The organism is Flavobacterium sp. CF108, assembly GCF_900129795.1.
Classification (GTDB): domain Bacteria; phylum Bacteroidota; class Bacteroidia; order Flavobacteriales; family Flavobacteriaceae; genus Flavobacterium.
This window is the reverse complement of record NZ_FQWW01000004.1, coordinates 172,746-230,416: the sequence shown is the minus strand read 5'-3', so window position 1 is coordinate 230,416 and position 57,671 is coordinate 172,746. Positions and strand designations below refer to the sequence as shown.

The 57,671-nt window shown below is 33.7% G+C and carries 46 protein-coding genes (2 of these 46 cut by a window edge); 30 read left to right on the top strand and 16 right to left on the bottom strand.

Annotated elements, in window-relative coordinates:
• The 3 genes from BUE10_RS12750 to BUE10_RS12740 all read left to right on the top strand — a co-directional run.
• On the top strand, positions 1–693 hold the 3' portion of the coding sequence (locus BUE10_RS12750) for an aldo/keto reductase (protein ID WP_073485619.1). 180 nt of this gene lie to the left of the window's left edge; the window shows 693 of its 873 coding nt (coding positions 181–873); the start codon falls outside the window, past its left edge; it ends in the stop codon at positions 691–693.
• 130 nt (positions 694–823) lie between these two features.
• Positions 824–1,579 carry an SDR family NAD(P)-dependent oxidoreductase gene (locus tag BUE10_RS12745; protein WP_073485617.1) on the top strand — a complete coding sequence of 252 codons (756 nt, stop codon included), beginning with the start codon at positions 824–826 and terminating at the stop codon, positions 1,577–1,579.
• 121 nt (positions 1,580–1,700) lie between these two features.
• On the top strand, positions 1,701–2,846 hold the full coding sequence (locus BUE10_RS12740) for an ATP-binding protein (protein WP_073485616.1): 1,146 nt from the start codon (positions 1,701–1,703) through the stop codon (positions 2,844–2,846).
• Positions 2,847–2,942: 96 nt separating this feature from the next.
• Here BUE10_RS12740 and BUE10_RS12735 read toward each other — a convergent pair whose 3' ends face one another.
• Positions 2,943–3,686, bottom strand: a complete 744-nt coding sequence (locus BUE10_RS12735; protein ID WP_073485614.1) for a DUF3298 and DUF4163 domain-containing protein — start codon at positions 3,684–3,686, stop codon at positions 2,943–2,945.
• 104 nt (positions 3,687–3,790) lie between these two features.
• Between BUE10_RS12735 and BUE10_RS12730 the strand changes: the two genes are divergently transcribed.
• Positions 3,791–4,933 (top strand): cystathionine gamma-synthase, encoded by a 1,143-nt coding sequence (locus BUE10_RS12730; RefSeq protein ID WP_073485612.1) that lies wholly within the window; start codon positions 3,791–3,793, stop codon positions 4,931–4,933.
• A gap of 86 nt (positions 4,934–5,019) precedes the next feature.
• Here BUE10_RS12730 and BUE10_RS12725 read toward each other — a convergent pair whose 3' ends face one another.
• Positions 5,020–5,814 (bottom strand): THC0290_0291 family protein, encoded by a 795-nt coding sequence (locus tag BUE10_RS12725; RefSeq protein ID WP_073485611.1) that lies wholly within the window; start codon positions 5,812–5,814, stop codon positions 5,020–5,022.
• Between the two features lie 323 nt (positions 5,815–6,137).
• On the opposite strand from BUE10_RS12725, the gene gdhA reads away from it, so the two are divergent.
• The 7 genes from gdhA to BUE10_RS12690 all read left to right on the top strand — a co-directional run bounded on the left by gdhA (position 6,138) and on the right by BUE10_RS12690 (position 18,677).
• On the top strand, positions 6,138–7,481 hold the full coding sequence (gene gdhA, locus BUE10_RS12720; protein ID WP_073485609.1) for an NADP-specific glutamate dehydrogenase: 1,344 nt from the start codon (positions 6,138–6,140) through the stop codon (positions 7,479–7,481).
• Between the two features lie 133 nt (positions 7,482–7,614).
• Positions 7,615–9,897 (top strand): type IX secretion system anionic LPS delivery protein PorZ, encoded by a 2,283-nt coding sequence (locus BUE10_RS12715; protein WP_073485607.1) that lies wholly within the window; start codon positions 7,615–7,617, stop codon positions 9,895–9,897.
• 86 nt (positions 9,898–9,983) lie between these two features.
• The gene (gene recO, locus BUE10_RS12710; protein ID WP_073485606.1) at positions 9,984–10,697 is read left to right on the top strand and encodes a DNA repair protein RecO; all 714 of its coding nucleotides are present in this window, start codon (positions 9,984–9,986) and stop codon (positions 10,695–10,697) included.
• Between the two features lie 117 nt (positions 10,698–10,814).
• Positions 10,815–12,704 (top strand): outer membrane protein assembly factor BamB family protein, encoded by a 1,890-nt coding sequence (locus BUE10_RS12705; protein ID WP_073485604.1) that lies wholly within the window; start codon positions 10,815–10,817, stop codon positions 12,702–12,704.
• A gap of 56 nt (positions 12,705–12,760) precedes the next feature.
• Positions 12,761–14,680 carry a hypothetical protein gene (locus tag BUE10_RS12700; protein ID WP_073485602.1) on the top strand — a complete coding sequence of 640 codons (1,920 nt, stop codon included), beginning with the start codon at positions 12,761–12,763 and terminating at the stop codon, positions 14,678–14,680.
• Between the two features lie 204 nt (positions 14,681–14,884).
• On the top strand, positions 14,885–18,286 hold the full coding sequence (gene ileS / locus BUE10_RS12695) for an isoleucine--tRNA ligase (protein ID WP_073485600.1): 3,402 nt from the start codon (positions 14,885–14,887) through the stop codon (positions 18,284–18,286).
• Positions 18,287–18,296: 10 nt separating this feature from the next.
• Complete coding sequence (locus BUE10_RS12690; protein ID WP_026983623.1) at positions 18,297–18,677, top strand: TraR/DksA family transcriptional regulator; 381 nt, start codon at positions 18,297–18,299, stop codon at positions 18,675–18,677.
• A 236-nt stretch (positions 18,678–18,913) separates the two neighbouring features.
• Here BUE10_RS12690 and BUE10_RS12685 read toward each other — a convergent pair whose 3' ends face one another.
• Both BUE10_RS12685 and BUE10_RS12680 read right to left on the bottom strand, forming a co-directional pair.
• The gene (locus tag BUE10_RS12685; RefSeq protein WP_073485598.1) at positions 18,914–19,294 is read right to left on the bottom strand and encodes a hypothetical protein; all 381 of its coding nucleotides are present in this window, start codon (positions 19,292–19,294) and stop codon (positions 18,914–18,916) included.
• 32 nt (positions 19,295–19,326) lie between these two features.
• Entirely contained in the window at positions 19,327–19,650 is a 324-nt protein-coding gene (locus BUE10_RS12680; RefSeq protein ID WP_234984742.1) for a roadblock/LC7 domain-containing protein, read from the bottom strand.
• A 211-nt stretch (positions 19,651–19,861) separates the two neighbouring features.
• Here BUE10_RS12680 and BUE10_RS12675 point away from each other — a divergent pair, with 211 nt between their 5' ends.
• The 6 genes from BUE10_RS12675 (at position 19,862) to BUE10_RS12650 (ending at position 29,880) form a co-directional block, all read left to right on the top strand.
• Entirely contained in the window at positions 19,862–20,068 is a 207-nt protein-coding gene (locus BUE10_RS12675) for a hypothetical protein (RefSeq protein ID WP_073485594.1), read from the top strand.
• Positions 20,069–20,189: 121 nt separating this feature from the next.
• A complete protein-coding gene (locus tag BUE10_RS12670) occupies positions 20,190–20,786 on the top strand; it encodes a lipoprotein signal peptidase (RefSeq protein ID WP_073485592.1) in 597 nt (198 codons plus the stop codon).
• Between the two features lie 253 nt (positions 20,787–21,039).
• A complete protein-coding gene (locus tag BUE10_RS12665; protein WP_073485590.1) occupies positions 21,040–24,198 on the top strand; it encodes a UvrD-helicase domain-containing protein in 3,159 nt (1,052 codons plus the stop codon).
• Between the two features lie 81 nt (positions 24,199–24,279).
• Positions 24,280–25,473, top strand: a complete 1,194-nt coding sequence (gene kbl, locus BUE10_RS12660) for a glycine C-acetyltransferase (protein ID WP_073485588.1) — start codon at positions 24,280–24,282, stop codon at positions 25,471–25,473.
• 113 nt (positions 25,474–25,586) lie between these two features.
• Positions 25,587–27,053, top strand: coding sequence for an OmpA family protein (locus BUE10_RS12655; RefSeq protein ID WP_073485586.1), 1,467 nt, complete (start codon positions 25,587–25,589; stop codon positions 27,051–27,053).
• A 64-nt stretch (positions 27,054–27,117) separates the two neighbouring features.
• Complete coding sequence (locus tag BUE10_RS12650; RefSeq protein WP_073486123.1) at positions 27,118–29,880, top strand: PD-(D/E)XK nuclease family protein; 2,763 nt, start codon at positions 27,118–27,120, stop codon at positions 29,878–29,880.
• A gap of 174 nt (positions 29,881–30,054) precedes the next feature.
• Here BUE10_RS12650 and BUE10_RS12645 read toward each other — a convergent pair whose 3' ends face one another.
• On the bottom strand, positions 30,055–30,831 hold the full coding sequence (locus tag BUE10_RS12645; RefSeq protein ID WP_073485584.1) for an alpha/beta fold hydrolase: 777 nt from the start codon (positions 30,829–30,831) through the stop codon (positions 30,055–30,057).
• Between the two features lie 229 nt (positions 30,832–31,060).
• Between BUE10_RS12645 and BUE10_RS12640 the strand changes: the two genes are divergently transcribed.
• The 3 genes from BUE10_RS12640 (at position 31,061) to BUE10_RS12630 (ending at position 35,735) form a co-directional block, all read left to right on the top strand.
• The gene (locus BUE10_RS12640) at positions 31,061–34,555 is read left to right on the top strand and encodes a T9SS type A sorting domain-containing protein (protein WP_073485582.1); all 3,495 of its coding nucleotides are present in this window, start codon (positions 31,061–31,063) and stop codon (positions 34,553–34,555) included.
• Positions 34,556–34,769: 214 nt separating this feature from the next.
• The gene (locus BUE10_RS12635; RefSeq protein WP_055093929.1) at positions 34,770–35,126 is read left to right on the top strand and encodes a hypothetical protein; all 357 of its coding nucleotides are present in this window, start codon (positions 34,770–34,772) and stop codon (positions 35,124–35,126) included.
• Positions 35,127–35,216: 90 nt separating this feature from the next.
• Positions 35,217–35,735: a ferritin gene (locus BUE10_RS12630; protein WP_073485580.1), complete on the top strand. Its 519-nt coding sequence runs from the start codon at positions 35,217–35,219 to the stop codon at positions 35,733–35,735.
• 57 nt (positions 35,736–35,792) lie between these two features.
• Here BUE10_RS12630 and BUE10_RS12625 read toward each other — a convergent pair whose 3' ends face one another.
• Entirely contained in the window at positions 35,793–36,692 is a 900-nt protein-coding gene (locus BUE10_RS12625; RefSeq protein ID WP_073485578.1) for an alpha/beta fold hydrolase, read from the bottom strand.
• 6 nt (positions 36,693–36,698) lie between these two features.
• Complete coding sequence (locus BUE10_RS12620; RefSeq protein ID WP_073485577.1) at positions 36,699–37,991, bottom strand: aminopeptidase P family protein; 1,293 nt, start codon at positions 37,989–37,991, stop codon at positions 36,699–36,701.
• Between the two features lie 482 nt (positions 37,992–38,473).
• On the opposite strand from BUE10_RS12620, the gene BUE10_RS12615 reads away from it, so the two are divergent.
• From BUE10_RS12615 to BUE10_RS12585, 6 genes are all read left to right on the top strand, one after another.
• Positions 38,474–39,037: a hypothetical protein gene (locus BUE10_RS12615; RefSeq protein ID WP_073485575.1), complete on the top strand. Its 564-nt coding sequence runs from the start codon at positions 38,474–38,476 to the stop codon at positions 39,035–39,037.
• Between the two features lie 172 nt (positions 39,038–39,209).
• A complete protein-coding gene (locus tag BUE10_RS12610; protein WP_073485573.1) occupies positions 39,210–39,821 on the top strand; it encodes a hypothetical protein in 612 nt (203 codons plus the stop codon).
• A gap of 356 nt (positions 39,822–40,177) precedes the next feature.
• Complete coding sequence (locus BUE10_RS12600; RefSeq protein WP_073485570.1) at positions 40,178–40,615, top strand: GNAT family N-acetyltransferase; 438 nt, start codon at positions 40,178–40,180, stop codon at positions 40,613–40,615.
• Between the two features lie 229 nt (positions 40,616–40,844).
• Positions 40,845–41,294 carry a GNAT family N-acetyltransferase gene (locus BUE10_RS12595; protein ID WP_073486121.1) on the top strand — a complete coding sequence of 150 codons (450 nt, stop codon included), beginning with the start codon at positions 40,845–40,847 and terminating at the stop codon, positions 41,292–41,294.
• Positions 41,295–41,306: 12 nt separating this feature from the next.
• Complete coding sequence (locus BUE10_RS12590; RefSeq protein WP_143056007.1) at positions 41,307–41,678, top strand: hypothetical protein; 372 nt, start codon at positions 41,307–41,309, stop codon at positions 41,676–41,678.
• Between the two features lie 59 nt (positions 41,679–41,737).
• Positions 41,738–41,920: a hypothetical protein gene (locus BUE10_RS12585; RefSeq protein WP_073485566.1), complete on the top strand. Its 183-nt coding sequence runs from the start codon at positions 41,738–41,740 to the stop codon at positions 41,918–41,920.
• Positions 41,921–42,324: 404 nt separating this feature from the next.
• Here the strand turns inward: BUE10_RS12585 and BUE10_RS12580 are convergent, their stop codons facing one another.
• On the bottom strand, positions 42,325–43,686 hold the full coding sequence (locus tag BUE10_RS12580) for a hydroxymethylglutaryl-CoA synthase family protein (RefSeq protein ID WP_073485564.1): 1,362 nt from the start codon (positions 43,684–43,686) through the stop codon (positions 42,325–42,327).
• Positions 43,687–44,044: 358 nt separating this feature from the next.
• On the opposite strand from BUE10_RS12580, the gene BUE10_RS12575 reads away from it, so the two are divergent.
• The 3 genes from BUE10_RS12575 (at position 44,045) to BUE10_RS12565 (ending at position 47,563) form a co-directional block, all read left to right on the top strand.
• Complete coding sequence (locus tag BUE10_RS12575) at positions 44,045–44,710, top strand: succinate dehydrogenase cytochrome b subunit (protein ID WP_073485562.1); 666 nt, start codon at positions 44,045–44,047, stop codon at positions 44,708–44,710.
• A gap of 11 nt (positions 44,711–44,721) precedes the next feature.
• The gene (locus BUE10_RS12570; RefSeq protein WP_073485560.1) at positions 44,722–46,722 is read left to right on the top strand and encodes a fumarate reductase/succinate dehydrogenase flavoprotein subunit; all 2,001 of its coding nucleotides are present in this window, start codon (positions 44,722–44,724) and stop codon (positions 46,720–46,722) included.
• Between the two features lie 94 nt (positions 46,723–46,816).
• Positions 46,817–47,563 carry a succinate dehydrogenase/fumarate reductase iron-sulfur subunit gene (locus BUE10_RS12565; RefSeq protein ID WP_073485558.1) on the top strand — a complete coding sequence of 249 codons (747 nt, stop codon included), beginning with the start codon at positions 46,817–46,819 and terminating at the stop codon, positions 47,561–47,563.
• Positions 47,564–47,629: 66 nt separating this feature from the next.
• Here BUE10_RS12565 and BUE10_RS12560 read toward each other — a convergent pair whose 3' ends face one another.
• Positions 47,630–49,933 carry a family 20 glycosylhydrolase gene (locus tag BUE10_RS12560; protein ID WP_073485557.1) on the bottom strand — a complete coding sequence of 768 codons (2,304 nt, stop codon included), beginning with the start codon at positions 49,931–49,933 and terminating at the stop codon, positions 47,630–47,632.
• A 190-nt stretch (positions 49,934–50,123) separates the two neighbouring features.
• Here BUE10_RS12560 and BUE10_RS12555 point away from each other — a divergent pair, with 190 nt between their 5' ends.
• On the top strand, positions 50,124–50,900 hold the full coding sequence (locus tag BUE10_RS12555; RefSeq protein WP_053473326.1) for a DeoR/GlpR family DNA-binding transcription regulator: 777 nt from the start codon (positions 50,124–50,126) through the stop codon (positions 50,898–50,900).
• On the opposite strand, the gene BUE10_RS12550 is transcribed toward BUE10_RS12555, so the two are convergent.
• The 7 genes from BUE10_RS12550 to BUE10_RS12520 form a co-directional block, all read right to left on the bottom strand.
• Positions 50,897–51,967, bottom strand: a complete 1,071-nt coding sequence (locus BUE10_RS12550; protein WP_073485555.1) for a dipeptidase — start codon at positions 51,965–51,967, stop codon at positions 50,897–50,899. The two genes, BUE10_RS12555 and BUE10_RS12550, sit on opposite strands and share 4 nt — an antisense overlap.
• A 17-nt stretch (positions 51,968–51,984) precedes the next feature.
• Positions 51,985–53,100 carry a D-TA family PLP-dependent enzyme gene (locus tag BUE10_RS12545; RefSeq protein ID WP_073485553.1) on the bottom strand — a complete coding sequence of 372 codons (1,116 nt, stop codon included), beginning with the start codon at positions 53,098–53,100 and terminating at the stop codon, positions 51,985–51,987.
• Between the two features lie 3 nt (positions 53,101–53,103).
• The gene (locus tag BUE10_RS12540) at positions 53,104–53,751 is read right to left on the bottom strand and encodes a beta/alpha barrel domain-containing protein (protein WP_053473323.1); all 648 of its coding nucleotides are present in this window, start codon (positions 53,749–53,751) and stop codon (positions 53,104–53,106) included.
• 9 nt (positions 53,752–53,760) lie between these two features.
• Positions 53,761–54,792 (bottom strand): sugar kinase, encoded by a 1,032-nt coding sequence (locus BUE10_RS12535; RefSeq protein ID WP_073485551.1) that lies wholly within the window; start codon positions 54,790–54,792, stop codon positions 53,761–53,763.
• Positions 54,793–55,078: 286 nt separating this feature from the next.
• Entirely contained in the window at positions 55,079–55,546 is a 468-nt protein-coding gene (locus BUE10_RS12530; protein WP_073485549.1) for a RidA family protein, read from the bottom strand.
• Between the two features lie 4 nt (positions 55,547–55,550).
• The gene (locus BUE10_RS12525; protein WP_073485547.1) at positions 55,551–56,870 is read right to left on the bottom strand and encodes a GntP family permease; all 1,320 of its coding nucleotides are present in this window, start codon (positions 56,868–56,870) and stop codon (positions 55,551–55,553) included.
• Between the two features lie 201 nt (positions 56,871–57,071).
• On the bottom strand, positions 57,072–57,671 hold the 3' end of the coding sequence (locus BUE10_RS12520; protein ID WP_073486119.1) for a SusD/RagB family nutrient-binding outer membrane lipoprotein. The gene runs 927 nt beyond the window's last position; 600 of the gene's 1,527 nt are visible here — the last part of the coding sequence; the start codon falls outside the window, past its right edge; it ends in the stop codon at positions 57,072–57,074.

The window sequence follows — 57,671 nt, the reverse complement described above, 5'->3', positions numbered from 1 at the left end:
GCATTTAAAGCCAGTAAAATTTCGCGCGAAAAATTACAATTAATTACAAAGTGCGGAATTCAGCTTGTAACAGAAAGCCGTAATAACAAAATCAAACATTATGATTATTCTAAAGATTATATCATTTGGTCTGTTGAAGAATCTTTAAAAAAATTGAAGACAGATTATGTTGATGTATTTTTACTGCACAGACCAAGTCCGTTAATGCAGGCAGATGAAATTGCAGAAGCAGTTGAAAAATTAAAATCGGAAGGAAAAATTTTAGATTTCGGACTTTCGAATTTTACAAGTTCTCAAACCGAGTTAATTCGTCAGAAAACAGGAGTAAGCTACAATCAGGTACAATTCTCTGCAACTCATTTTGAACCAATGGTTGACGGAAGTTTAGATTATATGCAGGCACACGGAATTCGCCCATTATCATGGAATCCGCTTGGAACTGTTTTTAGAGAGGATACTAAGAAAACACGTCGTTTGAAAAAGTTATTTTCAACGTTGCTTGAAAAATATCATCTTGGTGCAGATACACTTTTACTGGCGTGGATTTTAAAACATCCAGCAGCAGTTATTCCAATTGCAGGAACAGTTAACGTTGCCAGAATTCAATCTTTAGTAAAAGCTGCTGAATTAGAAATGGACAAAGAAGACTGGTTTGCGATCTGGACAGAAAGTATGGGTGACGATGTGGCTTAAAAAAGTTTTCAGTCTCAGTTTTCAGTAATCAGTTAACTAAAATATTTTGCCACAGATTAAAAGGATTAACACAGATTAAAAAAATCATTTAAATCATTTTAATCTGTGGCAAAAAAATAAAAAATATATAATGAAAAAAACAGTTTTAATTACTGGTGCTACAAGCGGAATTGGAAAAGCTACCGCTCAAATTTTAGCTAAAAACAACTATAAAATTATTCTTTGCGGAAGACGTAAAGATCGTTTAGAAGAATTAGAAAAAGAGCTTTCGGCATTTACAGAAGTTCATTCGCTTTCTTTTGATGTTCGTGATAAAAATGATGTTCTTGAAAAAATAGGTGCTTTGCCAGCTGCATTTTCAGATATTGATGTTTTAATCAATAACGCGGGAAATGCGCATGGTTTAGATCCGATTCAAACAGGAGATTTAGACGATTGGGATGCGATGATCGATATTAATGTAAAAGGACTTCTGTATGTTTCAAAAGCGGTAATTCCGAAAATGACAGCCAAAAATTCCGGACATATTATTAATATTGGTTCAACTGCGGCCAAAGAAGTTTATCCAAATGGAAATGTGTATTGCGGAACCAAACATGCCGTTGATGCCATTACAGCAGGAATGCGAATCGACTTAAACCCGTTTGGAATTAGAGTGGGAGCAATTCATCCCGGAATGGTAGCGACAGAATTTAGCGAAGTACGTTTTAAAGGAGACGTCGAAAGAGCTTCAAATGTGTATAAAGGATTTGATCCGCTGCAGGGAGAAGACATTGCAGATATTATTCATTTCGTAGTTTCAAGACCGTATCACGTAAATATCGCCGATTTAGTCGTGATGAGTACGGCGCAGGCATCATCAACGATTGTCAAGAAAAATATCTGATAAAATTTTATTGTAGAGACGCACAGCAGTGCGTCTTTTTTACGTTTTAAGGTTATGAAATGCAATTAAAATGATTACGAGTTTTTAATTAGTGTAAATTAGTGACAGAAAAAACTAGACTATGATTAATAAACGCCTTTTGATAAAGAATTTACTTGCTCACAATGATGAGAGCAGTTTTTATGATAAAAAAAGGCAGTTGAATCTACATTCGCGAGAAGGAAAAGGAAAGTTTTTAAAACACATTTGTGCACTTTCAAATTCAAATCCGGCGAATAATTCTTATATCGTTGTTGGAGTAGAAGATCAGGATAACGAAATTGTAGGCGACGATTTCTTCGATGACAGCCGAATTCAGAATCTTGTAAATGCATTTTTAGAAAATCCTCCAAAAATTCAATACGAAAACGTACCATTTCCAAATCTTCCAAAAGATAAAGTAATTGGATTGGTTACAATAAAGCCCAAAAGCAAAATTTCCTATTTTAAAAAAGGAATTCATACCATTCTTGCCAATAGCGTTTTTATAAGGCGCGGCAGTAATTCCATTCCTCTGGAAGAACATGAAGAAGTCGAAAAAAGTAACCAGAATACAGAAACCGTAATTGGGATCGAAAATAGTTCCCGAAACAGTATTCAATATACGCTGGACGGCGTAATCGATTTTATGAATTTCAGGCATAAAGACATGTCGCCAAAATATAATGTTTTTAAAGAATTGTTTGTTATCTGCTGGGCGGGAGTTCCAAAAAAATCCAGAGATAAAACCTTTTTATCCCGAGTAGATATTGAGCTGATTAACGAACAGGTTAAGCTTTTTTATTCGGCACAAGATGTGGTTACGATTTTTTTTGATGATGATACTTTTACAATTACAGAATATGTTCCGCTTGGATTAAATGATAAAACAAGTTATTACCCGCTGGAAGAACAAACGATTCATTTCTTCGATAATGGTTACTATAAAATTGATCGGAAAATGCTCTTCCATCCTCCCGAATTTAATCGGAAAATGTTATACCATATTTATAACTCAAATATGGCATTGTTAAATAAACTTCAAAAAGAAATCGCATTATCTGAGCGTGAAATGAAAGATTTGGAAAATCTGCCTTCTACTTTTATGATCTGTCATTTGAATGGTTTTGAGGATGCCAAACAAAAATTAATCGATGCCAAACTGCTTTTAAAACCTTATAAACATATTTATTCTTCATTTAAAGAGGCATTGAGAATTTTGCGCAAAATGAAATATGATGTGCAGTAAAGGTTCTAAGTTGCTGAGATGCTAAGATTCTAAGGTTTTTTCTGTAGATATTTACACGTAGAGACGCACTGCAGTGCGTCTAACCCAAAGTTTTTCTTATTGAAATTTCAAATATTTACTCACTTTATCATACGGAAATACAATTTCTTTTGGGCCGTCGGCATAGGATGCGGCTTCATATGAATTGTAATAAAGAAGTAAACCTGCAGAAGTATAGAAAATATTTTGAGGTAATTGAAATTTATCATTTTCGAACATTAAACCTGTTGCGTTTATGTTGGCATTTTCGGGAATTTGATATTTAAGTCTGAATTCTTTTTCGGCGAAAGCCTTAAACTCTTTTTCATTTTTAAATAATTGATCGTTAAAAATGGCTTTTCCGGTTCTTTGGTTAAATAGTAAAGATCTAAAACCTTGGTAGCCATGCGCGCCGCCGGTAAAGGTATAATGGTCTATTTTAATGTTTAAAATCTGCTCTGATTCGAACTCTATATTTCCCGTTATTTTTCCTTCCCAGCCAAAAGTATCGTGCGGAAATTTTTTATGCATTTCTTCGTAAGAAGCTATAAAAGATTTTGACAATGATTTATAATCGTTGACCTTTGCTGAATCTTCGCCGAAATAAATAATTTCTTTTATTACATTGAAAACTTTTTTATTAATACTGTCAGCGATGATCTTTTTATTTTTAGCAATTGGGACTTCTATTGTGATTTTCGGGCAATCTTTTTTGCACGGAATAGTAGATTTTTCTTCAAACGTTTCATTTTCAAATGAAAGCTCTTTGTTGCAACTCGTAAAAATCAAACACAAAAAGATTATAAATATGTAATTTTTCATATCAAAAAGTGTTAATTATCTACAAAGGTAAGAAGTTGTATCAGGATAAAATAAATTAAGCGGTAAATTTGTGCGACAATTATGGATTTAAAATTTATAACTATATGAAATTCAATACAAAAGTAATACATGGTGGCCAGCATCATGATCCAAGTACAGGAGCGGTTATGCCGCCGGTGTATCAAACGTCAACTTTTATTCAGACAAGTCCGGGAAAACCTTTGGCAGATTATGAATACAGCCGAGCATCGAACCCAACTCGTACAGCTCTTGAAGAGGCTTTAGCAAGTATTGAAAACGGTACACGCGGACTGGCTTTTTCTTCTGGTTTAGCCGCTACAGATTGTATTTTAAGATCGTTTAAAGCAGGTGACGAAGTTATCGCAATGGATGATTTATACGGAGGAACTTACCGTATGTTTTCGAGAATTTATAAAGATTCAGGAATAAAATTTCATTTTGTTGATATGACGGATATTGCAAAATTGAAATCATTAATCAATGAAAATACAAAATTGGTTTGGGTAGAAACGCCGACAAATCCTTTAATGAAATTAGCTGATATTGCAGAAGTAGCAAAAATCACTAAAGAACATAAAATTTGGTTTGCTGTAGATAATACTTTTGCAACGCCATACTTACAAAAACCTCTAGATTTAGGTGCAGATATCGTTATGCATTCGGCTACAAAATATTTAGGCGGGCATTCTGATGTTATTGCCGGAGCTTTAATTGTAAAAGATGCAGCTTTAGGAGAACAATTACACTTTCAACAATTTGCTACTGGAGCAACTTTAGGGCCAATGGACAGCTTTTTAGTTTTAAGAGGAATTAAAACACTTGCATTAAGAGTGCAGAGACATTGCGAAAATGGAGAAAAAGTCGTAGAGTACTTAACTAAACATCCAAAAATAAATACAGTTTATTATCCTGGACTAGAAAATCATCCTTTTCATGAAATTGCAAAAAAGCAAATGAAAGCTTTTGGCGGAATGGTTTCTTTTACATTCAAATCAGGCAAAAAAGAAGATTCTATTGCGTTTTTAGAGAAACTGAAAGTATTTACTTTGGCTGAATCTTTAGGAGGAGTAGAATCATTGGCAAATCATCCGGCTTTAATGACACACGCTTCGATTCCTGCTGATAAAAGAGCAGAAGTTGGTATTACTGATGATTTAGTAAGATTAAGTGTTGGTATCGAAGATGCTGAAGATTTAATCGCAGATTTAGAGCAAGCTTTATCGTAAATTAAATTCCAAATAAAAAATCCCAAATTCCAAAATAATCAAATTGGAATTTGGGATTTTTTTATTGTGATTGTATTTCTTTAGAACTAGAACTCTAAGTAATAGATGTATCCAACATTAAACCAAACCTGCCAGTCATTTGACTTGTTCTCTGGGTAAAGATCTTTGTTTGGGTTTAAACCATCAATCCAGTCAGAGCTAAAGGCTTGAAAACGACCCTCAACCATTAAATCACTCATTTGAGTTAATTTAAGATGGAATCCAACACCAGCTGTTGCTGCTAAAGCTACTCCGCTTTCACTTGCAAAACCATATTGATGGCCATCTGAAGGAGTTAAATATTTAGGGAATGTTGTTGACGGAAGTCCTAATTCGCCCATTGTTGAGCTTACTTTCGAAGTATAATAAGTTGCCAGGAATCCAACACTCACATACGGACTAAAACCACCTATACTGTTTTCGAAATCATGAATTTTCATAAATGGAGAAAATTCTAACTGAGCTCCGAGATTTAATAAAGTAGATTTACCACTCATTGCTTTTAACTGGGCAACAGCCAATTTGTTTTTAGCACTTTCAATATAACCGCCAAAATGGTTAAGAGTTGTGGTATTAAAAGATAGTTCTGATCTAACTTTAAAATGTTCCGTGAAGAAACTTTCTCTGTTGTTATTTGCAGAAAAGTTAATGAAGTGAACAATTCCTACACCAAAACCGGTGTTTCCCACATTGGTATCGAAATTATGTCTTTCTCCAAAATCGGACTGAAAAGTTACAGGACCGAATATAATTCCTACTTCTTGTGCTAGATTAGACTGAGCATTGGCAATAGTGGTAATGCCAAATAGGGCGAAAATTGTGAAATATAGGTGTTTAAACATCTCTTGGGGCTTTCAAAATATTGGCAAATATAAAAAAAACATAGTCGAATCAAAATAATATATACTTCTATTAAAAATTTAATAACAAAACACTTAATTTTCTGACTTTAAAGACAGTAAATTGCTGTAAAATCGGAGGTGTAAAATTGTATTTTTAAGATTGTTTAAAAAATACACAATTCTTCTCCAAAAACAAAAAAAAATAACAAATCATGTTGATTTTGCTATATCTTTGTATGTTATAACGAAAACGTTTTCTTAAAACGTATTTTCTTATGTAATTGATTAAGTTTAAAACTATTATTTGAATAATTTATTATAAAATGGAACAAAAAATAAATGAATTTATGGCTCTTGTTGAGTCAAAAAATCCAAACGAGCCAGAATTTCTTCAAGCCGTTAGGGAATTTGCAGAAACGGTAATTCCATTTATCGCAGAAAGAAAGAAATATGACGGTAAAAATTTACTTCTTAGAATTGCTGAACCAGAAAGATCTATAATTTTTAGAGTTCCGTGGGTTGACGACAAAGGAGAAATAATCGTAAACAGAGGTTTTAGAATTCAAATGAACTCAGCGATTGGCCCATATAAAGGCGGAATCAGATTTCATCACACTGTAAACCTATCAGTTTTAAAATTTTTGGCTTTCGAACAGGTTTTCAAAAATAGTTTAACAACACTTCCAATGGGTGGAGGTAAAGGAGGGTCTGATTTTGATCCCGAAGGAAAATCAGATGCAGAAATCATGCGTTTTTGCCAATCATTTATGACTGAATTATGTCGTCATATTGGTCCGGACTTAGACGTTCCTGCAGGAGATATTGGAGTTGGTGCCAGAGAAATTGGTTATTTATTTGGTCAATATAAAAGAATTAGAAATGAATTTACCGGAGTTTTAACTGGAAAAGGTCTTGCTTACGGGGGTTCATTAATCAGACCTGAAGCTACTGGTTATGGAGTAGTTTATTTTACAGATCAAATGCTTCGTACAATTGGTCACGAAATTAAAGGTAAAAGAGTTGCCATTTCAGGATTCGGAAACGTAGCCTGGGGTGTAGCTTTAAAAGTAAATGAATTAGGAGGAAAAGTAGTTACGATTTCTGGACCTGATGGTTATATTTTGGATGAAGAAGGTATTTCTGGAGAAAAAATAGATCATATGGTCGAAATGAGAGCTACCGGAGATAACAGAGCTGAGAGATATTTAGAGAAATATCCACATGCAATTTTCCATAAAGGGAAAAGCCCATGGGAAGTAAAAGTTGATATTGCTATTCCATGTGCTACTCAAAATGAGCTGAACGGAGATGATGCAAAAAAATTAATTGATAACGGCGTTTTATGTGTGACAGAAGCTGCTAATATGCCTTCTACTTTAGATGCAATAAAACTGTTCTTAGATAATAAAGTACTTTTTGCTCCTGGAAAAGCAGCAAACGCTGGTGGAGTAGCGGCATCTGGATTAGAGATGACACAAAACTCTATTCGTTTAAACTGGACAAGCGAAGAAGTAGATTTAAGATTAAAAGATATCATGGTTGGAATTCATAACCAATGTAAAAAATACGGTGCAGAAGGAGATGGTTATGTAAACTACGTAAAAGGAGCTAACATTGCCGGATTTGTTAAAGTTGCCGATGCTATGCTTGCTCAAGGTGTAGTGTAAGATTAATTACAATTGAAGAATGCTCTCATTTGTCTTGTTAAGGATAAATAGGGAGCATTTTTTTATTTAGTTAAAGAAGAAAAATCAAATACTTTCGTTTGTAGTATATTTGTCTATTCGATATTTGTAAAAAATGACAAGAAAGTTTCTTTACGTTTTATTTTTATTACTGTTTCAATTTGGCTTTGCTCAAGGTCAATTGTCGTGGGAAGGCTATTTTTCGTTTAATGAAATAAAAGATATTTCAGAATCTTCTACCACAGTTTTTACTGCTTCAGAAAATGCTTTGTTTTCTAAAAGTGCCACTTCAAATGCTGTAAAAACAATAACAACTGTCGACGGACTTTCCGGACAGACAATTTCTGCCGTATATCATAGCGAAACCTTCAAAAAAACAATTGTTGGTTACGAAAATGGTTTAATGATCGTAATTAATGAAACTGACGGAAGCATCATAAAAAAAGTAGATATCATCAATAAACAATTATCCGCAAGTCTTAAAAAGATTAACCATTTAATGGAGCATAACGGATTATTGTATGTTTCCTGCGATTTTGGGATTGTGCAGTTTAATTTGACAACATCACAATTTGGAGATACTTATTTTATTGGAGATAATGGCGCCGAAATCAGCATAAAACAAACTGCTTTTTTTAATGGATTTATTTTCGCAGCTACTTCCAGCGGAATTAGAAGAGCAGATATTACCAACCCAAATTTAATTGATTTTAGCCAATGGGCTGTAGTAAACACAGGAAATTGGGCAAGTGTTGCGACATTAGATACAGAACTTATCGCAATTAATTCAACCGGAAACATTCATCGATATAACTCAAATACCTTTGTTAGTTTCTTGCAGCTTCCGCAGCCTTCTGTTGATATGCGAGCGGTGAACCACAATTTGTTTGTTACAACATCAAGTTCGGTTTACGTGTATAACAGTCAAATGGTTTTAACTCGTCAAATAGTTAATACACAGCTTCCGGACATTAATCTAACCTTTTCTTGTGTATCGGCAGTTGGCGATATAATTTACATCGGAACAAAAGAAAAAGGATTGTTTTCTGGCGCACTTTCGGGAATTGGAACTTTCGAAAATAATACTCCGGCAGGTCCTTCACGAAATAATATTTTTTCACTTGATGTTACACCAAATGTTCTCTGGGCAGTATACGGAGATTATGATTTTAATTATAATCCTTATGACTTAGATAGTTATGGTATAAGTAAATTTAATAACTCAAAATGGTTAAATATCCCATATTCAGAAGTTTATGATGCAAAGTCAATTACTCGTATTATTGTAAACCCAAGTAATGAAAAACAAGTTTATGCGAGCTCTTTTTTCTCTGGATTATTGCGAATTGAAGATGATATTCCGAATTTTTTATACAATGAAAAAAACAGCGGATTAGAAACTTTGACCTATGAAGGTCCAAATTATATTGACGTTCGTATTAACGGAACTGCATTTGACAGAACAGGAAATCTCTGGGTAACAAACAGCCGTATTAAAAACGGATTGAAAGTTTTAAAAACCGATGGCCAATGGCAGAGTTATGCGACAAGTACAATTTTAAGTGATGCCGAAAGTACAAGCTATGCTAATATAGTTATTGATAAAAATAATGTCAAGTGGATTTCTACAAGTAATGAAGGTGTAATTGCATTTAACGAAAGCACGAATACTTTCAAAAAAATGACCATTGGTACCGATGCGGGAAATTTGCCAATTGCAGATGTTAGGTCTGTTGCGGTTGATACCAAAAATCAGCTTTGGATAGGAACTACAAAAGGATTAAGAGTTTTGTCGAACGTTGGAAATTTTCAAACAGAGGCTCAATTAAAAGCAAATCCAATAATTATTCTGGAAGATAATCTGGCTCAGGAATTAATGTACGAGCAGTTTATTACTTCGATTGTAGTCGACGGCGCTAATAATAAATGGATTGGTACAGCAGATTCGGGTATTTTTATGGTTTCGCCAAATGGTCAGGAAACTAAATATCATTTTACAATTAATAATTCTCCTTTGCCAAGCAATACTATAAACGATATTAAAATTAATAGTGCAACCGGAGAAGTTTTTATAGCAACCAATAAAGGGATGATTTCTTTTAAAGGAATTGCAACCGGAGCAAACGATAACCTAAATAACGTTTATGTGTATCCAAATCCGGTTCGTCCAAGTTATTCAGGAACCGTGAAAGTCGCTGGTTTGATTGATAAAGCCAATATCAAAATTACTGATATAGAAGGAAATTTAGTTTACGAAACCACTTCAGAAGGCGGAACGATAGAATGGGACACAACAGCCTTTGGAAAATATAAAGTAGCATCTGGCGTATACATGGTTTTTATTTCTGCACAAGATGGAGGAGAAACAAAGGTCAAGAAAGTTATGATTATTCGTTAGTACTCAGTCGCAGTTTTCAGTCTCAGTGACAGTTTAAAATTTAGATTTCTCAAATCTAAAATCAGCAATCTAAAATCTAAAATTCTGTGCTCGTCAAAACCAAAGCAATAGTAATCTCATCTTTAAAATTTCAGGAAAAAAGTTTGATTGTAAAATGCTTTACACTTTCAAGCGGACTGAAATCTTATTTTGTACGCGATGCTTTTTCAAGTAGAAAAGCAAATCAGAAAATTGCTTATTTCCAGCCATTGTCTATTTTAGAAATCGAAGCCGTTCATAAAAACAAAGGCACTCTTGAAAATTTTAAAGAGATAAGAAACGGAATTCCTTTTCAAACCATTCATACAGATATTGTAAAAAGCACAATGGTTATGTTTCTTTCAGAGATACTTCATTATTCTATTCAGGAAGAAGAAAAAAACGAATCCCTCTTTGTGTTTTTAGAAACCGCACTGACATGGCTCGATAATCACGACGAAATTTCTAATTTTCACTTGATTTTACTTTTAGAAATCACAAAATACTTAGGTTTTTACCCAGATACTTCAGAAATAGAGCTGCCTCATTTCGAAATGAATGACGGTATTTTTACACTTTTCAATAAAGGAAATGTACTTTCAGAACACGAAACCAGTTTGCTCAAAAAGCTAATCGATTTAAAGTTTGATAACACTGAAAAAATCTTTCACGTAGTCGAAAGACAAGTTTTATTAAAGGTTTTAATTGATTACTACAGCTTTCATTTGGAAGGATTCAAGAAGCCAAAATCACTTGAAGTTTTGAAAGAAATATTTTCTTAAACTGAATCCTATTTTTATATATTTGTGCAGCGAATTTTTATTAAAATAATCTTAATAATTTAAATTCAAAACATTAGCCTCAGACAAATATTAATTTTTAATGAAAAATCAATCACTATGAAAAAAATTACTTTTTCGATTATTTTGCTTTTATTAGTCAGCGTTTCGGCCATTTCTCAAAGGAAATACGACGAAATTGTTAACACAGAGAATGCCGTACAAGATTTAGTACAAAACGGAATTACAGGAATCGTTGTTTTTAAAGAAGGCGGAACTGTAAAAGGTTTAGATCCTGAAACTAAAAAAGTGGTTTGGACTTTAACAAAAGAGGATTTTGGAGGTAAATCTGCAGTGGATATCATAGCCGATACAGATCTTACAAAACTTTTTGCGGATAAAAGCACTTTAACAAACGTTGTCGGAAGCCCTTATGTTGAAGCTTACATCAATAGTAAGTATATTATCATTAATACTGATACTGGAAAAGTGGTTTACAATTCATCAAAAGAATCTTTTTGGGTAACACAATCAGATTTTATTCCAGAGACAAATGAGTATTTGCTTACGCTGAAAAAAGATGGCGACATGGCAATTGCATTATTGGATATGACGACTGGCGAATTAAAATGGAATACTACTGTAGACAAAGCAAAATCATTATTTAGCTTTTCTTTCAAAGAATCTGTAAACACAAACGTTGCTACAGTACACGGATCAGTAATTTACTATTTACTGTACGGAAAACTATATTCTTTTGACAGAGCGACAGGAAAGTTAAACTGGAAAGGAGAAGAAGATTATTCAAAATTCTTTTTAACTCAAAATGATAAAAATATTGTTGTAGTAAATAACACCGGAACTTTTTCGAATAAACAATATTTGAATGTATTGAATACAGAAACAGGAAAAAGTATCTGGAAAGAATCTATCAAAACAAAAAGAGTTGTTTATCTTGAAGATTGGGGAACAAAAATATTAGTGGCTCATTATAGCGGATTTAACTTTTTTGACCTAAAAACAGGAGAAAAAATCTGGAAAAAAGATGCTCGTGGAGACGGATTGAAAAGAGTAATCCCAATTGATCAGGATTTCTTATACGTTGCTGAAAATGAAATGATGTTGATCAACAAAGACGGAGAAAAACTTTGGAAAAAATTCATCGAAATCTCTGATGATAAAGAAGACCCGATTTATTACCTAGGTAAAGTAGGAGAAAAAGTAATGTACCTTACAGGAACTTACGGAAACATGGTAGATTATAAAACAGGAGTTAAGCTTTGGAAACGTAATATCTCGTTTGACAAAGATCGTCCGGTTTTGCCTACTTATGACGAAGCTACAAATTCTTACTTAGTATATAATGACGAGAAATTGTACAAATTTGATCCAAGCATTAGCGACAAACCAGAACCATTTGCTAAAGTAAATATCAAAAAAGAAAAAGAGTTAAATAGCATCGAATTATTCCCTTGGGGAGTTGTGCTTTCAGGACCACTTGAAGTTATGGGGGTTAATATGGATGGTACAGTTAAATACCACCTTACTTATTCACAGCCTGGAGAAGGAACAAGACGTCTTATTAAAAGTGCTGCTATTGTTGGAAGCATTGGTTTAGGTGTTGGTTCTGCAGTAAGTTCAGTTAAAGGTGCTGATTTGACCATGACATATCGTGATACTGACGGTAACATGAGAACTGTAGTTGCAAAAGGAGATCAGACAAATAAGGATCAGGCAAAAACTTATGCGGCTGGATCAGCGGCTTTAGGTATAGTAGCGGCTAAATTTAACTCTCGTTTTAATGCAATGAAACAAAACAGAGACTTCTCTTATATTTTTGCAAAAGCAGATTCTGGAGAAAAAATTCTTGTAAAAGTTAGTAAAGTTGATGGAGTTGAAGTTGATAAAATTATTTTTACAAACAACAAACCAATTTATGAAGTAGATCCTGCAACACAAAACATTTTTTATGTTTCGGATAAATCTATTCAGATCTTTAATAAAAAATAAGAAAAATAAAAACCCAAAGCCATCAGGATTTATTTCTGGTGGCTTTTTTTTTGCCTATGAAAAAAATATTACTCTTACTCACTTTGCTTGTAATTGGTTCAATTCAGGCACAAGAAAAAATAAGCTCAAAAAAGAAGAAATTTTATATACCCGTAATTAAGTATTCAGAATTTCCTGTTCTGGATAATGTGTTAACGCAGACTACTTTTTATCAAATGGATAAGCAGTTGATACAGGAAGAGCCAATATTGAAGAAAAAATTCTTTAATATAGAAGGTTTTATAAAAGATCCTGCAAACGGAAAACTAAAAATTTATTTAACCGTTGAACTGCCGCAATATAAAGCAACAAAAATTGACAGTACATTTGATAAAGAGAAGAATGGCTGGGTATTTCAGGCTTTTTCTAATTATAGTGTAAAAATAAAAGTAGAAGCGAAATGTGCAGATAAACTTCTATTAACTCAGGATTTTAATACTGTAGAATCCTATTTACTTGCCTTTGGTTCTAAAAAAGACAATTTGAAAGGTGCAGTTGATATGAACAATAAAAAAATTGCAGAAGCAGAGAAAGATGATAATTATACAGTTGCAGAATTAGGGTTAGACAGGGTAATTTACAGTTCTGTTGAAGCAATACAGAGGTATCTTAATTACAAATTAAAGTACAAAACAGGCGAAGATAAAGTCAAGTTTGAATTTGTAACAACTAAAGGACATTCTGAATACAACCAGATGCTGGCATTTGAAAACGAAATTACAGCTCAGATGGCAAAAGTAACTTTAGAAAAAGGTTTAGACGAAAAACCGTTATTACCACATTTGCAATATCTGGAAAATTTATTAGTGAAATACCCGCCTTCGCCCGCAAACGAAAACATCCGATTTATAGTAACAAACAATTTAGCCGAAACTTATTATTTACTTGAAAATAAAGAAAAAGCATTGCAATATGCTAATTTACTTATTGAGAATGATAAACAGGATTCCAGAGGATCATCTATCGTTAAAAGTGTAAACAATGGTTTTTTTGTTGATAAAAAAATAAGAAGCCACACCACACGTTTTGCCGATCTTAAAAAATTAGGCCTCAAAATAGAAGAAGAAAAAGAAGAAAAAAGATTAGCTTTTTTTGAAAAAATAGAGCAGCAAGATGCTGAATGGGAAAGTGAAAAAGCACGCCGCGAAGCTTATTTAGAAAAAGCAAAAACCCAAAGATTTAATCTTTTGGATTCTATTCCATATCAGTCAAATGCAAATTTACTGGCAAAAGTAGTAGATAATTTAGGTGGAAGCCAGGCTTTGAAAAAAGTAGAAAAAGCACATTATTTTTCTAAACTTTCAATAGAAGGAAATAACATACCGCAAACAGAAGAAAAGTGGGCTACAAGCACAAATTATCTTTTGAAGAAAAAAATGCCCGAAACCTATTATGAAATTGTAAATGGTGCTGAAGCATGGAGTCATGACGATCGCGAAAGCGGTTTAAATGCCAAATGGGCAAAATCAACAACTTACGATTACAATAATTTATCTAAAAATGTTGATTTAATAAATTTCCTTACCGATTTAAGACTGGATTTGTGGAATAATTTTGAAGTTTTGCAAGATGAAATGTACGATGGAAGACTATGTTATCACTTGAACTATTTTGAAAAAACCTTAAGTTCAGGAAACAGAACAATTCCTAAAACAGATTATCATGTTTTTATTGATAAAGAAAATTACAATATCGTTTCGACAGAAAAAACAGAATTTGACAACGGAAATAAAAGCTTTTTTGAAAAAAGACTTTATGGCGATTACCGCCCAACTGCTGCATTAAATTCTGGAAAAATCCCGTATAAAATTAATTACGAAATTGAAGATTTTAACGGAGAAACCATTTATCAGGAAGTACGTGAAAAAGTAGAAATAAATCCTGTTTTTGGAAATCGAATTTTTATGAAAGAAGTCTATTTCGGAGGATTTAAGTAGTCCTTTTTAATTCTTCCGAGAAAATAATTAGAATTGGTTAGTTTTTGGTTTGTTCGCTCAAAAATTTGAGATTACTGCCAAAAATTGACCAATTCTTTTGTTTTTGTACCCATTATCCCAACAAAAGTTTGTGAAATTTAAAGAAATTGATGGACAATAATTCAAAATTCCTTACTTTCGCACCTCGTTTAAGAAAAGGATAAAATGAGTACAAAATTTACTGAGTACAAAGGACTTGACTTGCCAACTGTAGCGTCGGAAGTTCTTGATTTTTGGAAGAAAGAAAATATATTTGAAAAGAGTGTAACTACTCGCGAAGGTGCAGAGCCTTACGTATTTTTTGAAGGTCCGCCTTCAGCAAACGGATTACCGGGAATTCACCACGTAATGGCGCGTGCGATTAAAGATATTTTTTGCAGATATAAAACTCAAAAAGGCTTTCAGGTTAAAAGAAAAGCAGGCTGGGATACTCACGGTTTACCTGTAGAATTAGGAACCGAAAAAGAATTAGGAATTACAAAAGAAGATATTGGTAAAACAATTTCTATCGAAGAATATAACGAAGCGTGTAAAAAAACCGTAATGCGTTATACCGACGTATGGAATGATTTGACCGAAAAAATGGGTTATTGGGTAGATATGGAAGATCCATATGTAACTTATAAACCAAAATACATGGAATCTGTTTGGTGGCTTTTAAAACAAATCTACGATAAAGGTTTGTTGTACAAAGGATACACAATTCAGCCATACTCTCCAAAAGCAGGAACAGGATTATCTTCTCACGAAGTAAATCAGCCCGGAGCTTACAGAGATGTTACAGATACTACAATTGTAGCGCAGTTTAAAACTTTGCCAGAAACGCTTCCAAGCTTTTTACAAGGTTTTGGAGATATTCACATCTTGGCATGGACGACAACTCCTTGGACATTGCCATCGAATACAGCTTTAACAGTTGGACCAAAAATCGATTATGTTTTAGTAAAAACATTCAATCAATATACTTTTGAACCAATCAATGTTGTTTTGGCTAAAAACTTAGTTGGAAAACAATTTGGAAAAGGATTTTTCTTAAGTGAAGACGATGCTGATTTTGACAACGTTAAAAACGGAGACAAAAAACTTCCATATAAAATCTTAACCGAAGCTAAAGGTGCTGATTTAGTAGAAATTCGTTACGAACAATTATTGCCTTATGTATTGCCATACGAAAATGCAGAAAATGCATTTAGAGTAATTGCCGGAGATTTCGTTACTACAGAAGACGGAACAGGAGTGGTGCATACAGCGCCTACTTTTGGTGCAGATGATGCTAAAGCAGCAAAAGAAGCAAAACCAGAAGTTCCGCCAATGTTAGTTTTAGACGAAAACGGAACCGCAGTTCCTTTAGTAGATTTACAAGGAAAATTCACGTCGCATGTAGGTGATTTGGCTGGTAAATACGTTAAAAACGAATATTACAATGCTGGCGAAGCACCAGAGAAATCGGTAGATGTTGAAATTGCTATTCGATTAAAAGAAGAAAATAAAGCCTTTAAGGTTGAAAAATACGTACATAGTTATCCACACAGTTGGAGAACTGATGAGCCGTTGTTATATTATCCACTAGATTCTTGGTTCATAAAAGTAACCGATGTAAAAGATAGAATGTTCGACCTGAACGAAACTATCAATTGGAAACCTAAATCTACTGGTGAAGGACGTTTTGGAAATTGGTTGAAAAATGCCAACGACTGGAACTTATCTCGTTCTAGATATTGGGGAATTCCATTGCCAATTTGGAGAACTGAAGACAAAAAAGAAGAAGTTCTCATTGGTTCTGTTGAAGAATTATACAATGCGATCGAAAAATCGATCGAAGCCGGTTTTCAAAAAGAAAACCCATTTAAAGGTTTCGAAATCGGAAACATGTCTGAATCAAATTATGATTTAATTGATTTGCACAAAAATGTAGTTGATCAAATTACTTTAGTTTCAGCTTCTGGTAAGCCAATGAAACGCGAAAGTGATTTAATTGACGTTTGGTTTGATTCTGGAGCAATGCCGTATGCACAATGGCATTATCCTTTTGAAAACAAAGATAAAATTGACGAGAACAAAGATTTTCCTGCAAATTTCATTGCAGAAGGAGTAGATCAAACTCGCGGATGGTTTTATACCCTACACGCAATTGGAACTTTGGTTTTTGATAAAGTAGCGTATAAAAACGTAGTTTCAAATGGTTTGGTTCTGGATAAAAACGGACAAAAAATGTCTAAACGTCTGGGGAATGCAACAGATCCTTTTGAAACAATTGCAGAATACGGTCCGGATGCCACACGTTGGTACATGATTTCAAATGCAAATCCTTGGGATAACTTAAAGTTTGACATTGAAGGAATTGCTGAGGTTCGCCGTAAATTCTTCGGAACATTATACAACACGTATTCATTCTTTTCGTTATATGCTAATATTGATGGATTTAAATACGCTGAAGCAGAAATTCCGTTAAACGAAAGACCGGAAATCGATCAATGGATCATTTCTGAATTACATTCATTAATCAAATTTGTTGATGAATGTTATGAAGATTACGAACCAACAAAAGCAACAAGGGCAATTTCTGATTTCGTTCAGGAAAACTTAAGTAACTGGTACGTTCGTTTATGTCGTCGTCGTTTCTGGAAAGGTGAATATGCTCATGATAAAATTGCAGCTTACCAAACGCTATATACTTGCTTGTTAACAATCAGTAAATTAAGCGCTCCAGTAGCTCCTTTTTTCATGGATAAATTATACAGAGATTTAACGAGTTCAACGCAAACCGAGCAATTTAGCAGTGTTCACTTGGCTGAATTCCCAAAATTTGTCGAAAACTTTGTTAATAAAACGTTGGAAAGCAAAATGCAGAAGGCGCAAACAATCTCATCTTTGGTTTTATCATTACGTAAAAAAGAGATGATAAAAGTACGTCAGCCTCTGCAAAAGGTAATGATTCCAGTACTTGACGAGAATCAGAGAGCTGAAATAGAAGCGATTTCTGACTTGGTAAAAGCCGAAGTAAATGTGAAAGAAATTGCACTTTTAGACGATGATTCGGGTATTTTAGTAAAGCAGATTAAGCCTAATTTTAAGGCTCTTGGACCACGCTTCGGAAAAGATATGGGATTGATTTCTAAGGAAATACAAGGTTTTTCTGCAGATCAGATCAATCAATTAGACAAGCAGGGAACGTTAGATATTGTTATTGCTGGAAATAATGTAACTTTATCACTAGAAGAAGTCGAAATAACATCGCAGGATATCGAAGGATGGCTGGTTGCAAATTCAAACGGAATTACAGTAGCGCTTGATATTACAATATCTGAAGAATTGAAAAACGAAGGTATCGCGAGAGAATTAGTAAACAGAATTCAGAATATCCGTAAAGATTCAGGATTTGAAGTTACTGATAAGATCAAAGTACAAATAAAAAGAAACGGCCCATTAGAGGAAGCGGTTTCTAAAAATGAAGACTATATTAAGTCTGAGACACTAACAGATAATTTGGTTTTTGTTGACGCTTTAGAAAACGGCACAGAAATTGAGTTTGATGATATTAAAACATTGATATTAATTTCAAAATAAGTATAATACCATGATAGATGAAATTACAAGGTACTCTGACGCTGATTTGGCGGAGTTCAAAGAAATAATCCAAAACAAAATACAAAAAGCACAAGCAGATCTTGATTTGATTAAAAGTGCTTATATGAATGATTTGAATAACGGAACTGACGATACTTCTCCAACTTTTAAAGCTTTTGAAGAAGGAAGCGAAACAATGTCGAAAGAAGCAAACTCTCAGTTAGCTATTAGACAAGAGAAGTTTATTCGCGATCTAAAAAACGCACTTTTCCGTGTTGAAAACAAAACATACGGTATTTGCAAAGTAACAGGTAAATTAATCAGCAAAGAAAGGCTTAAAATCGTTCCTCATGCAACAATGAGTATCGAGGCTAAAAATTTGCAGAGATAATCAAAATATATAATGAAATAAGCGCTCCTTTTAGGGGCGTTTTTTTTGTTTAATGTTTTGGGGTTTGTGTTTAAGGCTGTATTTTTGCTTTTTTGAAAGAATTTAATTATAAAATGAAAAAAAACATCGAAATGTGACGTCTGTTTTTTGTAAGAAATAGAAAAGAATAAAAACTGGAAGAAAAAAATATTTTAATTAGAACTGCCAGTGGTAAGACAGTTCTAATTAAAATGAAATTAAGCCAGATTTTTTTCTAAATCTGCTTTGTGTTTTCTTAAAACCGCTCTTGTCATTCCAAGATTTGCTTTAGTTGCATCTGCGGCAAGATAAATCATGAATTTTTTGTTTGGCGAAATGTCGATAATGTGAATCTGATTTGAAAGCGTAATCAAAATATCCTCGATATCCTGATTTAAATTTAAAGCCTTTACAGCCTTTAATTTTGCTTTTACAACTTCCAGGTTATAAGCAGCAGCCAATTCAGGATCAAAAGCTGAATCTACGGTAATATTACCAAAGCTCAATCCTGTTTCAATTTCTGTTACAGCTACAGCTATAAAGCCGTTTACGTTAGTTTTCATTTCATTCAAAAACACGTTTAAAAAATCGTTACTCATAGTTCTTGGGGTTTGTGGTTAATAGATTTATGTTATTTTAATAGGGAATTTTTGCTGAGTTCTACAGATAATTCATCAGTAGAATGCATTAATAAACCAAGGTTGCTTCCTTCTCTTGAAAATGCAATCACGAAGTTTGAACCGCTTATTTTATTTCCGACGACAACCCCATCGGAACTCTTTAAGTAAAGTTGTTTTAAAGAGCCTTTTTCCAGATCAATTAGAAATTTTTCACACATAGATAAAATTCCTGCACTCATTGCAGCAATGCTGTCGCTGTAGTCCAGATTAAGAGAAGTGATTAGTTTTCCCTTTCCGTTTAAAATTAAAGCTGCGCTGGCTTTAGTATCGACCAAAAATTTGTTTAGAATAGTAGTTATTTCATTCGTATATTGTAAGGTTTGTGGAAAAGTTAAAATTAATTCGCTTTTAGTATATATTATCTGTTGTAGTTGTGGTATTTATTAAACAAGTGTTAATTTTTGTTAACAAATATAAATTAAATTATGTATTATTGTAAAACCAAACCGTTAAATATTTTATTTTTTTACTTAAAAAACTTACACAATGGCTAAAGTATTGAAATTCAAAGATGTAAATTCCGATGTTGAGCACAGAATGAAGGAATTTGAAAAATTACGCGTTAAATTTAAGGCAGAAGTAAAAAAAGCAGAAGCCAAGAGAGCTGCCGCTGGAAAGCCCAGTAAAGGTATTTTTAAATCTATCTCAGAATTCTTTACAGACAGCCCGGCAAATGCTGTTGCAAAAAGATAGATCAAAAACTAATAATAGAAGCAAATTATTTTGTTTAAGTTTTATTACGAAACAATTAACGTTCCCAAGGGAGCGTTTTTTTTGATTTAATTGTTATTTTTGCGCATCAAAAAATCATAAAATGTCATTAAGAAAAGCGTATTTCCTTATATTTTTAGTTCTAATTGTCGATCAGCTTTCTAAAATCTATGTAAAAACAAACTTCGTTCTAGGTGAAGAAGTTGTGCTTTTTGATTGGTTTAGAATTCATTTTATTGAAAATGAAGGAATGGCATGGGGAACAAAAATTCCGGGAGAATACGGAAAGTTGATTCTAACCGTTTTCAGGATTTTTGCAGTATTCGGAATTGGATACTGGCTTGCTGATGCCGTTAAGAAACGTCACTCCACTTATTTGATTGTTTCAATAGCTTTAATTTTTGCCGGAGCCGCAGGTAATATTATCGATTCTGTTTTTTACGGAGTTATTTTTGATGACAGCACACATAATCTGGCGACACTTTTCTCGCCGCATCCATACGGAACCTGGTTTCATGGTTTAGTAGTAGATATGTTTTACTTTCCTATTTGGGAAGGTGATCTTCCATCGTGGCTTCCAATCTTTGGAGGAAAACATTTTATGTTCTTCAATGCTATTTTTAATGTTGCCGATATGGCGATTTCTACAGGTGTTGGAATTTTGTTGGTTTTCAATAAAAGAGCATTTCCAAAACACTAATAATTTAAAAAAAAAACAAAAAATAAATTCCAAATCCCAATATTTGAGTGTTCATTGCACGCAGATATTGGAATTTGGAATTTTTCATTATTGGGATTTTCATTGTAGATATTGGGATTTAGAATTTTTATTTTTTGGAATTTTCATTGCAGATATTGGAATTTGGAATTTTTATTTTTTTGGAATTTGAAAATTTTACATTATTGAGGTTTGATATTATTGTACTATTTTTACAATACAAAAAACCAAACCTATGCAAAGTCCGTCTTTTTCCATTTATGATGCTTCTGCAGGATCAGGAAAGACGTATACTTTGGTAAAAGAATATTTAAAAATTATTCTTTCATCAAAAACTCCCGATGCTTACCGTAATATCTTAGCCATAACTTTTACAAACAAGGCAGTTCATGAAATGAAAAGCCGTATTGTGGGAAGTTTATCTGAATTTGCAAAAGATGAACCTTCTTTGAAAGCTGTCGATTTAATGGAAGATTTGTCTCGAGATATCGGACTTTCAATAATTCAGATTAAAGTAAAAGCGCAAAGTATCATCAAGCATTTAATTCACAATTATGCTGCTTTTGATATTTCGACCATTGATAAATTTACGCACAAAGTAATTCGTGCCTTTGCGCACGATTTAAACCTTCCCATGACTTTTGAAGTCACTCTGGATACCGAAAATTTATTGGTAGAAGCCGTTGATGCTATTATTGCACAAGCCGGTCAGGACGAAACGCTGACTAAATTGCTGATCGATTTTACAATGGAAAAAACCGACGATGATAAAAGTTGGGATATTTCCAGAGAAATTCTTGAAACCGGACGCTTGGTTTTGAACGAAAATAATCGAAATGAAATTCTTCATTTTAATGATAAAACAATCGATGAGTTTATTGAGATTAAAAAGAAAATGCTGGCATTGTGCAAAGATCTGGAATCAGAAAACGAGCAATTTGCAATAGAAGCACTTTCATTAATTGATAAAAACGGAATTGATTTAAAATCATTTTCGAGAGGAACATTTCCAAATCACCTGGAAAGCATACGAGATGGAAAATTTAATCCGCGAAATAAAACTTTTCATGAATTTGATGATATTGCCATTAATAAAACAGCAAAAGACAAATCATTAATTGAAAATATAATTCCGGAATTACTTCAAATTTTGGTTAAGGTTTATAAGAATTTTGAAAAACGAGATTTTTATAAAGCATTCCTGAAAAACATTACGCCGCTTTCTTTGCTAAATACGGTGAGTAATGAATTGGCAAAGATTCAGTCAGAACAAAATGTTTTATCCATTTCAGAATTCAATGCGATTATTCATCGTGAAATTCAAAATCAGCCTGCGCCGTTTATTTATGAGCGTTTAGGCGAGCGATATCGCCATTTTTTTATCGATGAATTTCAGGATACTTCAGAAATGCAATGGCAGAATTTAATTCCGTTAATTCATAACTCACTTTCTGGTGAAGATGATTATGGTAATAAAGGAACTTTAATGATAGTGGGCGATCCTAAACAATCTATTTACAGATGGAGAGGAGGAAAAGCGGAACAGTTTATTGAATTAGGAAAAGAAGAAGTTTCTTTTTTTAGTCATGAAAAAGTGCTGAAACATTTAGATACAAACTACAGAAGTTATAGTGAGGTTATTAATTTTAATAACGCTTTTTTTAAATTGATTTCTTCTGAATTTATAAATGAAGATTATAAAGATTTATATGAAAATCATAGTTTTCAAAATACAAATTCAAAAAAAGGCGGTTATGTAAATATTTCTTTTCTTCCAATAATCGAAAAATCAGATTTTGCAGATGAAGAAGAAGTTGTTGAAAAATCAGATTTGTATGTTTTAGCGACTTTAAATACAATTCAAAAAGTACTTCGGGAAGGTTTTAAATATAAAGATATTGTTGTTTTAACTCGAAAAAGAGATCAGGGAATTGCAATTGCAAATTACCTGACAGAACAAAATATTCCACTTTTATCATCAGAAACATTAATGATTCAAAATGCGACAGAAGTTCGTTTGATAATTAATCTCCTCAGGTATTTAAACAACAATGCCGATTTAGAATCAAAAGCCTATTTTCTTCACTTTTTAGCTGAAAATAAAGAGATCGAAATGCCAATTCATGATTTTATTGCGCAGGGAATGTCACAGCAATTTGAAGAAGATTTTGAAAAATGGCTTTTGACATTTGATGTTTCGCTGTCTTTTGAAAATGTTCGAAAAAAATCACTTTATGAAGCTGTAGAAATAATCGTTTCAAAATTTATACCTCCGTCAGAAGGAAATGCTTATGTGCAGTTTTTTCTGGATATTGTTTTAGAAAGAGATATTCGAAACCAGGCGGGAATAGCTGACTTTTTGAATTATTGGGATAAGAACGCAGAAAAATTCAGTATTCCGTCACCGGAAGGAAATAATGCAGTTCGAATAATGACCATTCATAAATCAAAAGGTTTGGAATTTCCGGTTGTAATTATGCCTTTCGCAGAAGAAGACTATAACAGAAAACCAAAAGATAAATTATGGCTCGATACTGAAGAATCTGATTTAGGAGTGCCAAAAGCTTTAATTGATAATAGTAGTGCGGTTGAGGGTTTTGGTGAAAGTGCTTCGGTGGTTTTTAATTTAAAAAAACAAGAAGAATTACTGGATAATATTAATGTTCTATATGTTGCCTTAACGCGTGCCGAAGAACAATTGTATATTATTTCCCAATCTTTAAAAGAAAGAAAAGACGGTGAATTTCCAAATAATATGGCTTCGTATTTCATTAAATTTTTGATGCATGAAGGTGTTTTTGATTCTGAAAAGCTGGAATATGAATTTGGAAATAAAACTAAACTTTCTAAATCTGAAGAATCTGTTGATACATTAAAGATAATTCCAATCGTAAAAGAAGTTTTAAATCCTAAAAATATTAAAATAGCACAGCGTGAAGCCTTAATGTGGGGAACGCATCGGCAGGAAGCAATTTCGTATGGAAATATTGTGCATGAAATTTTGGCTTTCATAAAAGATAAGTCAGATGTGGATCTTGCAGTTGTAAAAGCACTTGAAAATGGTTTAATTACGATTGATCAATCTGAAATGGTTTTAAGAACACTAAATGAAATTGTGAATCATAATGAATTAAGTATTTGTTTTGACAGCAATTATAAGGTTTTAAATGAGCAGACCATAGTTCAAAAAGAAGGAAAAATTTTAAAACCAGACCGCGTTGTATTGACTAATAATAAGGAAGCTTATTTGCTGGATTATAAAACTGGCGCAATTAATTCAAAATATCAGCAACAAATTCAAGAATATCAGGATGCTATTGAAGATTTAGGATACAAAGTGTTAAAAAAGGTTTTGGTATATATAGGATCGGAAATTGAAGTGGTAAATTTGTGAAAATATTAATCAGATGTTAAAGAAAAAACTTCACTTTTTACGGGTTAAGTTGTTAATATTTAACGTTTTAAATAGATAAAAATGTACGGTAAAATTAAAGAGCATCTGCAAAGTGAGCTGCAGACAATCGAGGAAAATGGAATTTTTAAAAAGGAGCGAATTATAACTTCTGCTCAAGGTGCAGAGATTACAATTTCGACAGGAGAGACAGTTTTAAATTTTTGTGCCAATAATTATTTAGGTCTTTCGTCACATCCGGAAGTGGTTCAGGCTGCAAAAGACGCAATGGATACGCATGGTTTCGGAATGTCGTCTGTACGTTTCATTTGCGGAACTCAGGATATTCACAAAACACTAGAAAAAAAGATTGCAGATTTTTATGGTACAGAAGATACCATATTATATGCTGCAGCTTTTGATGCAAACGGCGGTGTCTTTGAACCTTTATTAGGAGAAAATGATGCGATTATTTCAGACAGTTTAAATCATGCTTCTATTATAGATGGAGTTCGTTTATGTAAAGCTGCTCGTTATCGCTATGAAAACAGCAACATGGAAGATCTGGAACAGCAATTAATTAAAGCAACCGAAGCGGGAACACGTTTTAAACTAATTGTAACCGATGGTGTTTTCTCTATGGATGGATTAGTTGCTCCTCTGGATAAGATTTGCGACCTGGCTGATAAATATGATGCATTAGTTATGGTAGATGAATGTCATGCTGCCGGATTTATTGGAGCAACAGGTAAAGGTACGCTTGAAGCAAAAGGTGTAATGGGACGTGTTGATATTATAACAGGTACATTAGGAAAAGCATTGGGTGGAGCAATGGGTGGATACACGACTGCTAAAAAAGAAATAATAGAAATTTTACGCCAGCGTTCAAGACCTTATTTATTCTCTAATTCATTAGCGCCGTCAATTGTAGGAGCTTCCATAAAAGTTTTTGAATTATTAGAAAAAGATACAACACTTAGAGATAAATTGGAATGGAATACTAATTACTTTAAGGAAGGAATGAAAAATGCAGGTTTTGATATAATAGATGGTGATTCTGCTATTGTACCTGTAATGTTATATGATGCAAAATTATCACAGACTATGGCAAATGAACTTTTAAAACAAGGAATTTATGTTATAGGTTTTTTCTTTCCGGTAGTTCCTAAAGATAAAGCCAGGATAAGAGTACAGCTTTCCGCTGCTCATTCTAAAGAGCATCTAGACAAGGCAATAGAAGCTTTTAAATTAACAGGTAAAATGTTAAAAGTTATATAATTACCACATTCAAGTAATTTTTGTAGGTTTTTTTTAACATTTGATTTTGTATTTAAAAAATTTGGTGTTACTTTTGCTTGTAATTAACTAAATTGTAATTAAAAAAATTAAGTATGAAACATCTTAACAAACTTTTAGTTGCTGTAATGATGGTGATGGGTTTAAGTTCTCACGCACAAGACAGTAACAATCCATGGGCTATCTCTTTTGGGGTGAATGCTGTGGATACAAGGACTAGTGCAAGTCCAGAACATGTTGACTTTTTCCCTGCGCACTTTTCTCAGCCATTCGCAGTAAAAGACAACTGGAATATTCTTCCTTCTTTATCTTACATTGGTGTGTCTAGATACGTTGGTAGTGGTTTCTCAGTTGGTTTACAAGGATCTGTAAACAAAATTGATAAATATGTAGTTTTTGCTCCAGATGCTGCTGGTCATGATTCAAGAGGTATGATTGTTTACAACCCTGGAGATTTAATGTACTACGGGATTGATGCTACTATCAAATACAGCTTCCAAGAATTAATCAAATCTAAAGTGATTGATCCTTCGTTATCTGTTGGTGGAGGTTATACTTTCTTTGGAGATAGCAGCTACGGAACTGTAAACCCAGGTGCTGGAATTACTTTCTGGTTTACTGATGCTATTGGTCTTGAGTTAGCTACTAAATACAAATGGTCTGTAAGCGGAGATAGAGAAGATGCTTCTGGAACTCCAGATGCTCCATCTCACTTCCAACACACTGCTGGTCTTGTATTCAAATTTGGTGGAAAAGACACTGACGGTGACGGTATCTACGATAAAGATGATGCTTGTCCAGATGTTGCTGGTTTAAAACAATTCAACGGATGTCCTGATACTGACGGAGACGGAATCGTTGATGCTTCTGATGCTTGTCCAAACGAATTTGGTTTAGCTGCATTAAACGGATGTCCTGATAGAGACGGAGACGGTGTTGCTGACAAAGATGACGCTTGTCCAGATGTTGCTGGTTTAGCTGCATTAAAAGGTTGTCCTGATACTGACGGAGACGGAATCGCTGACAAAGACGATAAATGTCCTACAGTTGCAGGTCCTAAAGAAAATGGTGGTTGTCCTTTCTTAGACGCTGATAAAGATGGTGTTTTAGATAAAGATGACGATTGTCCTACAGTTGCTGGTCCAGCTAGTAACAGAGGATGTCCTGAAGTATCTTCTCAAGCTTTAGAAGATCTTAAAGTTCAAGCTAGAGCAATCTACTTTAACTCAGGAAAAGCTACTTTCAAAACTGGTGACAAAGAAACTCCAGCTAGATTAGATGCTATTAAAGAAATCCTTAAAAACTATCCAAACGCGAAATTCTCTATTGAAGGACACACAGATAGTACAGGTTCTGCTAAAGTAAACGATAAACTTTCTCAAGACAGAGCTAACGCTGTATTAAACGCTTTAGTTGAAAGAGGAGTTAATCCAGAAAACTTAGAAGCTAAAGGATTTGGATCTTCTCAACCAGTTGCAAGTAACAAAACTGCTGCAGGTAAAGCACAAAACAGAAGAACTGAAATTAAACACGTAGGTTCTAAATACCAAGGTAAACTATAATTTACTTTGTAAATAAAATTCTAAAAGCCATTCTTAATTGAATGGCTTTTTTTATTTTTATACAATGATAAATACTTCTTTCTTAGAGAAAATTGCGGCTGTTGTAATTCAGGATTATTCAGATAAACTTGCAGAGACTACTATTGTTTTACCGAACAAAAGAGCTAAAGTTTTTTTAATTGAAGCGCTTAAAAAAGAAACATCAAAAACAATTCTTTCACCTGAAATTATAAGTATTGAAGATTTTGTTCAAGATGTTGCTTCAATTAGATCTGTAGATTCAATTGAGCTGCTGTTTGAGTTTTATGACGTTTATTTATCTGTTACCGAAAAGCAGAACCAGCAATCTTTTGAGTTGTTTGCTAATTGGGCAAAAACACTCTTGCAGGACTTTAACGAAATTGATCGTTATCTTCTAGAGCCAAACCATGTTTTGTCTTATTTAAAAGATATCGAAGACATTAAGAAATGGGGAATAGAAGTCGAAAATAAAACTAAACTTTTAGAAAATTACATTGACTTTTGGAAACTTCTGCCTCTTTATTATGATTCACTATACAATCATCTCTTAAATAAATCGATTGGTTATCAAGGTTTGATTTATAGAGAAGCAGTAAATAATCTGAATCATTTTTCGAATACAATTTCAAATCGTAACTTTGTTTTTGCCGGGTTTAATGCTTTAAATGCCGCGGAAGAAAAAATTGTGCAGCATCTTTTAGCACTTGATCAGGCCAAAATTTACTGGGATGTAGACCAGGCATTTTTAAATGATCCTTTTCATGATGCAGGACTTTTTGTTCGACGTTTTAAAGAAAGTTGGAAGCATTATAAGTTTCATCCTTTTGAATGGATTGTAGACGATTTTTCTCAAGATAAAAACATTCAGGTTATTGGTACGCCAAAAACAATTGGACAAGCTAAATTGGCAGGAAGCATTATTGAGAATTTGATTAATGAAAATCCAGCCGCTTCTCTAGATAAGGTTGCAATAGTGCTGGGAGAAGAAAATCTTTTAATTCCGGTTTTATATTCTCTTCCCTCTTCGGTTGGAGCTTTAAACATTACAATGGGATATTCAGGAAAGAATAACCCATCGCAGATATTGGTAGCTAAGTTTTTCAAAATGCATACTAATGCACTTTCACGTGCTGGCAGCAGCTATGTTTTTTATTATAAAGATGTTCTTGATATTCTGACACATCCATTAGTTGAGCCGTACGCAAAGACGAATCATATTGTTAGAATAATCAAAGAGAATAACTATACTTTTATTACTCTCAATAAGATTTTAGAACTTAATCAAAATCCATCCGAATTGTTTTCTTTATTGTTTCAGAAATGGGAAAACGGATCTGTGGCGGTTCTTGAAAATATCTCGGCAATATTACTTTTGATAAAACAGAATTTTAGCAATGATAATGAAGAAGAAAAAATCGCTAAAACTTTTGTGTATGCTGTTTTTAAAGTAATTAATAAACTCATAAATTATTATTCGCAGCACAAACACATCGATAATATTGATACACTTCATGCAATTTATAAGCAGATTATTGATGTGGCTGAAGTTTCTTTTGAAGGAGAGCCTTTGCGTGGATTACAAATTATGGGAGTTCTTGAAAGCCGTGTTCTTGACTTTGAAACCGTAATTGTCACTTCGATGAATGAAGGTAAATTTCCAGCGGGAAAATCTCAGAATTCATTCATTCCCTACGATGTAAAGAAAGAATTAGGTTTGCCGACTTTTAAAGAAAAAGATGCTATTTATACCTACCACTTTTATCATTTATTACAGCGCGCAAAAAATATCTATCTAATTTATAATACAGAAAATGACGGATTAGATGCCGGGGAACGCAGCCGTTTTATAACCCAGCTTGAAGTCGAAAAAAAATCAAAGCATAATTTGACTTTTGATATCTATAATCCAGTATTACCAGCAACGGCATATCAGCCAATGGTAATTCCGAAATCAGAAGCGGTTATGGTACGTTTAAAAGAAATTGCTGTTAATGGGTTTTCTCCTTCTGCATTAACGAGTTATATCCGTAATCCAATTGAGTTTTATTTTCAAAAAATCCTGCGTATTCGTGAAGTCGAAGAAGTAGAGGAGAATATCGCTTTAAATACACTTGGAACAATCATTCACGAAACATTAAAAGCGTTGTATGAACCTTTTATTGAAAAATTTATTTCAGAACCTGATTTATTGAACTGTTTTAAGTTATTAGATGAAGAAGTGTTGAAACAATTTAAATTAGTGTATAAAGAAGGTGAAATTAAAAAAGGTCGTAATCTTTTAGCCTTTGAAGTTGCAAAGCGAAATGTATCTAATTTTTTAAAAATGGAATTAGAAGCGATCAAAAATGGAGATGCTGTTAAGATTATTGCTTTGGAACAGACTTTTCAACGAAATCTTATTCATCCTCGTTTGCCATTTCCGGTGTTAATTAAAGGAAATGTCGACAGAATTGAACTTCGTAACGGAAAAATAAGAATCATTGATTATAAGACCGGAAAAGTTGAAAAAACAAACGTTATACTTAAATCGTGGAACGGATTAACGCAAGAGCTTAAAAACGATAAAATTATTCAGGTTTTAGCTTATGCGTTTATGTTTGAAGAAAATGCAGGAGATACTCCAGTAGAAGTTGGAATTATTTCATTTAAAAATTTAAAATCAGGGTTTTTGCCTTTTGGATTTAAAGAAGAAAAAGATCTGGATATAACGGTAAGCAAGACAATTTTAAATAGTTATGTAGAAGAAGTTGTTTTGTTGCTAAATGAAATACTAGATGTCAATATTCCTTTTGAAGAAAAAATATAAACTTACTTCAGTTTATTGAGTTAAAAAAGCAGCGAAACTATCTACTATAAGTTTTGCTTCCAAAATAAAGAAAAGGCCATTTCGAAATTTAGACTGCCCCCAAATAGTGTCTAACTTTTTGGGGGCAGTCTAAATTTCGAATGGCCTTTTTTGCTTTTAATATCCATTATTATTTTAGTTGAAAAAATCTAATAAGATTGGTTTTAGCTCTTCTTTATTTTCGATGTGGCTCATATGGCCATCTTCGAACGAAATCAATTCTGCAGTTGTGTCTTCAATCTGCGCAAGACTTTCTTCATAGTTTAAAACAGGATCTTTTTTGCCTAAAATCAATAAAACGGGAAATCTATTTTCGTGTAAAAGCCATTCGCGGTCTTTTCGTATTTTCATTCCTTCAAGTGAAGCCGCAATTCCCTGCAAAGGCGTTTTTAAAGCTTGTTCTCTTACTTTTTCAATTTCGGCAGCTAAACGAGTTCTGTTGTTTTCGCTGAATAAATTCGCAATCGCCAAGCTTACAAAGTTTACATAGTTTTGTTTTACGGCTTTAATGGCACGTGTTCTGTTTAGTTTTTTTTCGACACTGTCTTCTTTAGAAGTTGAATTTAGCAAAACTAATTTTTTAATGTTTTCCGGGAATAATTCGGCGAAAGCCAAAGCAACATAACCGCCCATAGAATGCCCCAGAATTGTTGCTTTTTCAATTTTTAAAGATTGTAAAACTTCGTAAACAACATCTGCATTGTCTTCCATTTCATGAACGTAACCTAAAGAATCAGATTCTCCGTGACCTAATAAATCGATGGTGATAACACGATGTTTTTCTGAAAACAGATTAACGTATTCTGCCCACATTTTTTTGTTTTCCAAAAAACCGTGAAGCAGTACAATTGTGCTTCCTTCTCCAGAGTCAGTAAAAGATATTTTGGTGTTTTTATATAGAATATTTTTCATCATTATAATTTTTACAAAAATAACCTTTTGAATTTTAATTGACCAATAGTTGTTTCAATAGGATTTTTTGAGTGAAAGCAGGGAGGGAATACGCTCGTAATTTTAAGTGTTGATCAGGTTCTTTAATAAATTGTTTTACAGTTTTTAACAAAACATTTTTATCGACGTGCAAAGTGTTAAAAAATGACTAGTTTTACTACAATTTTTAATAAATAACCTATTAAATTATATGAGATCAACTTTACTCTATGTTTTATTTTTACTTAATGTTCAGTTTGCCTTTTGTCAATGGGAGAACTTAAATACTGGTTTGACAGACGATTTGACCGGTGTTGTTTTTTTTGGTAATAATGGTTTAGTTTCTGGAAAAAAAGGACTTTACTATACTTCAAATGGAGGAGAAGGAGCATCAAGCTGGAAAAGATTTGAGATAACAGATGGAAGTGAAAATGCTAATATCTATAATAATACAGTTTTTAGTCATTGCTATTCAGATATAACAGGTTCGCCTTCTAAAGGAGTTGTTTTTGCCTGCGGACAGAATGCATTGACAAAACAGGCTATTATAATGAAAATTGAACTGCCATCGCTTAACTATCAAATTATATATAAAGGTGAGGAAAACTCAAATTTAAACCAGATTACATATTCAGAGTATAATAGATCCTATTTTGCAGTAGGCGAAAATGGACTAATTGTTACTTTTACATCAGAGGGCGTTCAAAGAACTAAAAATCTCGGTACTGATAATTTTTTGTCTGTTGCTTTTTATCATAGTAGGTGTAAAATAGCAACGGCTGGTAAAATACTTTATTTTGAGTACTTTGATCTAGGATATAATTTTGTGCCAGTTTTAACACCTGGGTCAGATATTAAGGCTATAACTTATGGTTATGGAACATTTAGCACCGGAGTAACTTTTTGTGCAGGAAATAGATTCGCATACTATAGTGTTAATAACTCACTAAATAATGACCATGCCAACTTTTATAATGGACCTTTAAACGCAAAATGTATTTCGGCTAACTCAACAGGCGAATATGTGGGAACAGATCATGGAGTTTATTTTGTTGCCAGTAGTCAGGCATTAGAGTGGCAGTCAACATCTTTGAATTATGGGATTAATTGTTTTTGGAAACAAATGGCTAATACGGCTTTTTATGCCTGTGGGAATTCGGGAGTTATATTAAAAACTACAAATGGAGGAGGTACAAGAATTCCTTATGTAAACATTTCAAGATTGGCAGGCGGCTGCGCCGGAAGTAATGTAACTCTAAAACCTCTTGTAGGCGGGGTTTCAAGTTGTAAATGGTTTGTAAATGATGTGCAGGTTAATTCTGTGTGCGGAAATTTAACTTATAATTTTAAAACACCCGGAAATTATGATATTAGATACACGGTTACAAATAGTTTTGGTGTTGAATCTACAGATTCTAAAACTATTTATGTCAGCCCAATTCCAAAAATTAATTTACCGGTAATTATAAATGATAATATTCTTTGTAAAAGCGAACCTGTAACAGTTCAAATTCAAAATTCTGAAATCGATGTTGTTTATACATTGAGAAAAGGTTCTTCAACATTTGGGACGAGTGAAGCAGGAAATGGACAAACACTTTCTTTTACAAGTGATTTAATTAGCGAATCTGGAGATTATTATTTTGAAGCTAAAAATGTAAATGCGAATTGTACAGTTAGTTTTACAAATACATTCCATATTGATGTTGAGCATACAAAAGCAGAATTTTATAAAGATTTAGTAAATGCCAAGCCTAATGAAACTACATCATTTTATCAAAAAGCAATTGAGGCGCAACATTATAAATGGAATTTTAGTCCTAATGCTTCAACAACAAGTTCAACAGATGCAGTAGTAGAAACTAGTTTTTCAAAAGAAGGCGATACAAAAATTGACCTCGAAGTTTGGTCAGATAATGATTGTTATGATAAAATAGAGAAAGAAGGGCCTTTTATTTATAATGATCCTGAAAATTCTGATAATTGCTGGGCACTAATTAATGATGGAGTTGATTCTGACTGGAATGGATATGAATACGAAGGTAATTATGGTTTAACTAAAACAGAAGACGGTTTTTTGGTTGCAGGAGGATTTAATGATCAGATATTTGATTCGAAAATTGGAATAAAACCAAATTTTAAAAATAAAAAAGGAAGCTTTCTAACCAAATACGATCGAAATGGAGTAGTAAAATGGATGGTTAGTGCAGAACATGAACCAGTGGTTCGTGACAGAGATAAAATATTTTGTTCTGTAGTAGATCATGATGGTAATATATACATAAGCGGTACACATCAGGGAATTTTTATAGACAACACAGGCAATAGAATTAAAATAGATCCAATAATTGGCGAAAACCGAAATACTGGCTATGTGATGAAAATGGATAAAAAAGGGAAAATTATCTGGACATTATCTTTTAGTACTTTGGGTTATGTAGCAGAAAAACTATACATCGATAAAGAGAATAACTTAGTTACAATAGGTTATTTTGATTCGCAATATAGTGGAGGCCAATTGTATTTGAACGGAGTTAAAACTGAAGTTATAAAACTTTTAGCTGGTGGTTTTATGATGATGAAAATAGCTCCAACTGGAGCTGTTAAATGGTTCGATGAAATTAGTATTTCATATGTTAATGCAGGTGGACTTACGGATGTTGGTTTTGATCGCGATAATAATATTTATTTAGGAGGTAATTACGAAATGTTCGTTAGTTTCTATTCAGCAGGAAATTCTGCTCCGGTACAAACGCTAGAAGGAGATGGCGGTTACGGAAGCAGAGGTTTTTTAGCAAAATATAATAAAGATGGAATTTTTCAATGGAAAGTAAGAAGTAATACTAAAGATGCTTTTTTTAATGGCGTTTCCATAAAATCAATGGTTACAGATGAAAACGGTGACAGTTATATTACAGGAAGCAATGGGTGCGATGAACCAAAAGCGATTCATTTTTTTGAAAATAGTGATGGAACAATAACACAAAAAAGTATTGGAAGCTTTTATTTAGCAAAAGTTAATTCGCTTGGAAAATGTGAGTGGATAACAGGAACTCAATATACCGGCGGCGGGGGAGCTAAAATAATTAAAGACAAAGATAAATTGCATATTATTGGTGATGCTGCAGATGGAGGTAATTTTATTACAGCCGATGGGAAGTATTATAATTTATTGATTAGCAATTATGATTTCTTTTTAGCAACTTATGACTTATCAGGTAATTTAAAAAAGATAACAGCAAATGGAGATAACAAAAACCATGTTAATGTGCCTTACATGGAAAAATTTGATTTTTTCAAAGCCGAAGACGGATCGTTTTATTTATCAAGTAATTTTAGAGGAAATAATTACAGCATTTTCGGCAGTAAATTAACTACAAATGGTATCGATGGAACAGTAGTTCATTTTGATGAAGATTGCGGAATTCTTAAATATGAAAATACATTATCAACAGAGGATTTTACAAAAACTTCAAATGCTGTTATATATCCTAATCCAACTTCGGGTAAGATTTCAGTCGATTTAAAAAATTATGACGGAAATGCAAGCGTACAGATCTACGATGCAAACGGAAAAAAAATAAGCGAAGAAAAAGCAGTTGATTTATCAAAACTTGATTTAACAATAAATGGCAGTCAGGGATTGTATTTTGTAAAAATTAAAGCAGGTAATAAAACACAAACTTTTAAAGTCTTAAAACAATAATATTTACAAGCGATAAAAAGAAACGGCTTTCATTTTTGAAAGCCGTTTTTGTTTTTAAAATTAGATAAATAATAATGTAGAATATTGGAGTCTTTGAGTGCACTTGAGCTGTTTTTAAGAACATTAAATGAGTTTGTTATTTTAAATTAGTCTTAATTATGTTTTTTATTGCTTTAAATTCTATATTTTTGCTCCGTTATTATATTTTATCAAAATGGCATTAATTAGTGATTTGACCACCAAAGTATTATTTGAAACCGAAAAAGGATACAGTTATCAATGTGATTTGACCAATAGTATAATTATCAATTTTGTTGATACTGTGTCAAGTTATAAAATTCATGATTTTTTGATTTTTCAAAGAAAGGTTAATAGCGTTGATATTCTCAATATGCTTTATGATTTATCTGATCAGTCAGATGCACAGCTGATTGAAACTACTAAAAGAAATTTTTCCAGAAATCTTACAATCTGCGAAATAGTACAGCTAAGAGATTTATTAAACGGAACAAAATTTACCCTCACTTTACATTCTATGCTTTGTAATACGGTTAACGTAGAGCTTATTTAGATTCTTACTTAGATTAAATCCAAATTTTCAGGCATTTAGGGTTGCCTCCTTTAATTTTAGTAATTTTACACATACAAAAAATTAAAGGTTATGAAAGATTTACTAAGAACAAGTACTTCATTAGTTGAAGGAATAGAAAATATATTGAACTTACAGGCAAAAATAGAAAGCGACGCTTCTAATAAATATTTAGCTATGGCTGCATGGTTAGATAGAAATGGTTATGCAAATACAGCATCTTACATGTACAAGCAAGCCGAAGAAGAAAGAGAGCATTTTCTAAAAGTTTTCAAATATATTACGGATATGGGAGGGATAGCAGTTACGCCATCTGTTCCAGAGGTGCAGCAGGAATTTGCTTCTTTTAAAGAAGTATTTGAAATTGCTTTGCAAAACGAAATCGCAGTTACTCAGGCAATCAATAAAGTAATCGCAAAATGTAGAGCTGAGAATGATTATGCAACAGAGGATTTTATGATGTGGTATGTGGCTGAGCAAAGAGAAGAGGAGAAAAACGCAAGAAGAGCTTTAGAACTTTTTGAACTGATTAACGGAAACGAAGCTGACGGCAAATTTCAATTGGATGTTCAGATTTCAAAAATCGGATAAATAAACGATTTATATAAAAATAAAAAAGCCCTTAAAACATTAAGGGCTTTTTTATTTTTATGATTTTAAAAATGAATTAATATCCGAGAAGTATTTTTCTCTCGCATCAAGCCATCCATAATGTTTTGAATGTTCTAATAAAATCAGTTTAGAATTTGGAAAAGTTCGATGTGCCAATTCTCCAATTTCATTGCTAATAATATCTTCTTTTCCCTGAATAATTAAAACCGGATTTTTGAAGGTTTTTAGCTTGTCTTTGCAGTCAAAATTCATTTTCTGCATATCAGACCATAACAAACCATTTATTGTTGAATTTCCCTGAGTTAATCTTTCTGCAATTATCGGAACAAATTTTTGATCATAAACATAAGCTGGAGCCATTGCTCTTCCGCGTCCAAGTCTTGCTTTGTGAGACGTGTCGCCTTTTTCGATTTTATCATTCCAGTAATCCAGAGAATCTTTTTCAGCTTTACTTAAACCGGCTTCAATCAAATTCGGACTTTTTAATAAAGTCAAATCAACGCCGCCAGATGATGATAAAATCAATTTGTCAATACTATTAGGATAAACCGTTGCATAATAAGAACCTAACATTCCGCCAAAAGAATGCCCAAGAATATTCCATTTTTTAATTTTAAGATGTTTTCGTAACGATTCGATATCATCGGCCATTATTTTCATCGAAATGGTCTTAGCATCTAATTTTGAAAGTTTCGATTTTCCGGTTCCTCTTTGATCGTAAATAATCGTTTGCTGACTTTCGCCCAGCGTTTTCGCCATATCTTCAAAACCATTGCTGTTCATTCCCGGACCGCCGTTTATAATTAAAAGCGGTTCACCTTTTCCAAAAGTTTTGTAATACGTTTTACTTCCGTCAGCATTAACTGCATAGCCTTCTGTCTGGGCAAAAATGTTTCCCAAAAACAATAAAAATCCAAGTAGAAAAATCTTTTTCATCGTGAATTAAGAATTCATCAAACTTTCGATTTCATCCACTTCAACCGGAATATTACGCATTAAGTTAAAAGGCTCCCCTTTTTCCTGAACCACAACATTATCCTCTAAACGGATTCCGAATTTCTCGTCCGGAATATAAATTCCAGGTTCAACCGTAAAAACCATATTTGCTTTCATTGGTTCGTGAAGCAAACCGTAATCGTGCGTATCAAGTCCTAAATGGTGAGAAGTTCCGTGCATGAAATATTTTTTGTAAGCAGGCCATTCTGGATTTTCGTTTTGAACATCGGCTTTAGAAATTAAACCTAAACCAAGTAATTCCGAAGTCATAATTTTACCTACTTCAACATGATATTGTTTCCAAAGTGTTCCTGGAGTCAGCATTTTTGTAGCTTCATTTTTAACTCTTAAAACAGCATTGTAAACCGCTTTTTGACGATCAGTAAAACGTCCCGAAACCGGAATCGTTCTTGTCATATCGCTAGAATAATTTGCATATTCTGCCGCAACATCTAATAAAATTAGATCTCCGGCTTTACATTGCTGGTTGTTTTCGATATAATGTAAAACATTAGCATTGTTTCCAGAAGCAATAATTGGTGTATAAGCAAAACCTTTAGAACGGTTACGAATAAATTCGTGAGCCAGTTCCGCTTCGATTTCATATTCCGTAACATTTGGTTTTACAAACGAAAGCAATCTGCGGAAACCTTTTTCTGTAATATCACAAGCCTGCTGAATCAAATCGATTTCTTCGCTTTCTTTTACAGAGCGAATACGCTGTAAAATTGGATTACTTTTCGCCACATTATGCGCTGGGTAACGATCTTTCCACCATTTTACAAAACGAGCTTCGCGGGTTTCAACTTCAACAGTTGCGCGATAATGTTCGTTTGTATTGATGTACATCGTATCGGCATACGTCATCATTTCGTTCAAAACTTTATGAAAATCCTGTAACCAATAAACCGTTCTAATTCCCGAAACCTGAAAAGCACGTTCTTTAGTCAGTTTTTCACCTTCCCAAACTGCGATATGATCGTTAGTTTCTCTTAAAAAAAGAATTTCTCTTTGGCTTTCATAAGGCGCATCCGGAAACAAAAGCAAAACACTTTCTTCCTGATCTACACCACTTAGATAAAAAATATCTCTGTGCTGCGCAAACGGCAAAGTACTGTCGGCACTAATTGGGTAAATGTCATTTGAGTTGAAAACGGCAACCGAATTAGGTTTCATTTCTGCCGTGAATTTTTTGCGGTTTTTTACAAAAAGAGCGCTGTTTATTTGATGATATTTCATAATAACTTAGTTTTTGAACTTCGAATTTCAAAATTAGTGATTTTTGAATAAGTGGCGTATAATTGATTTATTAAAGTTTTCTTATTTGTTTTTTGGGTTTGCCACGAAGGTGCTAAGACACAAAGTTTTTGCACAATCTTGTCATTGTGAGGAACGAAGCAACCTCACAAACAATTGACACAATGATTGATTTAGCAAATGCGGTTGCTTCGTTCCTCGCAATGACAATCGAGACGAGATTAAATCTCAGCAGTTTAGAACCTTAGTTTCTCAGCATCTTAATTTGGGCGTGCCCCTCCGGGTCGGGCTTTCGGCTATATCTTTTATTCCGCTCCGCTTCATAAAAGGATACCGCCTTTATCCCTCACGCGAATGGTTACATAAGAAAGTTTATTATTGTAGGTAGAAATTTTTTTAATTGTAGTTTTCGTATATTGTCATTTTAAATGTTTCAAATACTTTTAACTTAGATAAGCTTTATTATGGGATTGAAAATTAGCACAATTGCGGCACTGCCAAGCAATGTTGAAAGGAGTTATTATCTTTACATATTAGATTATTATAATTGGGATGAGCCAATATCAAATACATTAAGGAATAATTTTGATAAGATCGCAAAGTTTGCCGCCGAAAATGATTCTGTCGTAATTCAAGGAATTCCAGAAAGCCATTTTTATTCTGAATTGTTGTCTTGGGAAAGTATTAATGGTATTAATCCATCTGAAATTTTACCTGCATTAATGATTACTACAATACATCCAAAATATTTTCTAGAAGCACATGATAGACAGTATTATGGAAACGTTCCAGAAGATAAATTAATTTTTATTGAAATAAAAAAAATCTGTAAAACCGCAAATGATGTAATCGATGTTATTCAAAAAATAATGGTTGATATTCAGAATAGAAAGGAAATTAAAGATTTTAAAATAAAGAGTGAATTGAAAAAAGGTATAGGAAAAAGACTTAATGAATGTATTATTTTGGAACCGAACATTGGTGGAGTAGGTGTGAATGTAAATAGAATAATTGACAATTTTCTTTGATATTTTTTTGAACTTCAACGAAAACATAAAAAAACCGAAGCCAATCCAGCTTCGGTTTTTTGTTATTTTGAAATAAGTCTTTTTAGGAGACTATTTATCTTTTTCAGGACTATTATTGATTTTGAATTTAGAATTGTGTAATCTTGATAATTAATCGACTTTGGATTCAATAATGAATAATGAAAAAATAAAAATATTAAGAGAAAAAATTCCAGTTCCTTTAAATATGGCATTAGAGCTTCTTAAAAAGAACAATTATGATATTGAATCATGCGAACAGGAATTTCATGATAATAATATTATAACAATTTGTGATAAAGCCGAATGTGATTATGAAGTGGCAAAAGATAATTACGAAATTTGTAATTATGATATAATAAAGGCGGTTGAAAGAATTAATCAGAAACAAGTAATAATTGCAACTGGAAATGCAACGTATTCAAAAATTGGATTCATTTTATGGCCCGAAAATGCAAATGGAGAATTCTATAAAACGGACAAAAGAAATGATATATTTATTCAAACAGAAGATTTTGATATTGTTTTAGAAAAATTTCAATCGGTTTTTCCTTTAAAAAATTCATTGAATAATACAATCGAAAATGAATTTGATGTTTTAGGACATAATTTTTTTGATAATAAAACTATTAGAGACATAGTAGAAAAAATAAGCCTCATAGAAACAGACGATCAAAATATGAAAGATTTTTTAGCAGAAATAATAATCTGGCTAAATGATAAATTAACTTACGCTGATTATATAGTTGTTTGTGGGAATTTGTAAATTAGACATGAAGCCGATTAAACTTGTATTTATTACTCTTGGAATGATTGTATTGTGGTTTTCGAAAGATTTATTTTGGTATACAAATTTCAAGAATTTTTATGATTCTGAAATTGCTGAAAAAATTATAGATATTAGGCAGGCTCGTGGAGGCAAGCAATTTAAAATCAAGAATAACAATTATATTTCTTTGTTTTCTGAGAACGATGACGATATCAAAATTGGAGATTCAATTTCAAAAAAAATAAGTCGGTTGAAATTAAAGTTTTTAAAGTAGAAAATAATGAATGGAGATATTCTAAGAGTATTTTTGTAAATAAAGATTTGGACTTTTACACGATGATAGTAGATCAAAAATGAAACCAAAAATCAAAATCAGAAAAATTGAAAACCAAGACCTAGACTTCGTCTACAAAGCAATCTGCGAACTAGAAAATGAGGTTTTAGATCTTAAAATTTTCGAAGAAATTTTCAATGAAAATATTTCAAATCCAAAAAACCGTTATCTAATTGCCGAAGACAAAAATGAAGGTTTAGGTTTTATTAGTTTTCACACCCAAAATCTTCTTCATCATTGCGGATTAGTTGGCGAAATCCAAGAGTTTTTTATTCATCAAAATTATCGTGGTCAAGGCGTTGGACGTTTATTAATAAATGAAATCCAGGATTTTGCAGATCAAAATAATTTGAAAAGCGTTGAAGTTACTACAAATAAAAAACGAGTAGAAAATGTGGCGATTTATGAAAATCTTGGTTTTGTTTTGAGTCATAATAAATTTACGATTTATAAATAATTATTCTCAAAGATTTCAATAGCCCCCAGTTTTAACTGGGGGTATATTTGAGCAAAAGACGGGGCTTTAGCCAAAAAAGGGTGTTTAGGCTAAAGCCATTTATATTCCAGAATTCTTAAACCTCCAGCTAAAGCAGGAGGCAATTTAATTTATGTGTTGTTACCTTTCAAAGTTTTAAACTTTGAGAAAGGTTTGGCGGCTTTAATTTTTAATGTATTTTTTCAAACCAATGATAATAGAAAAAGCCAATATAACCGATAACGAAATCCTAACAGAAATAACCAAAAAATCAAAAGCATACTGGGGATATTCTGCGGAGCAAATTCAAAAATGGGATAAAAATTTAACCATTTCGCAGGATTATATAAAAGAAAATCATGTTTATAAATTGATAAATGACAATCTAATTATAGGTTATTATTCATATATTTTTCAAAACGAAAGGAATGTTACGATGGATAATTTATTTATCTTGCCCGAATATATTGGAAAAGGATTTGGAAAATATCTGCTTCTGGATTTTTTAAACAGAATGAAGAAAGCTAAAATCGAAAAAATAACACTCGATTCAGAGCCAAATGCTGAGGAATTTTACTCCAAAATGGGATTTGTAAAAATTGGAGAATTCGAAACTTCAATAAAAAAACGTTTCATGCCTATTATGGAAATGAAACTTTAATAATAAACAAATTTGGAAAAACATATAAAATATCTAATTGCACTCTTTCTGGCTTTTGTCGTGATTGCGGGCGATGGTACTTTATATTCTCAATCAAAATCGGCAGAATATTACCAATCTTCATTTGTAGTTTTAAAAAGAGAATTAAATCTTAAAAGTTCTCGTTTATACAAATTAGGGCAAGATACTTCTTGCAGTAAAACAAGATTTTCACTTGTTTTAAATTTTCTTAAAACCGAAAATGTTTTTACTTTTCAAATCAAGAAACTGCTGAAACTACAAGATCTTCTTCATCAAAAACTAACTTCATTTATAAATCAATCTGTTTTTATAAATGAAATAATCACTTCAAAACACTTCACTAAAAGTTTATACAACGCTTAAGAAATTTTTTTTCTAAGCGCAGATGATACAATAATGTCTAATCATTTATCATTTTCAAAATGTATAAACAAAATAAAAACACTCGTTTGGAGCAATCTAGACGACCGCTTCTTCATTGGATAAAAAGAAAAATTGTAATTGTAATAACAGCCTTTATGTTAGGAATGGCAAACGGAATGCATACTGAAGATACCCGAATTAAAGGAAATCAAAATTATACGGAACAGCATAAAAAGGATTGATTTTTTAATTAGAGAATTAGTCAATGAGGTAATTGGATAATCTAATTTCAATAGCCCCCAGTTTTAACTGGTGGAGGAATATTTGTGTAGATGATTGGCTTTAGTCAAAAAAATAAGCATTTAGGCTAAAGCCATTTTATTCTTGAATTTTTAAACCTCCAGCTAAAGCTGGAGGCAATTTAATTTATATGTTGTGATCTTTGTTAAAGTTTTTTTGGCGCAAGCTGTCATCCTGAGCGAAGTCGAAGGACACGCTAGAAGCTCAACAAAGATTGGATTATTATTACGGAGTTACTTGCGTGTCCTTCGACTTCGCTCAGGATGACACCTTTGGGTAAAACAAAAAACCGAAGCAATGGCTTCGGTTTTTTATTGGAATTTGGAATTTAAAAAATTGGAATTTCTTAATCAATCCATTTATAATATCTCGCCCCAATCAAAACTGGAATTTCTTTTTCAATTCGGTCTAAAACCCATTCGTTTTTCGGAGTTCTTACACTTTGTTTTTGTTCTTTTTTATGAAGACTTTCATAAGTATTGAAATCAATTTCTACGCTTTCGGCTAAATTTTCAAAAAGCTTGACATCTGCCAAAGCCGATTTCCATTCCGGTTGAATTGTTCCTTCAAAAACTTTCGATTTTGATCCGCTTCCGTAAGCCAGGAAACCAAATTTAGTTCCCGTAACTTCTTTATTTGTATCATAAAAATGAGCCAAAGTCGATAACAATCCCATGAAAATGGAACCTGTGTAAAGATTTCCAATTAATGAAGAAGCCAATTCTGCAGGCTGTAATTTCTCGGTTACAAAACTTCTGTAATCATCAGATTTTGCCACTTCTTTAATTTTTGTTTGATAATCTGCTGGTGCAATATTATCGGCAATAATTTTTTCGGCGCTGTCTAAAGCGTAAATTTCAGATAACATTCTGCGTCCTTGGAAAGAATATGGCAAGTGCATCACAATACTATGCCAAGTATTGTATAACGTTTCGGTGGTGTTTTTTAATTTTTTAAATGAAAAGTAAGCATTTCGCGTACGATCCATATAACATTGATTTGAATATTGACCGTCAAAAACCGGCTGGTCTTTATGTATTTCGATTTCGGCTTCTAAATTGTCAAACCAAGAATCGTTGTTGGTGTTTTTTGTAATATCTTCTTTAGAAATAGTTCTGTACGGTTTAAAGAAATCAAAAACACCTTTTGTACTCGTTGCCCAATTATCATCAAAAGCAATAATTTTTGGGTCTGCCGTAATCAGCATCGCAACCGCTCCGGCACCTTGTGTATATTCTCCGCCAGAATTTAAATCGTATTTTGCAAAATCAGTTGTAACTACAATTGCTTTTTTAGCTGGGTTTAATTTTATAAAATCAAGACAGTTTTGTAGAGCGTCAACGCCACCAATACAGGCAAAAGTAAAGTCTACAACATCACATTCTGCCAATGAATCTTCGCCAAACTTTTGCTCCATCAAATTAATTAAATAAGAAGCAATTGGTTTCGAACTGTCGATTCCGCTTTCGGTACCAACATAAATTCGGCTTATTTCATTTAGGTTGATTTTATTATCAGTAATAAGTTTGGTTAAAGCATTTGCTCCAAAAACCACCGCATCCTGATGAACATCCGGAAAGGTCATTTTTAGTAATCCAAGGCCTTTTTCTAGTTTTTCCGGTTCGATATTTCTGGCGTTTGCCAAAGTTTTTATGGGTAAGTGTATGTTTGCAACATCAAAAGAGATGGCATCAATTCCTGTTTTCATTCTGTTATTTTTTGAAGCCGATAAAGGTAGAACTATGTAATGGAATGACAATTTTTTGCTTAGATAAAATTATGTGCTTCTGGTACTTTTGAAGAAAACAAATCAAAACTTTGAATAAAATATCAATATCATAATTTTTAGGAAACTCATAAGTATTGAAATTGGGCTGAAATCCCTCTAAAGCAGTTTTTTATACTTTTTCATACTAAATTATTTATTATTAAAAATAAATTTATACGTAAAAATACGTATACGTAGTCTATTTTAAAATCATTATAAATAACAACGAAATGGTTGTAGTTCTTTTGTAATTGAGTTATTTTTGTCTAATTTTTTAAAACAAACTACTTAAACACTTATGGCACAATCTGCACTATTGAATGCTTCCATCTTAAAGAAAGTGGCTATGGCCCTTTCGGGAATATTCTTAATCACGTTTTTAGCGCTGCATGTTTCCTTAAATTTTATTTCTATTATTAGTGAGGATGTATTCAACGAAGTTTCTCATTTTATGGGTTACAATCCGTTGGTACAATTTGTACTGCAGCCAGTTTTGGCATTTGGAGTAATTTTGCATTTCGTAATGGGATTTGTACTTACTGCTCAAAACAGCGCTGCAAGACCAATTGCATATGCGAAATACAACGGAGCTGCAAATGCTTCTTGGAGTTCTAGAAATATGATTATTTCTGGATTGGTTATTTTGGCTTTCTTAGGATTGCATTTTTATGATTTCTGGTTTCCTGAACTTGGCTACAAATATATAGCAGGTACAGCTCCAGATGCTACAAGGTATTACGGAGAGTTAGTTCATAAATTTCACAGTCCGGTACGTACAGGATTGTACTGTGTATCTTTTATCCTTTTAGGATTTCACTTATGGCACGGATTTGCATCTTCACTTCAATCAGTGGGAATGCACAACAAATATTCTCGATTCTTAAGCAAAGTTGGTTTATGGTTTGCAGTTGTAGTACCAGCCGCTTTCGTAATTATCGCATTATTTCATCATTTCAATAATTAATATCAATTATAATGGCATTAGATTCAAAAATTCCTAGTGGTCCTATAGCGGACAAATGGACAAATTATAAAGATCATATTAATTTAGTAAACCCTGCTAACAAACGTAATTTAGATATTATTGTAGTTGGTACAGGTTTAGCTGGAGGTTCTGCTGCGGCTACTTTGGCTGAGTTAGGGTATAACGTAAAAGCATTTTGTTTTCAGGATTCACCTCGTCGTGCGCACTCTATTGCTGCACAAGGAGGTATCAATGCTGCAAAAAATTATAAAGGTGACGGTGACTCAGTTTACAGATTGTTCTACGATACTGTAAAAGGTGGTGACTACCGTGCACGTGAGGCAAACGTTCACCGTTTGGCTGAAGTTTCTGCAAATATTATTGACCAGTGTGTGGCTCAAGGGGTGCCATTGGCTCGTGAATATGGCGGACTTCTTGATAACCGTTCTTTTGGAGGAACTTTGGTTTCTCGTACATTTTACGCACAAGGTCAAACAGGACAACAATTATTGTTAGGGGCTTATTCTGCAATGAACCGTCAAATTGGCCGTGGAAAAATTAAAATGTACAACCGTCACGAAATGCTTGACATTGTAATTGTTGACGGAAAAGCGAGAGGTATTATCGCTCGTAACTTAATCACCGGAGAAATAGAAAGACATTCTGCTCACGCGGTAGTAGTTGGTTCTGGAGGATACGGAAACGTATTTTTCCTTTCAACAAATGCTATGGGAAGTAACGCAACAGCAGCTTGGAAAATTCATAAAAAAGGAGCGTTTTTCGCAAATCCTTGTTATACACAAATTCACCCAACATGTATTCCGGTTTCAGGAGATCACCAGTCAAAACTGACTTTGATGTCTGAATCTTTACGTAATGACGGTCGTATTTGGGTTCCTGCAAAATTAGAAGATGCTCAGGCAATTCGTGAAGGAAAGAAAAAAGCAACTGATTTATCTGAAGAAGAAAGAGATTATTTCTTAGAAAGAAGATACCCTGCGTTTGGTAACTTAGTACCTCGTGACGTTGCGTCTCGTGCGGCTAAAGAAAGATGTGATGCTGGTTTTGGAGTTAACAAAACAGGTGAAGCAGTTTATTTAGATTTCGCGGCAGCAATTAAACGTTACGGAACTGAAGATGCTTACGTAAAAGGTTTAGATGATAAAGATGCTGCTTTGGTAACTAAATTAGGAGCTGCAATCGTGAAAAGTAAATACGGAAACTTATTCCAGATGTATTACAAAATCGTTGACGAAGATCCTTATACTACACCAATGATGATTTACCCAGCGGTTCACTACACAATGGGTGGAACTTGGGTTGATTATAACTTAATGACGACAATTCCTGGATGTTTCTCAATTGGAGAGTCTAACTTCTCTGATCACGGAGCAAACAGACTTGGAGCTTCTGCTTTAATGCAAGGTTTAGCTGATGGATATTTCGTATTGCCATATACTATTGGAGATTATTTAGCTCCGGATATTAAAATGGGAGAAATTTCTACAGACTTACCAGAATTCGTTGAAGCTGAGAAAGCGGTTGTTGATCAAATAAATAAATTTATCAATAATAACGGAACTCATTCTGTTGATTATTTCCACAAAAAATTAGGAAAAATCATGTGGAATAAAGTAGGTATGGCTCGTAACGCTAAAGGTTTAACTGAGGCTATCGAAGAAATCGCTGCTTTACGTGAAGAGTTTTATAAAGATGTAAAAGTTCCTGGAAGCGCTTACGAATTTAATCAGGAATTAGAAAAAGCAACTCGTGTTGCCGATTTCTTAGAATTAGGAGAATTGTTCGCGAAAGATGCTTTACACCGTAATGAATCTTGTGGAGGTCACTTCCGTGAGGAATACCAAACAGAAGAAGGAGAAGCACTTCGTGATGATGATAACTTTGCATACGTTGCAGCTTGGGAATACAAAGGAAAACCAAGTGATGCAGTATTACACAAAGAACCTCTTAATTACGAAAACATTAAATTAGTTCAAAGAAGTTATAAATAAGAATTTGGTCGAAAGCCAAAGTCTTAAAGTCAAAAGGCAAAATGTGCCAAGCGACTTTCGACTTTCGACTTTATGACTTTCAAACGAAAAAGGTATGAAACTTACATTAAAAATATGGCGTCAAAAAAACGCCCAAGATAAAGGAGGGATTGTAGAATATCCTATCGACGGAATTGAACCAGATATGTCTTTCCTTGAAATGCTTGATGTTCTTAACGAACAATTAATCAACAAAGGAGAAGAGCCGGTAGCATTTGATCACGATTGTCGTGAAGGTATCTGCGGAATGTGTTCTTTATTCATCAACGGTGAAGCGCACGGACCAGACAGAGGTGTTACAACTTGTCAATTACACATGCGTATGTTTAAAGATGGTGATACGATTTTTATCGAGCCATTTAGAGCAAAAGCTTTCCCGGTAATTAAGGATTTAGTTGTTGACAGAAGTTCTTTTGACAGAATTCAACACGCAGGAGGATTTATCTCTGTAAACACTTCAGGAAATACAATCGATGCAAATACAATTCCAATCAACAAACACGATGCAGATAAATCATTTGATGCTGCTGCTTGTATTGGTTGCGGAGCTTGTGTTGCAACTTGTAAAAACTCATCGGCAATGTTATTCGTTGCTGCAAAAGTTTCTCAATATGCATTGTTGCCGCAAGGTAAAGTTGAGGCTGTTGACCGTGTATTAAACATGGTTCACCAAATGGATTTAGAAGGTTTTGGTAACTGTACAAATACAGGAGCTTGTGAAATCGAATGTCCAAAAGGAATTTCGCTTGAAAATATCGCACGTATGAACCGTGAGTATTTAGCAGCAAGCTTGAAAGGATAATTAAAACATACAATTTTAGTTTATATAGAAAAACGCTTCCGTTACAAATGGAAGCGTTTTTTGTTTTTACTCATAATACAACTGCGATTCACTTATTTCCTGTTTTTCTTTTCCTTCCTGCTGAATAAAACAAGTTAAAGTAGTTCCTCCAATTTGGTCAAAATAACTGATGTTGATTTTGTGAAACCCTTTTTCAAGTTTAACAATGCCGTAAGCTTCATTGAGCCAATGAATGCCATCGTTGTTTACGACTAGTTCATTATCGATAAAAAGCTTCGATCCGTCATCTGAAAGGGTCGAAATTGTATAATTTGCTGTTTCAGGAATAAAGATATATCCGTCAAATTTTAAGCCGATATAACGCTCTAATTTCGTTTTCCATTTTTCACTGCTGATTTTGCCTTCAAAAATGCCGGAATTAACAGGTTTTGCCAGTTCTAAATCCTGAACCTGCTGAAATAACGTTCCAGTAAAATAATCAAATTTTAATCCTTTTTTGGCTGGCTTTACCGCTAAAGCTGATTTTAGTTCTGGATTTCTAACCAATATTTTACTGATCGAACTTTTTCTGCCGCTCGGGCTGATTTGAACCGTTTTTATAATTCTAAATTCGCCTTTTGGAATATTTATCGTTACAGGTTTAGTATAAAGTTCTGCCGTTTCATCTGGATTGTAACCATCAATCGTATAAAAAATCTGTCCGTTTTTAATTGTTGGTTTTAAGTCCAGAATATATTTTGATGCGATTAAAGCCGTTTCTTCAGATCCAAAAGGAATTGGAACTTTATACATTCTTTTTTGTGATTCCAGTTTTTCTAAATGATGCGGAATTCTATTCAAAATAAAACTATTGTAGTTTTTATTCTGAGGTTCTGTCCAGGCAATTTCTGCTAAAGCAAATACACGGGGATAAATCATATAATTTAATTTCGCCGGACTTGTCAAATATTCAGACCAAAGATTCGACTGAACGCCCATAATATATTTTTGTTCCTCAACCGTTAAACTGTCTACAGGAGTTGGGTTGTACTTGTATATTTTTTCAACCGTTGTTAATCTTCCAATTGTTAAAGGTTCTTGTGGAGAATAACCTTGATTATAATCTAAATATAAAACCTGTTCCGGATTCATGATTACAAAATGCTTTTGTTTTGCCGCGCTGATTCCGCCAGATTCACCTCGCCATGACATCACGGCTGCATTTGGTGCAAGCCCGCCTTCGAGCATTTCGTCCCAGCCCAGAATTTGTCTTCCGTTTGCGTTTAAGAATTTCTCAATTCGGGTTGTGAGGTAACTTTGTAATTCATGTTCGTTTTTTAAACCTAGATCCTTAATTCTCTTTTGACAATTCGGACATTCTTTCCATCTTGCTTTTGGACATTCGTCTCCGCCAATATGAATGTATTTACTCGGAAATAAAGCCATAACTTCGGTTAGAACATCTTCTAAAAAAGTAAAAGTTTCCTCTTTTCCGGCACAAAAAATATCTTCAAAAACGCCCCATGATTCTACCACTTTATAATTTCGATCTGGAAAACACGATAAATTTGGATAAGCCGTTACTGCCGCAGTTGCATGACCCGGCATTTCGATTTCGGGAATAATATTCACATAATGATCTTCGGCAAATTTTACAACGTCTTTAATTTCTTCCTGAGTATAAAAACCGCCGTACGGATTTCCGTCAAAAAAATAGGGAGATCTTTCAAATTTATTGCCTACTAAAGTCTGTGTTCTTTTCGAACCTACTTCGGTCAGTTTAGGATACTTTTTTATTTCGATTCTCCAGCCCTGATCATCGGTTAAATGCCAATGGAAATTATTTAATTTATAATACGACATTTGTGCGATAAAATCTTTTATAACATTGACAGAGAAAAAATGACGGCAAACATCAAGGTGAAGCCCGCGGTAGTCATATCTGGGCTGGTCTTCAACAGAAATACAAGGTAATTTTACTTCTTGGTTTTTGGGTTGATTCGGTAAAAGCTGCAATAAACTCTGAACAGCATAAAATAATCCTTCTTCACTTCCGGTTACGGTTATTTTTTTCGAAGAAATATTGATTTTATACCCTTCTTTTTTTGAAGTTTCAGATGGTTTTTCTGCAATAAATAAAACTTCAATACTGCTTTTTTTATTTGACGTATTTGAGTTTACAGCCGACTCAAAAATCTGTGCCGTTTTCAATTCTTTTGCGCTGTATTTATTTTTATCAAATACAATTTTAATTTTTCCGTTGATGCGAATGCTGTCTCCGTTTGTTTTATAAAAATTTGGAGCCGGAATAATCGAAATATTATCTGAAGTACTTTGCGCATTTCCGAAAGAAAAACAGAAAATCAAAAAGAGAAATATACTTTTTTGCATGGTTACTTTTTTGTTTTGTTAAGCAAATTTAAGGTTTGTAAAATTAGTCTGCATTTTTTTTGCAAAACCAACTTGCGTTTAAATGTCTTTAAAATAGTGTAATTAACTTTTTAATTACGTTGTGTTATAATTTGTTTCGCAAGAATATTGCATTTATTGTTTACATTTGTCCTTACAAAAACGAATTTGCATGAATAATGATAATGAAGTGGTTAATTACACTAAAGAAGAACGTAAAAATCTTATTTTAAAAGAGATTAACTTGCATACTCGTGTAAGTTTTGAAACCCTTTCGGCTAAATTATTTGTTTCAGAAGATACTGTAAGACGTGATATAAATGAACTTGAGTCAGAATCTTTATTGATTAAAGTAAAAGGCGGGGCGATGACAAAAGCCTATCACCATTCTTCCTCTAATCAAACTTATGCGGGCGAATCCAAACAAATTATTGCGCAAAAAACGTTAGGTCTTCTTCATGACGGAATGGTTTTATTAATTGGCGGAGGAACCACAATTCGTGAATTCATTCGTTTAATTCCTAACGATTTAAGTTTAACTATATTTACGGTTACCGTTTTATCTGCGGTTGAACTTCTGGATAAACCCAACGTTAAAATTATCATGATCGGCGGCAGCATTTCATCGTACAGCCAAATGTGTGTGAGCGGCGATGTTTATAATCAGCTGGCTAATATTAAAGTCGATTTATTGATATTAGGAACTAATGCTTTAGATATCGAAGGCGGTTTCTCAGATTCTGACTGGGAAACGGTTCAGGTAAAAAAAGCAATGATTCAGGCTTCAGAAAAAACAGCGATTCTTACGATTTCTGAAAAACTGGATACGGTTCTAAAAATGAAAATTGCCAACTTATCTGAGGTTGATTACGTTGTGACGGAAGTTGATCCAAGCGACGAAAAATTACAATCGTATAAGAAGGCAGTTCCAAGTTTAGTTTTTATTTAATCCCAATTTTTCATTAAAAAGTTGATCCAGTTTTGGTGAAAGATTTTATTTAAATCTTCATCAGAATATCCGTGGTTTTTAAAAATCAGAACCAATTTTTGTAAATCAGCAATAGTATTTAAATCGTACGGAGATTGTTCTGTACCAAAAGCGCCATCCAAATCTGAACCTACACCAATGTGGTTCGCGTTTCCTGCCAATTGACAAATATGATCCATGTGTTTAAAAACCGTTTCTAAATCACAATTCATTTCTAATGGCATTGAAACACCTCTCTGCCAATTCGGAACCAGCATCCACGCATCTAAAGCGCCGCCAATAACAGCTCCTCTCGAAATCAAAGCTTTTATCATTTCATCGCTGTATTGACGATTGTGATCAACCAGACTTCTGCAATTGTTATGACTTGCCCAAACCGGCCCATTATAATGATCTAAAGCCTGCCAAAAAGCATCGTCGCACAAATGCGTTGCATCCAGAATAATATTCAAACGTTCCATTTCTTTCAATAAATCAAGACCGTTTTGATTCATTTTTCCCGTTGCGTCTGTTCCGTTTGCGTAACGTCCGGGGCCATAATGTGCAGGCCCAATCGCTCGTAAACCGTAATTGTATGCTTTCTCTAAATAAGAAATATCAATTATAGAATCAGCGCCTTCTAAACTTAAAATATACCCAATAGGTTTTTTATCGTTTGGAGTTCCGTCGTTCCAAAAATCAAGTTGTTTCTGGAGTGATTTTTTATCGGTAATCTGCGTTATTTCTCCGGCTTCTTCCATGGCTTTGTACCAAGTCAATTGCCCTTGCGTTTGCGCCCAGGCTTGTTCAGGAGAATTCCAACCCGGAATAATACTTCCAGGTTTTACAAATCTTGCAATCTGCGTTGCCACAACAATTCCGATATTGCCGCGTCGCAAATCAGGAAATGAAACTGTGGCACGTTCGCGATCCGGTTTGTCCGTCATTCCTTTTTCTAAACTGCGCAGAGTGGGAACATCATTTCTTAAATCACGGTTCCATTCCATCGCATTCATGCTCAGGTCTAAATGGGCGTCTATTATAAACATATATTTTGACTTAAATTTTATATATTAATTTCTCTGCTTCGGGCGGCAACCTTCCATTGATCACAAATTTGATGTCCTTTATTTACAACCTGAACAGCATCATAAAGAGCGCAGGTAGGGCATACATGATAAGGAAGTGCATAAATAGTGTCGCCAATTTTATACTCGTTTTTTCCTTTATTTTCTAAAATCAAATGTTCTTCAGAATGTGCTGTTGGGATTAGATTTTCATCATTTAAAATCACTAATCGTTTATCAATTGGATTTTCTGAAGCAACCGCTTTGTAGCCAATATCAATACAAAGTGTTGCATTTGTTGGTTTTGAAATTATAGTTCCAACGATAACTAAAGCAGGTTTGAATTTTTGTTCGGGCAGATGAATCTGATAATTAGAATCCCAAAAAACAAATGTTCCCGGACTGCATTCTACGTTTTCCTGCGTGGCATAAAACGGAAATGTATTAGAACCGCCGGCAACAATTTTTAATTCGTAACCCAATTTTTGTTCGATTGCTTCTGTTTTTTCTTTTATTTCAGAAAATGAGCTTGAAGCCGTATTCGTTCTTTCTTCGGCACTGCCTTTTAAATGGCCGTCGTAAATATGGATTCCTTCAAAATGAAGGTTTTTTAATTTAATAATTTTATCGATTAAAGCCGTCCAGTCTTCTGAAATTGAAAATCCGGTTCTGTTCATTCCCGTATTTAAATCCAGATAAACATTCAGTTCTAAATCATTTTCTTTAGCAATTTCATTTAAGGCTTTCGCCGAATCCAGATTGTCAACAATAGTCGAAAAAGAAGTATCAGGATATTTTTGAATCAGCGAAATCCATCTTTCTTTTTTAATTCCAATGGGTTGATAGGCAAGAAGAACATCCGGAATTTCGTGAATTGCTCCTAGTTCAGCTTCGGCAATTGTGGCGCATTTTATTTTTTTGATGTTGTAAATTTTAAACAACTCCAAAATTTCGCCAATTTTATGGGTTTTAATATGAGGCCTTAATTTTTGTGTGTCACCATTTACTGAACCAATAAGGCGTTCAAGATTAAACCGGATACGATCTTCGTAAGCGGCTAAAAATGGCGTATCAATGTTGATATCAGATTTAATTTTCCACCAATTTTCCTGCATAATTTAGTTTCTTGTTTTTTCTACAACTTCGATTAAATTTTGAAAAGCCTGCAATGCCTGCTCATAATTTAAATTCAAAAGCATTTCTTTCGAAAATAAATTAGAACCAATTCCCACGCAGACAACTCCAGATTTAAACCACGATTTTAAATTACTTTCTTCGAGCGTTACACCTCCGGTTGGCATTATTTTTAAACTAGGGAAAGGCGCTCGTATCGCTTTTACATATCCGGGACCACCGATTTTATCTGCCGGAAAAAGTTTTACAACCTCGGCACCTAATTTATTGGCGTGTAATATTTCATTTAAAGTAGCAGCCCCGGGAATCCAGTAAATATTATTCTTAAGGCAATACGCTCCAATTTCCGGATCAGTATGCGGACAAACAATGCAGTCTGCTCCTAATTGATGGTATATTGCTGCTTCATCAACAGACAAAATAGAGCCAACGGCTATTTTAACATCCAGATTATTTGCTTTTTTAAAGGCTGTCATTTGGGTGAAAACTTCTTTTGCATCATTGGCGCGAGCAGCAAACTCGATAATTTTTATGCCAGCATCAGCCGCTGATTGCAATACTATTTGGGCTGTTTCAATGTTGATTTGGGTTACTAACGGAAGTACACCTTGCGTTTTTAAAATGCTGTACATATTCTTTATTTATCTATTAATTCTATTACTTGAGCCGTTTTTAATAAAATGACTTATTTCGTTGAGATTGCTTATGGCAAAATCTCCGTGAATGCTTTGTTTGATTACGCCGCAGGCTGTTGCCCATTCAATGCATTCCTGTCCGGATAATTTGTTGGATAATCCATATAATAATCCGGCGTTGAACGCATCTCCAGAGCCAATTTGGTCGGTTACAACATGTATTTTGTGTTCTGGCGTTTGGTAAAAATTGCCTTCATGTATCAATAAACCTTTATACAAATGAGCTGGTCCATCTGATTTTCTAAAACTCATTGCGAGAGTTTTTAGAAAAGGCATTTTTGCTTTTAATAATTCAAATGTTTTTTGAAAACGGTTTTCATCAGATTCATTTTTGTCGGTTTTGATTCCGAAATAAATTTCAATCGCATCCAAGTCAGCAACGGTTATGGTGCTGTATTGTAATAAATCTGGCATAATTTCCGACGGATGTTTTCCGTACTGCCATAATTTCGATCTGTAATTAAAATCAGAAGAAATTGGCAACCCTTTTTTATGCGCTGCCAAAATCGCTTCTTTGCAGGCTAAACCAGCTTCATTAGAAACTCCCGGACTTATTCCTGACCAATGAAAATGCGTAACATCTTCTAAAACTTTATTCCAGTTAATTTGATCTTTTTGAATGGTTGCAAAAGACGAATTGCTTCGGTCGTAAATAACCTGCGATTGTCTGATTTGATTTCCGGATTCAACAAAATATAAGCCCAAACGCTCTCCGCCATAAACACATTTTGAAGTATTTACTTTGTATTTCTGAAGTTCGTTTAAAGCCAGTTGTGCCAAATCATTTTCGGGCAATCGGGTAATATAATCGGTTTGGATTCCGAGTTGAGAAAGTAAAACACAAACATTGGCTTCGGCACCGCCCACATGAATTTTTATTTCATCTGCCTGTGTAAACCGGTTTCCATTGGCAACATTCATCCGAAGTAATAATTCTCCAAATGTTGCTATTCTTGCTTGTGAGGTAATTGTATTCATGGTTTTGTTTTTTTTGCCACAGATTATACAGATTAAAATGATTTTTTTTTGGATAGTGATTAAATCTTTTTGCTACGAATTACACGAATTTGCACTAATTTTTATATGCTTGAAGTAAAAAAAGTAATTCGTGAAAATTCGTGTAATTCGTGGCGAAAAAAAATAATCCTTTTAATCTGTGTAATCTGTGGCCTATATTTTTTTACATAACCACAGACTTAGAATCAAAGTATTTCCTTAACCAATTCAGATTGCTCTTTAATCGTTATCGTCTGTGGCCTATTTTTTAGAATAATTCGAAAACAGCTTCAACTTCAACAGGAATATTGTCTGGTAAAGAACCCATTCCTACGGCGCTTCTTACTCCAATTCCGTTTTCCTGTCCCCAAACTTCAGCAAACAATTCACTGCAGCCGTTTATTACATAAGGATGTCTTAGGAAATCACCATTGCAATTCACCATTCCTAAAACTTTTATAACTCGTTTTACTTTATTCAGGCTTCCAAAATTGGTTACAATTGTCGAAAGCATGGTTAAGCCGACTTGTCTTGCGGCTAGTTTTCCTTCTTCGATATCCATATCATTGCCAATTCGGCCAATGATTAAGGATTTATCGTCGCGAACAGGACCGTGACCAGAAAGATACAAGTATTTTCCGTCGACTAAATAAGGTTTATATATACCAAGAGGTTGAGGTGCTGGCGGTAATGAAAGGCCAAGGGTTTCAAATTTTTCTTGTGGTAATAAATTCATGATATTAATGTATAATTGAGTTTAAAATAAATACGAAAACAATTCCTAAAACAGAGACTAAAGATTCCATAACCGTCCATGATTTGAACGTGTCTTTCAGGCTGATATTAAAATATTCTTTGAACATCCAAAAACTTGGATCGTTTACATGCGAGCACATTAAGCTTCCTGCTCCAACAGATAAAACTAACAGATTGGGATCGAGACCAGCAGTTTGTAACAAAGGTAATAAAACGCTCGCAGTCATTAATCCGGCTGCGGTTGCAGAACCTACACAAACGCGAATAATCGCCGCCATCATCCAGGCCAATAAAAATGGATGAATGTTTATTTGTGTTAAGGCTGCAATTATAGTTTCGTTTACACCGCTAACGATCATAACTTCTTTCAAGCCTCCCGCACCGCCAACGATTAAAACAATCAAAGCGACATCTTTTATAGCGACTGCATAATCGTCCATTACCGATGTGATGCTTCGGTTCATTCTAATCCCTAAAGTGTAGGTGCAGAGCAATAAAGAAATAAGCATAATCATACTTGGTTCTCCTACTGTTTTGCAAATTTCATTCAGCGTTTCATTAGTTGAAATTAAGGGTAATATGGAAGTTATAGTCAAACCAAAAACCGGAAATAAAGCCGAAAATAAACTAAGCGAGAAACTCGGAAGTTTACCGTGGTTTACGACTTCTTCGACATTCAAAATTTCATGATCCGATTCGGTTTTGATGTTTTTAAGTAAATTAGAAAATAATAAACCCGCAATAAAAATAGTCGGAATCGCAATTATAATTCCGTAAACTAAAACAAGTCCAATATCAGCATTTAAAATACTGCTCAAAGCCATTGGTGACGGATGCGGGGGCAAAAAACCGTGTGCTACTGAAAGCGACGCCAGCATTGGAATTCCCAGATATACTTTTGACAGTTTAAATTGATGGGCTACTGAAAAGATTAGTGGTACTAACAAAACAAATCCAACACTATAAAATAGAGGTATCCCAACAATAAACCCGGTAATCATTAAGCCGAGTCGAACGTATTTTCTGCCCGTCCATCCCATGACTGTTTTGGCAATAACATTGGCGGCGCCTGATGAAACGGTAAGTTTACCAATACAGGTTCCGAAAACAATAATCAGCGTAATAGATCCTAACATTTCGCCCAGCCCTTTTTGAACGGTTTGTGACAAAGTGCTTATTGGCAGGCCTAAAAACAGGCCTGCTAATAAAGCTGTTATGATAAAGGCAATAAACGGATTGATTTTAAGCCAAGCTATTTGTATGATTAAAAACGCAATGCATGCCGTAAGAATTAAAATGCTCATTTATCTTTTTGTGTTTTTTATTTTAATTTGTGCCGTTAGGCACTTAATATCGGTAGAAAACATTAATTAGAATATCCAGCGTGCCGTAGGTACGCAATAGTCATTGTATGTTGCGTACCTACGGCACGCCAACGAATTTGAAACCTATATGACTACCAATATTAAGTGCCTAAAGGCACATTTTTTCAATTCTTGATTCGTTTATTTATCCCACCAGATTTTTGTTGTAAAAGCGTCTTCACCCTGACGTTTAACCGCTTCTGCTAAGTTAGTTGAATTCACTGAATATTCGCTGGTTGGATATTTGAAACGTCTTGGTATTGTGCCGTTTGTAACGTTACCCGGAAAATTTACAGGAACTAAAACAGGATACCCTGTTCTTCTCCAGTTGGCATAAATTTCCTGCTCGTCTACAAATAAAGCCACATAAATCTGCGTATGAATTTTATTCATTTTCTCTGCAAAAGTTCCTGCTGCATTGTATGGATTTGCTGTTAAATATGGCGCTGCATCTGGAATCGCATATCCAGCTCCGTAGATTCCCATGTTTAAGAAAGAAGCCTGCACCCCTTTTTCATATAAATCTTTATCAGATGCAGCATACCATCCTCTTGCAGCGGCTTCGGCTAAATATAAATTGGTTTCGGCATTGCTGATTAAAACAAGCGGTGCATCGTATTTAAAAACCGTACTTTGGTTAGGTTCAGAATACGTTGCTTGTTCAGTAGGAGTTGGGGCAATTTTAGTTCCGTTAGGGAAACCTTTTTGAACGGCAAGCGCGGTATTTTGAGTTGTTCCCTG

Coding starts and splice junctions, on each gene's coding strand:
- BUE10_RS12745 (WP_073485617.1), top strand. CDS start 824: ATGAAAAAAACAGTTTTAATTACTGGTGCTACAAGCGGAATTGGAAAA.
- BUE10_RS12740 (WP_073485616.1), top strand. CDS start 1,701: ATGATTAATAAACGCCTTTTGATAAAGAATTTACTTGCTCACAATGAT.
- BUE10_RS12735 (WP_073485614.1), bottom strand. CDS start 3,686: ATGAAAAATTACATATTTATAATCTTTTTGTGTTTGATTTTTACGAGT.
- BUE10_RS12730 (WP_073485612.1), top strand. CDS start 3,791: ATGAAATTCAATACAAAAGTAATACATGGTGGCCAGCATCATGATCCA.
- BUE10_RS12725 (WP_073485611.1), bottom strand. CDS start 5,814: ATGTTTAAACACCTATATTTCACAATTTTCGCCCTATTTGGCATTACC.
- gdhA (WP_073485609.1), top strand. CDS start 6,138: ATGGAACAAAAAATAAATGAATTTATGGCTCTTGTTGAGTCAAAAAAT.
- BUE10_RS12715 (WP_073485607.1), top strand. CDS start 7,615: ATGACAAGAAAGTTTCTTTACGTTTTATTTTTATTACTGTTTCAATTT.
- BUE10_RS12705 (WP_073485604.1), top strand. CDS start 10,815: ATGAAAAAAATTACTTTTTCGATTATTTTGCTTTTATTAGTCAGCGTT.
- BUE10_RS12700 (WP_073485602.1), top strand. CDS start 12,761: ATGAAAAAAATATTACTCTTACTCACTTTGCTTGTAATTGGTTCAATT.
- ileS (WP_073485600.1), top strand. CDS start 14,885: ATGAGTACAAAATTTACTGAGTACAAAGGACTTGACTTGCCAACTGTA.
- BUE10_RS12690 (WP_026983623.1), top strand. CDS start 18,297: ATGATAGATGAAATTACAAGGTACTCTGACGCTGATTTGGCGGAGTTC.
- BUE10_RS12685 (WP_073485598.1), bottom strand. CDS start 19,294: ATGAGTAACGATTTTTTAAACGTGTTTTTGAATGAAATGAAAACTAAC.
- BUE10_RS12675 (WP_073485594.1), top strand. CDS start 19,862: ATGGCTAAAGTATTGAAATTCAAAGATGTAAATTCCGATGTTGAGCAC.
- BUE10_RS12670 (WP_073485592.1), top strand. CDS start 20,190: ATGTCATTAAGAAAAGCGTATTTCCTTATATTTTTAGTTCTAATTGTC.
- BUE10_RS12665 (WP_073485590.1), top strand. CDS start 21,040: ATGCAAAGTCCGTCTTTTTCCATTTATGATGCTTCTGCAGGATCAGGA.
- kbl (WP_073485588.1), top strand. CDS start 24,280: ATGTACGGTAAAATTAAAGAGCATCTGCAAAGTGAGCTGCAGACAATC.
- BUE10_RS12655 (WP_073485586.1), top strand. CDS start 25,587: ATGAAACATCTTAACAAACTTTTAGTTGCTGTAATGATGGTGATGGGT.
- BUE10_RS12650 (WP_073486123.1), top strand. CDS start 27,118: ATGATAAATACTTCTTTCTTAGAGAAAATTGCGGCTGTTGTAATTCAG.
- BUE10_RS12645 (WP_073485584.1), bottom strand. CDS start 30,831: ATGAAAAATATTCTATATAAAAACACCAAAATATCTTTTACTGACTCT.
- BUE10_RS12640 (WP_073485582.1), top strand. CDS start 31,061: ATGAGATCAACTTTACTCTATGTTTTATTTTTACTTAATGTTCAGTTT.
- BUE10_RS12635 (WP_055093929.1), top strand. CDS start 34,770: ATGGCATTAATTAGTGATTTGACCACCAAAGTATTATTTGAAACCGAA.
- BUE10_RS12630 (WP_073485580.1), top strand. CDS start 35,217: ATGAAAGATTTACTAAGAACAAGTACTTCATTAGTTGAAGGAATAGAA.
- BUE10_RS12625 (WP_073485578.1), bottom strand. CDS start 36,692: ATGAAAAAGATTTTTCTACTTGGATTTTTATTGTTTTTGGGAAACATT.
- BUE10_RS12620 (WP_073485577.1), bottom strand. CDS start 37,991: ATGAAATATCATCAAATAAACAGCGCTCTTTTTGTAAAAAACCGCAAA.
- BUE10_RS12615 (WP_073485575.1), top strand. CDS start 38,474: ATGGGATTGAAAATTAGCACAATTGCGGCACTGCCAAGCAATGTTGAA.
- BUE10_RS12610 (WP_073485573.1), top strand. CDS start 39,210: ATGAATAATGAAAAAATAAAAATATTAAGAGAAAAAATTCCAGTTCCT.
- BUE10_RS12600 (WP_073485570.1), top strand. CDS start 40,178: ATGAAACCAAAAATCAAAATCAGAAAAATTGAAAACCAAGACCTAGAC.
- BUE10_RS12595 (WP_073486121.1), top strand. CDS start 40,845: ATGATAATAGAAAAAGCCAATATAACCGATAACGAAATCCTAACAGAA.
- BUE10_RS12585 (WP_073485566.1), top strand. CDS start 41,738: ATGTATAAACAAAATAAAAACACTCGTTTGGAGCAATCTAGACGACCG.
- BUE10_RS12580 (WP_073485564.1), bottom strand. CDS start 43,686: ATGAAAACAGGAATTGATGCCATCTCTTTTGATGTTGCAAACATACAC.
- BUE10_RS12575 (WP_073485562.1), top strand. CDS start 44,045: ATGGCACAATCTGCACTATTGAATGCTTCCATCTTAAAGAAAGTGGCT.
- BUE10_RS12570 (WP_073485560.1), top strand. CDS start 44,722: ATGGCATTAGATTCAAAAATTCCTAGTGGTCCTATAGCGGACAAATGG.
- BUE10_RS12565 (WP_073485558.1), top strand. CDS start 46,817: ATGAAACTTACATTAAAAATATGGCGTCAAAAAAACGCCCAAGATAAA.
- BUE10_RS12560 (WP_073485557.1), bottom strand. CDS start 49,933: ATGCAAAAAAGTATATTTCTCTTTTTGATTTTCTGTTTTTCTTTCGGA.
- BUE10_RS12555 (WP_053473326.1), top strand. CDS start 50,124: ATGAATAATGATAATGAAGTGGTTAATTACACTAAAGAAGAACGTAAA.
- BUE10_RS12550 (WP_073485555.1), bottom strand. CDS start 51,967: ATGTTTATAATAGACGCCCATTTAGACCTGAGCATGAATGCGATGGAA.
- BUE10_RS12545 (WP_073485553.1), bottom strand. CDS start 53,100: ATGCAGGAAAATTGGTGGAAAATTAAATCTGATATCAACATTGATACG.
- BUE10_RS12540 (WP_053473323.1), bottom strand. CDS start 53,751: ATGTACAGCATTTTAAAAACGCAAGGTGTACTTCCGTTAGTAACCCAA.
- BUE10_RS12535 (WP_073485551.1), bottom strand. CDS start 54,792: ATGAATACAATTACCTCACAAGCAAGAATAGCAACATTTGGAGAATTA.
- BUE10_RS12530 (WP_073485549.1), bottom strand. CDS start 55,546: ATGAATTTATTACCACAAGAAAAATTTGAAACCCTTGGCCTTTCATTA.
- BUE10_RS12525 (WP_073485547.1), bottom strand. CDS start 56,870: ATGAGCATTTTAATTCTTACGGCATGCATTGCGTTTTTAATCATACAA.